This window comes from Roseburia sp. AF15-21 (assembly GCF_003479505.1).
Lineage (GTDB): Bacteria > Bacillota > Clostridia > Lachnospirales > Lachnospiraceae > Roseburia_C > Roseburia_C amylophila.
This window is the reverse complement of sequence record NZ_QUHG01000005.1, coordinates 141,642-199,312: the sequence shown is the minus strand read 5'-3', so window position 1 is coordinate 199,312 and position 57,671 is coordinate 141,642. Positions and strand designations below refer to the sequence as shown.

The 57,671-nt window shown below is 41.4% G+C and carries 53 protein-coding genes, 1 tRNA gene and 2 pseudogenes (2 of these 56 cut by a window edge); 13 read left to right on the top strand and 43 right to left on the bottom strand.

The annotated features are described in order from the left end of the window. The 15 genes from DWW33_RS09265 to trxB form a co-directional block, all read right to left on the bottom strand. Nucleotides 1-814, bottom strand: the 5' portion of a protein-coding gene (locus DWW33_RS09265; RefSeq protein WP_118639332.1) for an SPFH domain-containing protein. 536 nt of this gene lie to the left of the window's left edge; the window shows 814 of its 1,350 coding nt (coding positions 1-814); it begins with the start codon at nt 812-814; its stop codon lies beyond the left edge, outside the window. 36 nt (nt 815-850) lie between these two features. Further along, nucleotides 851-1,609 (bottom strand): TIM44-like domain-containing protein, encoded by a 759-nt coding sequence (locus tag DWW33_RS09260; RefSeq protein ID WP_117696722.1) that lies wholly within the window; start codon nt 1,607-1,609, stop codon nt 851-853. Nucleotide 1,610: 1 nt separating this feature from the next. Further along, nucleotides 1,611-2,739 (bottom strand): peptide chain release factor 2 gene (gene prfB, locus DWW33_RS09255; protein ID WP_416906631.1). Its coding sequence is split into 2 segments (ribosomal slippage): nt 1,611-2,675 and nt 2,677-2,739, totalling 1,128 coding nucleotides; the frame shifts between segments, so codons are not numbered across the junction. Between the two features lie 243 nt (nt 2,740-2,982). Continuing rightward, entirely contained in the window at nt 2,983-3,684 is a 702-nt protein-coding gene (locus DWW33_RS09250) for a DNA alkylation repair protein (protein ID WP_118639331.1), read from the bottom strand. Further along, the gene (locus tag DWW33_RS15675; RefSeq protein ID WP_022243557.1) at nt 3,677-3,841 is read right to left on the bottom strand and encodes a hypothetical protein; all 165 of its coding nucleotides are present in this window, start codon (nt 3,839-3,841) and stop codon (nt 3,677-3,679) included. The genes DWW33_RS09250 and DWW33_RS15675 overlap by 8 nt, the downstream gene beginning before the upstream one ends. Next, nucleotides 3,841-5,139, bottom strand: coding sequence for a S41 family peptidase (locus DWW33_RS09245; RefSeq protein ID WP_118639330.1), 1,299 nt, complete (start codon nt 5,137-5,139; stop codon nt 3,841-3,843). The genes DWW33_RS15675 and DWW33_RS09245 overlap by 1 nt, the downstream gene beginning before the upstream one ends. Nucleotides 5,140-5,155: 16 nt before the next feature. After that, the gene (locus DWW33_RS09240) at nt 5,156-6,373 is read right to left on the bottom strand and encodes a murein hydrolase activator EnvC family protein (RefSeq protein ID WP_117842236.1); all 1,218 of its coding nucleotides are present in this window, start codon (nt 6,371-6,373) and stop codon (nt 5,156-5,158) included. 79 nt (nt 6,374-6,452) lie between these two features. After that, nucleotides 6,453-7,358 (bottom strand): permease-like cell division protein FtsX, encoded by a 906-nt coding sequence (gene ftsX, locus DWW33_RS09235; protein WP_117842235.1) that lies wholly within the window; start codon nt 7,356-7,358, stop codon nt 6,453-6,455. Then, nucleotides 7,348-8,031 carry a cell division ATP-binding protein FtsE gene (gene ftsE / locus DWW33_RS09230; protein ID WP_022243561.1) on the bottom strand — a complete coding sequence of 228 codons (684 nt, stop codon included), beginning with the start codon at nt 8,029-8,031 and terminating at the stop codon, nt 7,348-7,350. Before ftsE ends, ftsX begins: the two co-directional genes overlap by 11 nt. 22 nt (nt 8,032-8,053) lie before the next feature. Further along, complete coding sequence (locus DWW33_RS09225; RefSeq protein ID WP_117696702.1) at nt 8,054-9,142, bottom strand: PucR family transcriptional regulator; 1,089 nt, start codon at nt 9,140-9,142, stop codon at nt 8,054-8,056. Between the two features lie 150 nt (nt 9,143-9,292). Next, nucleotides 9,293-10,114, bottom strand: coding sequence for a YitT family protein (locus DWW33_RS09220; protein ID WP_330416554.1), 822 nt, complete (start codon nt 10,112-10,114; stop codon nt 9,293-9,295). A 60-nt stretch (nt 10,115-10,174) separates the two neighbouring features. Further along, nucleotides 10,175-10,846 (bottom strand): WecB/TagA/CpsF family glycosyltransferase, encoded by a 672-nt coding sequence (locus DWW33_RS09215; RefSeq protein ID WP_117842233.1) that lies wholly within the window; start codon nt 10,844-10,846, stop codon nt 10,175-10,177. 641 nt (nt 10,847-11,487) lie between these two features. Continuing rightward, a complete protein-coding gene (locus DWW33_RS09210) occupies nt 11,488-12,483 on the bottom strand; it encodes an aldo/keto reductase (RefSeq protein WP_118639329.1) in 996 nt (331 codons plus the stop codon). A gap of 399 nt (nt 12,484-12,882) precedes the next feature. After that, on the bottom strand, nt 12,883-14,124 hold the full coding sequence (locus DWW33_RS09205; RefSeq protein ID WP_118639328.1) for a C40 family peptidase: 1,242 nt from the start codon (nt 14,122-14,124) through the stop codon (nt 12,883-12,885). 125 nt (nt 14,125-14,249) lie between these two features. Continuing rightward, nucleotides 14,250-15,161, bottom strand: a complete 912-nt coding sequence (gene trxB, locus DWW33_RS09200) for a thioredoxin-disulfide reductase (protein WP_243088623.1) — start codon at nt 15,159-15,161, stop codon at nt 14,250-14,252. A 132-nt stretch (nt 15,162-15,293) separates the two neighbouring features. Between trxB and DWW33_RS09195 the strand changes: the two genes are divergently transcribed. Continuing rightward, a complete protein-coding gene (locus DWW33_RS09195) occupies nt 15,294-15,488 on the top strand; it encodes a YjfB family protein (protein WP_117842230.1) in 195 nt (64 codons plus the stop codon). A gap of 125 nt (nt 15,489-15,613) precedes the next feature. Here the strand turns inward: DWW33_RS09195 and DWW33_RS09190 are convergent, their stop codons facing one another. The 5 genes from DWW33_RS09190 to DWW33_RS09170 form a co-directional block, all read right to left on the bottom strand. Further along, nucleotides 15,614-15,988, bottom strand: coding sequence for a RidA family protein (locus DWW33_RS09190; protein ID WP_117842229.1), 375 nt, complete (start codon nt 15,986-15,988; stop codon nt 15,614-15,616). Nucleotides 15,989-16,083: 95 nt separating this feature from the next. Further along, a complete protein-coding gene (locus tag DWW33_RS09185; protein WP_118639326.1) occupies nt 16,084-16,920 on the bottom strand; it encodes a CvfB family protein in 837 nt (278 codons plus the stop codon). A gap of 13 nt (nt 16,921-16,933) precedes the next feature. After that, nucleotides 16,934-17,638, bottom strand: a complete 705-nt coding sequence (locus DWW33_RS09180; RefSeq protein WP_118172845.1) for an acyl-[acyl-carrier-protein] thioesterase — start codon at nt 17,636-17,638, stop codon at nt 16,934-16,936. A 192-nt stretch (nt 17,639-17,830) separates the two neighbouring features. Continuing rightward, nucleotides 17,831-17,902 (bottom strand) — tRNA-Gln (locus DWW33_RS09175). A gap of 99 nt (nt 17,903-18,001) precedes the next feature. Then, complete coding sequence (locus tag DWW33_RS09170; protein WP_117696681.1) at nt 18,002-18,658, bottom strand: YigZ family protein; 657 nt, start codon at nt 18,656-18,658, stop codon at nt 18,002-18,004. A gap of 177 nt (nt 18,659-18,835) precedes the next feature. Between DWW33_RS09170 and DWW33_RS09165 the strand changes: the two genes are divergently transcribed. After that, a complete protein-coding gene (locus DWW33_RS09165; protein WP_118639325.1) occupies nt 18,836-21,652 on the top strand; it encodes a transglycosylase domain-containing protein in 2,817 nt (938 codons plus the stop codon). A gap of 187 nt (nt 21,653-21,839) precedes the next feature. Here the strand turns inward: DWW33_RS09165 and DWW33_RS09160 are convergent, their stop codons facing one another. The 3 genes from DWW33_RS09160 to DWW33_RS09150 all read right to left on the bottom strand — a co-directional run bounded on the left by DWW33_RS09160 (nt 21,840) and on the right by DWW33_RS09150 (nt 25,910). Next, the gene (locus DWW33_RS09160) at nt 21,840-23,036 is read right to left on the bottom strand and encodes an ammonium transporter (RefSeq protein ID WP_117696955.1); all 1,197 of its coding nucleotides are present in this window, start codon (nt 23,034-23,036) and stop codon (nt 21,840-21,842) included. A gap of 169 nt (nt 23,037-23,205) precedes the next feature. Beyond that, entirely contained in the window at nt 23,206-23,544 is a 339-nt protein-coding gene (locus DWW33_RS09155) for a P-II family nitrogen regulator (protein ID WP_022243575.1), read from the bottom strand. Nucleotides 23,545-23,789: 245 nt separating this feature from the next. After that, a complete protein-coding gene (locus DWW33_RS09150) occupies nt 23,790-25,910 on the bottom strand; it encodes a glutamine synthetase III family protein (RefSeq protein ID WP_117842224.1) in 2,121 nt (706 codons plus the stop codon). A gap of 471 nt (nt 25,911-26,381) precedes the next feature. On the opposite strand from DWW33_RS09150, the pseudogene DWW33_RS16320 reads away from it, so the two are divergent. Beyond that, nucleotides 26,382-26,627: pseudogene (locus DWW33_RS16320) on the top strand (DUF4368 domain-containing protein); the annotation flags it as partial. A gap of 49 nt (nt 26,628-26,676) precedes the next feature. On the opposite strand, the gene fba reads toward DWW33_RS16320, so the two are convergent. From fba to ftsH, 11 genes are all read right to left on the bottom strand, one after another. Next, nucleotides 26,677-27,543 carry a class II fructose-1,6-bisphosphate aldolase gene (fba, locus tag DWW33_RS09140; RefSeq protein WP_022243577.1) on the bottom strand — a complete coding sequence of 289 codons (867 nt, stop codon included), beginning with the start codon at nt 27,541-27,543 and terminating at the stop codon, nt 26,677-26,679. 70 nt (nt 27,544-27,613) lie between these two features. Further along, a complete protein-coding gene (locus tag DWW33_RS09135; RefSeq protein WP_117696671.1) occupies nt 27,614-28,522 on the bottom strand; it encodes a diacylglycerol/lipid kinase family protein in 909 nt (302 codons plus the stop codon). A 25-nt stretch (nt 28,523-28,547) separates the two neighbouring features. Then, nucleotides 28,548-28,802, bottom strand: coding sequence for an HPr family phosphocarrier protein (locus tag DWW33_RS09130; protein WP_022243579.1), 255 nt, complete (start codon nt 28,800-28,802; stop codon nt 28,548-28,550). A gap of 21 nt (nt 28,803-28,823) precedes the next feature. Beyond that, a complete protein-coding gene (gene whiA / locus DWW33_RS09125) occupies nt 28,824-29,741 on the bottom strand; it encodes a DNA-binding protein WhiA (protein ID WP_022243580.1) in 918 nt (305 codons plus the stop codon). Between the two features lie 13 nt (nt 29,742-29,754). Beyond that, a complete protein-coding gene (rapZ, locus tag DWW33_RS09120) occupies nt 29,755-30,627 on the bottom strand; it encodes an RNase adapter RapZ (protein ID WP_118057105.1) in 873 nt (290 codons plus the stop codon). Continuing rightward, on the bottom strand, nt 30,624-31,535 hold the full coding sequence (gene murB / locus DWW33_RS09115) for a UDP-N-acetylmuramate dehydrogenase (RefSeq protein ID WP_118172849.1): 912 nt from the start codon (nt 31,533-31,535) through the stop codon (nt 30,624-30,626). Before murB ends, rapZ begins: the two co-directional genes overlap by 4 nt. A gap of 27 nt (nt 31,536-31,562) precedes the next feature. Then, entirely contained in the window at nt 31,563-32,954 is a 1,392-nt protein-coding gene (locus DWW33_RS09110; RefSeq protein ID WP_117947727.1) for an aminopeptidase, read from the bottom strand. A 16-nt stretch (nt 32,955-32,970) separates the two neighbouring features. Further along, nucleotides 32,971-33,912 (bottom strand): HPr(Ser) kinase/phosphatase, encoded by a 942-nt coding sequence (gene hprK / locus DWW33_RS09105; protein WP_118639324.1) that lies wholly within the window; start codon nt 33,910-33,912, stop codon nt 32,971-32,973. Nucleotides 33,913-33,957: 45 nt separating this feature from the next. Next, a complete protein-coding gene (locus DWW33_RS09100; RefSeq protein ID WP_117696659.1) occupies nt 33,958-35,253 on the bottom strand; it encodes a methyl-accepting chemotaxis protein in 1,296 nt (431 codons plus the stop codon). 20 nt (nt 35,254-35,273) lie between these two features. Then, a complete protein-coding gene (gene uvrC, locus DWW33_RS09095; RefSeq protein WP_242988750.1) occupies nt 35,274-37,148 on the bottom strand; it encodes an excinuclease ABC subunit UvrC in 1,875 nt (624 codons plus the stop codon). Continuing rightward, nucleotides 37,138-39,099, bottom strand: a complete 1,962-nt coding sequence (gene ftsH / locus DWW33_RS09090) for an ATP-dependent zinc metalloprotease FtsH (protein WP_118639323.1) — start codon at nt 39,097-39,099, stop codon at nt 37,138-37,140. Before ftsH ends, uvrC begins: the two co-directional genes overlap by 11 nt. A 251-nt stretch (nt 39,100-39,350) precedes the next feature. Here ftsH and DWW33_RS09085 point away from each other — a divergent pair, with 251 nt between their 5' ends. Next, nucleotides 39,351-40,961, top strand: a complete 1,611-nt coding sequence (locus DWW33_RS09085) for a CTP synthase (RefSeq protein WP_117947730.1) — start codon at nt 39,351-39,353, stop codon at nt 40,959-40,961. Nucleotides 40,962-41,060: 99 nt separating this feature from the next. Here DWW33_RS09085 and DWW33_RS09080 read toward each other — a convergent pair whose 3' ends face one another. Beyond that, nucleotides 41,061-41,465 (bottom strand): hypothetical protein, encoded by a 405-nt coding sequence (locus DWW33_RS09080; protein ID WP_022243589.1) that lies wholly within the window; start codon nt 41,463-41,465, stop codon nt 41,061-41,063. A gap of 15 nt (nt 41,466-41,480) precedes the next feature. Beyond that, the gene (locus tag DWW33_RS09075) at nt 41,481-42,467 is read right to left on the bottom strand and encodes a helix-turn-helix transcriptional regulator (RefSeq protein WP_118639322.1); all 987 of its coding nucleotides are present in this window, start codon (nt 42,465-42,467) and stop codon (nt 41,481-41,483) included. A 249-nt stretch (nt 42,468-42,716) separates the two neighbouring features. Here DWW33_RS09075 and DWW33_RS09070 point away from each other — a divergent pair, with 249 nt between their 5' ends. The 5 genes from DWW33_RS09070 to DWW33_RS09050 all read left to right on the top strand — a co-directional run bounded on the left by DWW33_RS09070 (nt 42,717) and on the right by DWW33_RS09050 (nt 47,267). Further along, nucleotides 42,717-44,165 (top strand): NAD(P)/FAD-dependent oxidoreductase, encoded by a 1,449-nt coding sequence (locus tag DWW33_RS09070; protein ID WP_118172854.1) that lies wholly within the window; start codon nt 42,717-42,719, stop codon nt 44,163-44,165. Then, complete coding sequence (locus tag DWW33_RS09065) at nt 44,162-45,475, top strand: NAD(P)/FAD-dependent oxidoreductase (RefSeq protein ID WP_118639321.1); 1,314 nt, start codon at nt 44,162-44,164, stop codon at nt 45,473-45,475. Before DWW33_RS09070 ends, DWW33_RS09065 begins: the two co-directional genes overlap by 4 nt. Before the next feature lie 4 nt (nt 45,476-45,479). Then, nucleotides 45,480-45,848 carry a DUF1667 domain-containing protein gene (locus tag DWW33_RS09060; RefSeq protein WP_118172856.1) on the top strand — a complete coding sequence of 123 codons (369 nt, stop codon included), beginning with the start codon at nt 45,480-45,482 and terminating at the stop codon, nt 45,846-45,848. 213 nt (nt 45,849-46,061) lie between these two features. Next, the gene (locus DWW33_RS09055) at nt 46,062-46,628 is read left to right on the top strand and encodes a glycerol-3-phosphate responsive antiterminator (protein ID WP_117696642.1); all 567 of its coding nucleotides are present in this window, start codon (nt 46,062-46,064) and stop codon (nt 46,626-46,628) included. A 57-nt stretch (nt 46,629-46,685) separates the two neighbouring features. Beyond that, nucleotides 46,686-47,267: a sugar O-acetyltransferase gene (locus DWW33_RS09050; RefSeq protein WP_118639320.1), complete on the top strand. Its 582-nt coding sequence runs from the start codon at nt 46,686-46,688 to the stop codon at nt 47,265-47,267. A gap of 50 nt (nt 47,268-47,317) precedes the next feature. Here DWW33_RS09050 and DWW33_RS09045 read toward each other — a convergent pair. Beyond that, nucleotides 47,318-49,080, bottom strand: a pseudogene (locus tag DWW33_RS09045) (glycoside hydrolase family 13 protein). 126 nt (nt 49,081-49,206) lie between these two features. Between DWW33_RS09045 and DWW33_RS09040 the strand changes: the two are divergent. From DWW33_RS09040 to DWW33_RS09025, 4 genes are all read left to right on the top strand, one after another. Beyond that, nucleotides 49,207-49,710: a glycerol-3-phosphate responsive antiterminator gene (locus DWW33_RS09040; RefSeq protein ID WP_118639319.1), complete on the top strand. Its 504-nt coding sequence runs from the start codon at nt 49,207-49,209 to the stop codon at nt 49,708-49,710. 186 nt (nt 49,711-49,896) lie between these two features. Then, nucleotides 49,897-50,373 (top strand): MarR family winged helix-turn-helix transcriptional regulator, encoded by a 477-nt coding sequence (locus DWW33_RS09035; RefSeq protein WP_158561540.1) that lies wholly within the window; start codon nt 49,897-49,899, stop codon nt 50,371-50,373. Further along, the gene (locus DWW33_RS09030) at nt 50,366-51,577 is read left to right on the top strand and encodes an iron-containing alcohol dehydrogenase (RefSeq protein WP_118639318.1); all 1,212 of its coding nucleotides are present in this window, start codon (nt 50,366-50,368) and stop codon (nt 51,575-51,577) included. The genes DWW33_RS09035 and DWW33_RS09030 overlap by 8 nt, the downstream gene beginning before the upstream one ends. After that, nucleotides 51,577-52,956, top strand: coding sequence for an aldehyde dehydrogenase (locus DWW33_RS09025; RefSeq protein WP_118639317.1), 1,380 nt, complete (start codon nt 51,577-51,579; stop codon nt 52,954-52,956). The genes DWW33_RS09030 and DWW33_RS09025 overlap by 1 nt, the downstream gene beginning before the upstream one ends. Nucleotides 52,957-53,119: 163 nt before the next feature. Here the strand turns inward: DWW33_RS09025 and DWW33_RS09020 are convergent, their stop codons facing one another. From DWW33_RS09020 to DWW33_RS08995, 6 genes are all read right to left on the bottom strand, one after another. Next, on the bottom strand, nt 53,120-53,917 hold the full coding sequence (locus DWW33_RS09020; protein WP_118639316.1) for a hypothetical protein: 798 nt from the start codon (nt 53,915-53,917) through the stop codon (nt 53,120-53,122). A gap of 661 nt (nt 53,918-54,578) precedes the next feature. Then, on the bottom strand, nt 54,579-54,971 hold the full coding sequence (rpsI, locus tag DWW33_RS09015) for a 30S ribosomal protein S9 (protein WP_022242745.1): 393 nt from the start codon (nt 54,969-54,971) through the stop codon (nt 54,579-54,581). Between the two features lie 16 nt (nt 54,972-54,987). Further along, entirely contained in the window at nt 54,988-55,416 is a 429-nt protein-coding gene (gene rplM, locus DWW33_RS09010; RefSeq protein ID WP_022242744.1) for a 50S ribosomal protein L13, read from the bottom strand. A 234-nt stretch (nt 55,417-55,650) separates the two neighbouring features. Beyond that, on the bottom strand, nt 55,651-56,388 hold the full coding sequence (gene truA / locus DWW33_RS09005; protein WP_118639406.1) for a tRNA pseudouridine(38-40) synthase TruA: 738 nt from the start codon (nt 56,386-56,388) through the stop codon (nt 55,651-55,653). 71 nt (nt 56,389-56,459) lie between these two features. After that, complete coding sequence (locus DWW33_RS09000; RefSeq protein WP_117947109.1) at nt 56,460-57,314, bottom strand: energy-coupling factor transporter transmembrane component T family protein; 855 nt, start codon at nt 57,312-57,314, stop codon at nt 56,460-56,462. Then, nucleotides 57,308-57,671, bottom strand: the final stretch of a protein-coding gene (locus DWW33_RS08995) for an energy-coupling factor transporter ATPase (RefSeq protein WP_022242741.1). 506 nt of this gene lie beyond the right edge of the window; only the last 364 of its 870 coding nucleotides appear in the window; the start codon falls outside the window, past its right edge — the gene reads right to left on this strand; the stop codon is at nt 57,308-57,310. Before DWW33_RS08995 ends, DWW33_RS09000 begins: the two co-directional genes overlap by 7 nt.

Here is a 57,671-nt window from a genome sequence, read left to right as displayed (position 1 = left end):
CCATCATTGCACCTTTGTTGCGCAGATTGATAAGGTTAGTGGATTCCTCGTCGTAAGAGATGCTTGCAATACCTACTGCCTGAATCTCCATACCACGCATCTGGTTCCATTCCTCATCAAGAGTTTCTGACATGTATTTACTCAGCTCGCGTCCCTTGGATGATACATAGGAAATGCGGACACCATCTGCAGATAACTGATTGATGGATGTCTGTAATGCTTCTAAGAATTCAGAGATATACTGTTCATTGATATCTGTGATTTCTACCCTGTCTTTGTTTCTTGGAATTGCTTCTGCATAGAAACGAATCGGGTCTACAATCTTAATGGAATAAGTTCCGTGTGCACGCAGGAACAATTCTGCATTGTAGAAATTATCAAAATAGTTAATCGGATTTCTTGTTCCGAATTTGATTCCCTTGATTTCCTGAAGATTTATAAAGAATACCTTCTGTTTATCCGGTGTCTGACCACCAAATTTGATACGTGCGAAGGAATCTTTTAAAGTATCCTTTAACTGTCCGTTAAACAGGGATGGCAAAGAAGAATTATCTACTTTGTAATATCCCGGTTCTGCAGTATAGTCTACGATTTTTCCACCATCTACTAACATCATAAACTGATTATCATATACATGGATGATGGAACCATTAGATACGGTATCATCCGTTCCCTTTGTATTCTGTCCACGGCGAATCAACACACCTCTGGTAAAGACGGTCTGATCTCCCATATCATCCGGCTCGATTACCTCTAACCACTGATCTGCAAAACTTCCTCCAACTGCCTGTGCTACTGCTTTAATTAAACCCATAACAAACCTCCTGTTTTCTTATGTTATATATTTTCATTACACCTTTTGGTATGTAACTTCGTAAAAATGCTGCAGAGACCAAACCTGCATATTGATTGGTATTACTTCACTGCCACAGAACTCACAGTATTTCGCTCCAAGGGATGTAACCGGAGCACCGCAGTGCGGGCAGGTAAGTCCTACCCCTTTATCAGCACTGACTTTGCTCTCATCCTGGATATACATCAGTTCCATGTTGTACTTGGTCTGTTCTAACAAATCTTTTTTACCGGAAATCAGTTTTCCGTCTTTTTCTTTATAGTGAATATGCTCCACTGCACTCTGTAGTGTAATAATGCATTTACCCTTTTGTTTTTCATATCTGGCAATCTCAGTCTGATGAACACGGATACGTTCATATACCTCATTTACACCTGCTGTCTGATTCTGTTCAATTCTTGCTGCCACTTCTTCTTTAAGTGCTTCCGACAGGCTCTCTGCCCTTCCTATACTATGTGCGGAAATTGCCATCAATGACAATTTCAATGCATCTTCTGCCTTATTTTTAAACTGCACCCAGTTAAATTCCGGGAAATCCCGCTGTATCTGTGGTTCTAATAATCTTGTCATTCCGGATACGGAACATGGTGTCACAGACAGTTCCTCTTCCTGTTTCTTCCAGCCTTCCACTAAAGAATCTGTTCCAAAGAGATCCTGTGAGAATTTCCTTACTTTATTTTTCACATAGAAAACAACGCCTGCTATCACTCCCACAATGACAAGAATAATGACCAGTGGTATGATTACTTTTTCCATCTTACTCTCCCATCTTCTCCGGACAACCCAGTGACAGCCACTTTAAATATCCATTGATGAAAATATCAATATCTCCATCTAATACTGCATCTGTATTTCCCGTCTCTACGCCGGTTCTGGTATCCTTTACCATAGTATACGGCTGCAATACGTAGGAGCGTATCTGATTTCCCCAGCCAATTTCTGTGACTTCACCACGGATATCTGCTGCTTTATCTGCATTTTCCTGCTGTTTCAATAAATACAGCTTGGATTTTAACATCTGCATTGCCTTGTCTTTATTCATGTGCTGGGAACGCTCATTCTGGCAGGTTACTACAATTCCCGTCGGAAAATGGGTAATCCGGATTGCTGAAGATGTCTTATTGATATGCTGTCCACCGGCTCCGCTGGAACGGTAGGTATCAATCCTTATATCTTCATCCTTTACTTCAATATCAATGTCTTCTTCAATATCCGGCATCACATCACATGATACAAAGGAGGTCTGACGCTTTCCTGCCGCATTAAACGGTGAAATCCGCACCAGACGGTGTACGCCTTTTTCTGATTTCAGATAACCGTAAGCATTTTCTCCGTTTACCTGAAAGGTAATGGATTTGATTCCTGCTTCATCTCCATCTAAGGAATCCAGTACTTCAATGGCAAATCCTTTATCGGATGCCCATCTTGTATACATACGGTATAGCATGGATGCCCAGTCACAGGATTCTGTTCCGCCTGCTCCTGCATGTAAGGATACAATTGCATTGTCTTTATCATATTCTCCGGATAACAGGGTTTTAATCCGAATCTTTTCAAACGCTTCTTCGTATTCCTTTATCTCTTCTTCGATTTCCGGAATCAGGGAAACATCATTCTCTTCATCTCCCATCGCAATCAGTGTTTCAATGTCGGAAAGTTTCTCTTCCAGCTGTGCACAGACTGCCACGTCATCCTTATAGCTTTTTAACTCCTTCATCTTCTGCTGGGACACTTCTGCATCATTCCAGAAATCTGGTGCTTCCATCTCCCGTTCCAATTCTTCGATTTTTTTTGACTTATCTGCTAAGTCAAAGTGAATCCCTCACTTCCTGTAGTGGAGCCTTATAGGTTCCTAATTTGTATCGGTATGCGTCCAATTCAACCACAGTATCACCAACTTTCTTATATTCTTATGATTTTCTGTATAACAAAGAATGTGCCTTGGCACATTCTCGCGCCTGCGCGGTCGCTTGCGACATCTACCTTATACGCCGCAGTGCGCATCCCCGCGGAGCGTTTTTTCTTTGCAGGAAAGCAATTTCCTGTAAAGTAAGAAAAACCACTATAAACATTATAGTGGTTTCCCGGCTTCGAATCAATTATATTTTCCTTAATATTGGTTGAAAAGTCTATTTTTCTGCTTTCCGTTTCATTTTTAAGAGCATTTCCTTATCCTCTTTGGTCACGCGATAGGATTCCCTGATTTTCTGTATCGTCTTATTGTAAGTCCAGTCATCCAGATGATTTGTCCTGAGATAGGAAAGTGTTTTATCCCGGAACTTCACAAAACACACGGACAAATTCCAGGCTACTGCCATTTTCACATAATAGGCATCCTGATGAATCTTATCCATCTCTTCTAAGACAAGGTCAATATAGTCTTCCATAATAAAATGATCTAATAACATCACAACGCCAAACCGGATGAAAAATTCTTCGTCACTGCGAAGATAAGGCAGTAAATATTCTAAAACTGCCTCCGGCTCTTTTCTGGCAATTTTTAAACTTACACAGGTGCTGTCACATACCGACCAGTTCTTAATCTTTGGAAGAAAGGCATCAAGATACGGACGGATTCCTGTGAAATCACTTTTCACATAGCCTAAGGTCATGCCCTGTAACATGGTCTCTTCCATGGAATCATCCGAGGCCTGTGAAAGGTAAGTCTGCCAGTCTCCTTTTGCTAATTCTTTTGCATAAGAACGAAGTAAGGGCAACCTTACTCCAAGCACATGTTTTTCCCCCGGAATTAATCCGGCGGAAAAGGTGCCAAAATCCGGTTCTGCCCATTCCATTAACTGCTGGCGAATCTTTTCATTTAATTCACTCATGATTTATCTCTGTTGTAATTTCTGTATTCTGTGCATTGTCATGCTCTTCCGCATCCTGATACATCCCCTTAAGTACGAGAATGGTAACTACCAAAAGAATTACTGCCACCACATAGCGAATGATAAGTTTTTTCTTCTCTTCGTTATTCATCTTCATTATTCTTCTCCGTTCAATACTTCAATGGCTTTTAATATCTGATTATCCTGCATCTCATCATAAGTACCCTCGGTATCTCCGGTGTACTCATATTCAATTTCAACATCCGGTGTAATTCCGGTTCCATGGATGTTATCACCGTTTGGTGTATAATATTTTGCTACCGTAAGCTTAATGGCACTGCCGTCCTTTAACTGCATGATATTCTGCACAATGCCTTTTCCAAAGGTTGTGGTTCCAATCAGTGTTCCATAATCAAAATCCCGGATGGCTCCTGCAAATATCTCGGATGCACTGGCGGAATTGCCATTGACTAATACTGCAATCGGCATATCAAGATAATGCTCTGCATCAGAAGTATAATCCTGACGGTTGCCATATTTATCTTCCGTATAAACAACAGTTCCTTCCGGAAGAATCATATCCAACATCTGCTGACAGGATACTACCATTCCGCCGCCATTATCACGTAAATCAATAACCAGCTTCTCCATACCCTGACCCTGTAAATCTGTAATTGCATCCGAAAACTGGGTTGGTGTATTCTCTGCAAATTCAGATACCTGTATATATCCGATATTGTTTTCTAACATTTTATAAGCTACTGTTGGAATATCTACTTTGGCACGGGACACATCAAATTCCAGATTTTCTGATTCCCCTTCTCTTTCAATTACCAGATGAACGGTGGTTCCCTCTTCGCCACGGATGTTGGTTACCAGTTCCGACAATTCCATAGAGGTGGCTTCAATATCATCTACCTTGACTATCTTATCGCCTTCTTTTAATCCTGCTTCCTGTGCCGGAGAATTATCATAAATATGGGTAACGGATACTTCCATGGTATTCTTATCCTGGGTAAGTCCTGCTCCGATTCCATAATAATTTGCATGGGTGGATATCATGATATCTTCATATTCTTCCGGGGTATAATACTCACTGTACGGGTCTCCGATCCCCTCAAACAAGCCTTTATACATTCCGTTAATCAAGTCTTCCTGATCCACATCTTCATAATAATCTGCATTAATCTGGTCTGCCAGATTATCAAGCTTATTGATGACATCCTTTGAAAGCAGATCACCATCTGATGCTGTTACCGTCTGGCTGCCTCCTGTTCCACCTTTTCCACCAATTACCACAGCACCACTGTAAATACCAATCAATAATACAATCAGCAATACCGCCATGACCGAAGCAGCACCGGTAATCGCACCACGCCAGTAAGTTCTTTTCTTTTCCTTTATTTCCTGCCTGATTGCTTCTGCTGAATTTGTCTCTTCCCTTATTTCGTCCATCTTTCTTCCTCTTTTACTATTTACTCAGATAATTCCATGGGCTTACATAGCTTCCATTTAAGGATACGCCAAAATGTAAATGATTTCCAGTAGATATACCGGTACTTCCTACCTGGGCTATCGTCTGTCCCGCCGTGACTTTATCACCGGTGGATACCAAAAGTGCCGAAGCATGCCCATATACTGTATATAGCCCGCTGCCGTGGCTGATCATTACATAGTTGCCCATTCCATTATTATAGCCTGCATAGGAAACCGTTCCATCTGCCGCTGCCACAATACTCGCACCATAGCTTGCCCCAATATCCAGTCCCTTATGATTAGAGGATGCTCCCTGGGTCGGAGATAATCGCGTTCCGTAATCACTGGTTACCCTGGTACTGCTCGGACACGGCCATACAAAAGCCCCGCCACTGTATACATCTCCAGGAGTCGTATCCGGAGTAGTTCCATTTTCCTCTGCTTCCTGTCTTCGTTTCTCTTCTTCCGCTTTTTTTCTGGCTTCCTCTGCCTGAATCTGCGCAATAATTTCATTCTGTGCATCAATCTCTGCCTGTACTGCATCTGCATCCGACTGTGCCACCGTAATGTCACTCTTTACCTTATCCAGTTCGTCTTCCTTGGCATCCATCAGAGCCTGCACGGTCTGCTGCTGGGATTCTACCTGTGCCTTTAATTCTTCCAGCTCTGTATATTCCTGTTCTAACTGTTCCTTGGCATCTGCCACGGTCTGTACACTGTCATTGTACTGCTGCAGCATATCTCTATCATATTCTGAAATCTGCCGGATATATTCTGCCTGATTCAAAAATTCTGCCATACTGCCGGATTGAAAAAATGCTTCCAGATATGACATTTTTCCACTATTTTCATACATGAACTGAATCCTTTTGCTCATAGCTTCTGCCTGGCTTGCCACATCCGCCTGGGCATCCTCTAATTCGCTCTGGGTGTCTGTAATCTCGGCACTCTTTTCCTCTAACTGTGCCTGTGTATTGGTAATTTCAAGAGAAATGCTTGTAAGCTGCTGATCTAATTCCTTTACCTTCGTCTGAATATCAGCCTTGGAATCTTTCAGCCCATCAATGACGCTTTGGGCCTCCTCTAACTGCTTCTCTAAATTTTCTTTTTCCTTCTGTGCATCAGACAGGCTGCTGGCAGATATCTCCATCACCGGAGAAAGTAACATCACAGCTGTCAGTATTGCGGTTGTTACTTTTCTTCGTATCTTCATCTTATTCTCATCACCTTTTATATATTCAAAACAGGGTATCCCCGTGACTGCCCCAGTACACAGGCGATACCCTTTGTCCTTATACTTTCAAATGCTTCTTAATAGTCAGCCGGCTGCCAACAAATCCAATTCCCACTCCCAACAGCAGTGAAATTGGAACCAGACTGTGAAACAGTTCTGCAACCGGAATAAAATTCATAATATTATCTAAAAAGCTGAATTTGTCCGCTACATATACTATAATCTTGCCATACATGAAGTAAAGCAGAATCAGTGGCAATGCAGAACCCAGAAGTCCAATCAGCACACCCTCTACTACAAATGGTGCCCGCACAAAAGAATCCGTAGCTCCAATCAGCTTCATAATCGCAATCTCTTCTCTTCGTACCGAGATGCCAACTGTAACGGTATTACTGATTAAGAAGATAGCAACCGCAAGCAGGATTAAGATAATGCCTCCGGAAACATACGCAATCAGTTTATTAAAATCAGACAATGTATTTGCCACCACTGCAGAATGATGCACTTCCCTTACGCCATCTAAGGACTCTAAATATGTAACCAGTGCATCCTGCATGGAAACATCTTTCATATAAATTTCATAACTGGCAGAATTGGCAAGTGGATTCTCCGCAAATCCCTCTGCTGCTTCTTCTGAGCCACCAAAATATGTCTCTTTACACCTTTCCCACGCTTCATCTGCGGAAATAAATTCATAGCTGGCAACTTCCACACGCTTACTAATTTTATTACCAATCTCATCTATCTGTTCCTGCGAGATTCCCTCATTAAAGAAAACAGATACTGCAACGCCTTCCTCTGCCTCTTTTACCATTGACTGGAAGTTTTCTACAATCGAATAGAAAAGTCCAAACAAAAAGATACAGGCACACATGGTCGCAATAGATGCTACTGAAAACATTTTGTTACGCCAGATATTCTTGATACCCTGTTTTATTGAATAGAAAAACGAACTAATCCTCATCGCTGCAATCACCTTTCTCGTCACTGATAATGACGCCTTTCTTCATTGTGATTACACGTTTCTTCATTGCCTTGACAATCTCAAGATTATGTGTAACAACGACTACTGTCGTTCCCTTCTGGTTAATCTCCTCTAAGAGCTTCATGATTTCCCATGCATTATGGTTATCAAGATTACCGGTCGGCTCATCTGCCAGAAGAATCTTCGGCTGATTTACCAGTGCTCTTGCAATGGCAACCCTCTGCTGTTCTCCACCGGACAACTGTTTTGGATAAGATTTATATTTGGCAGCCAGCCCTACCATAGATAACATGGTCGGTACACTGCTTCTTATGAGCCTTGCCGGAGTACCTATTACCTTCTGGGCAAATGCTACATTCTCATATACATTTCTGTCTTTTAAAAGGCGGAAATCCTGGAACACAACACCTACATTACGACGATATTTCGGTATCTGTTTTCTCCGGATTGCATTTAAATTACGGTTGTTAATCGTAATAACCCCTTTGGTCGGCTCTAATTCTTTTAACAATAATTTAATCAGTGTTGACTTTCCGGAGCCACTGTTTCCAACGATAAAAACAAATTCCCCTTCTTCTATATTAAGACTGATATCATTTAATGCCGGTATTCCTGCCGAATATGACTTGCTTACATGTTCAAGCTTAATCATGTGTTCCTCCTAAAACTACTGCTTAGTAATCCAATGTCTCCATATATTTCATGTATTTTACTACCATTAACGCAATTTTAAATGTAATGGCATCTTCAAATACCCGAAGGTCTAAGCCTGTGCTTTTCTGCAGTTTATCCAGACGGTATACCAGTGTATTTCTGTGTATGTATAACTGTCTGGATGTTTCTGAAACGTTCAGGCTGTTTTCAAAGAATTTATTGATGGTAGTAAGTGTTTCTTCATCAAAATCATCCGGAGATTTTCCATCGAAAATCTCTTTGATAAACATTTTGCAAAGTGGAATCGGGAGCTGATAAATCAGACGTCCAATTCCCAGTGCAGAATACGCAATAATATTCTTCTCTTCAAAGAATATCTTTCCTACATCCAATGCCATTCGGGCTTCTTTATAAGAACGGGATACTTCCTTAATCTCATTTACTACGGTACCATATGCGATATAAGCCTCGCAGTCTTCATCTGCCTTGAACAGATTTAAGATAACTTCTGCCGTTTTCTCCAAATCCTCATAGGTCTCATTTTCTGCAAGTTCTTTTACCACAATGATATTTTTCTCATCTACCGCTGTCACAAAATCCTTGGACTTGCCACCAAAGATACTGCGTACTTTTTCCAGTTCATTTCCGTCCTTTTCCCGGTTGGTTTCTACAACATATACCACGCGGCGTACTTCCGTCTCAATATGAAGCTTCTTCGCACGGTTATAAATATCTACTAAAAGAAGATTATCCAATAAAAGATTCTTAATAAAGTTGTCCTTATCAAACCGTTCCTTATATGCTACCAGAAGATTCTGAATCTGGAAACCGGCAATTTTTCCCACCATATACACATCATCACTGTCACCATTTGCCAGTAAAACATATTCTATCTGATGATCATCAAAAACTTTAAAGAACTGGCATCCCTGAATCACCTGACTGTCTGCCGGAGATTCTACAAATGCCAATGCAGGATTGATATAATTATCTGCATCGGGAAATGTGGTTGCCAATACTTTCCCCTCAGTATCGATAATGCACATATCCACTCTTGTAATCCCTTTCAAACCGTCAATTGTGTTTTGAAGTATCTGATTTGAAATCATACTTTTTTCTCCTTCTCTTATCAATATCGCCCCAGTTACTGGACAACTTTCACAAAAAATTCGCATCCTTTTGTGAAAGATAAAACTCTTTGAATCTTATTTTAATGCAAAACGTCAAAAAAATAAAGAGGAAATGTGAATATTTTTATGCTAATATTCCAAAAAACCTTCTCCCAGCACTTCCCGGGCATCCGTCACAATTACAAAAGCTTTCGCGTCAAGTTCCATTACTATCTCTTTTAACTCTACAATTTCCTTTTTCGGCACTGCACAAAAGAGTATGTCCTTCTCATTTCCGGAATACATTCCCTTTGCATGAATCGCCGTAACACCGCGGTTCATCCGGTGCATCAGTGCATCTGCCACTTCAGCGGCATCTTCCGTAATGATATACGCCGCCTTGGAATATTTGATACCTTCCATAATTGCATCCGATACTTCCGTTGTTATAAAAATTGCCACCACAGCATATAACGCCGGCTTTACTCCAAAGAAAAACATTCCGCTTAACACAATAATACCATCTAACACCAGCATAATCTGTGCAATGGTATATTGTTTAAGAAAACGCTGTAATAAAGTGGCTACCATATCTGTCCCTCCAGTAGAGGACTTCGTCACCAGAACCAGACCGATTCCCGCTCCGGAGATGCATCCGCCATAAATAGCTGCCAGCATATAATCATCCTGGGCTATATTCCAGTGAGGCAGTACCAGAAGCCAGAAAGACAGCATTACCATTCCATATAATGCCCGCCACAAAAATTTCTTTCCCTTTCTTCTCCATGCGCATAAAAAAACCGGAAGATTCAACGCCAGGTTCGTAAACCATAACGGAATTCCTCCGGGAATCCATTTTACTGTCAGTTGTCTGATGAGAATTGCAACTCCGGTAAATCCACCAACAACCATTCCTACCGGGTCATAGATGGACTGAATTGCTATACCCATAAGGCAGGTTCCTGCTGTCATACACAAATAATCCACTATGGCCGGTCTTTTATATCCCAGACCCATAACCATCCGTTTCCTTTAATCTTTATTATATTTGTGTAATTTGCTCTGCAGTTTCTTCTTATGAATCAATCTGCCCGCTATCTGGGATATTCTGCTGATACGGGAACGCGGTGCATAATCACTGCTCAACCCATACCATATTTTAGCATCCAGTTTGCTTTTATTTTCTGTCAAAAACTGTTCCTGTAACGGAGACGGCAGAATGGAAAAAATAACATCTGCACTGGCACTGTTAATCTCATTTACCACACTTTCAAAGTCATTGGACTTTTCCTCTATCGCACAATGACCTGCCACCTCAATCTGTTCGTATTTTCCTACAAGGAAATGCTCCAGCTGTTCTTCCTGAGCAATGGTTTCTGCCAACAAAAATACTCTCTTATGGTTACGGATAATCCGCTTGATGAATTCCCGGAAGAAATCATGATTAATGGTCTCACTGAGCCGCTGGCTGGAATGAACATCTGCCGCAATCAGAATCTCCTTCTCTCCGATTACCGCAAGATCCAGCTGTTCAATGCACGCCCGCACCGTTTCATCCTGTCCTGCCAGTTCTAACATCTTCATATCTATGGTCTCTATGGTATTCATTATCGTGTTATCCAGATAATTTTCCACCTGCATCATTGCTTCACGGACTGTATAATTATCTACTTCTATTCCCAGTATATCGATTTTCTTTAACATCTTACACCTGTCTTATTCTGTGCATTTCCATGCGCTTTTATGCAAGTAGTATAGCAAAAGCTCCAGTTTTTTTCAACCATTGTGCAAATTTTCTGTAATAATTTTCTCAGATTGCCTTTTTACACCTTTGTAAATAAACTGACATTTTCAGACAATTTTATATGATTTTTTCAATATTGCAATGTCAATAGATTTTGTGTATTTTTTTGAAAAGTTATCAACTTTATCATTTGTTCACAAAACATCCGTTCTTATTTTTTGCTATGTAAACCTATATTTTTCTCCTTTTTTCTGTGGATAATGTGTATAACTTGGTGTATAACTCCTTTTTTTCGATATTTCCACATTTTTCGATGTGGATAACTTTTGGGACTTTTTTATGATTTCCAGCACTTTTTTTCGACGTTCTTTTCTTTTTTGTGCATATTGTATATTTTCAAAAAAGAAGTGTAAAATTGTCTGATTGCAATTTACACTTCTTTTCCGTCAAATGAATTTCTTTTCCACTTTTCAAAATAGTACCTCTTCCCCATATGTATATTTACATAATATCATATTCGTTCACATAACTATTTTGATTGGGAAATTGTCTGAACAATTCCTTCTATTCTTTTTTCCAAAACTGCATCTGCGTCCAGGCTTCAGGCTCTGCAGACAGCTTCGATTTCTTCTAACTCTTCCGTGGTAAATGCCGGTGCATCTACAATCTTTAAATTATCTAATATCTGCTGCGGACGGGATGCGCCAATCAGAACACTTGCTACCGTCTCATCCTTTAATATCCAGCTTAATGCCATCTGTGCCAGTGTCTGTCCACGGCGCTTTGCAATTTCATTCAGGCTCTTAATCTGCTGCATTCTTGTTTCCGTAAGGTCGGATGCATGAAGGAATCTGCCATCTCTTTTAATCCGGCTGTCCTCCGGAATTCCATCGATATACTTATCTGTCAGCATTCCCTGTGCAAGTGGAGAAAATGCGATCACACCTTTCCCCTTCTCTTTTGCAGCTTCTAGCAAGCCATTATTCTCTACCGTACGGTCAAAGATATTGTAGCGGTTCTGGTTTATCACAAACGGACACTTTAAATCTTCCAAGATTTCAGCTGCCTGTTTCATATGCACGCCATCATAATTGGATATTCCTACATATAATGCTTTTCCGCTTCTTACAATCTGGTCTAATGCCAGCATGGTTTCTTCCAATGGCGTATCCGGATCCATTCTGTGATGATAAAAAATGTCCGCGTATTCAAGTCCCATACGTTTTAAGCTCTGGTCTAAGCTCGCAATCAGATACTTCCTGCTGCCATGGTCCCCATAAGGTCCCGGCCACATATCATAACCTGCTTTCGTTGTAATCAATAATTCATCGCGGTAGGCATGCAATTCTTCCCGCATGATTCTGCCAAGATTACTCTCTGCACTGCCATATTCCGGGCCATAATTATTTGCCAGGTCAAACTGTGTGACTCCATGGTCAAATGCCGTAAAACACATTGCTTTCATGTTCTCATAATTATCATTGGTTCCAAAATTATGCCAGAAACCAAGGGACAACACAGGAAACAACAATCCGCTCTTTCCTACTCTTCTGTATTTCATGGTTTCATATCTTTGTTCTGATGCTGTATATTCCATCTGTGGTAACCTGCCTTTCCTTTCATTCTATAATAATGCGCCTCCGCCACTTTATTGGCTGATTTTATTATAATTGCAGTTTTTCCAGATAAAAATAGAATATCTTTTAATAACGTATCAAATTTTTATATCTGCTTTTTTCCAAATGTCTACCTGCAGTGTGCATCCTCGCGGAACGTTTTTTACTTTACAGGGAAGCAATTTCCTGTAAAGCAAAAAAAGGACTGTTGCAACCGCAACAGTCCCTGTTTATCTTTTTCAATATTATTTCATCCTTAATTTTACCATAAACTACAAGAAACACGCTTTGCGAGTTTCTCGAGTTATCGCGGTGCTCGCCAAATCTGCATGCAAGCATGCGATTTTTCTCGCTACTCGCGTAAATCAAATCCGGACATCCTAGAAAATACGTCTTACGGAAAGAACTGGCTTATAGTCAATCGGTGATGTAAATTTGATTCCTGAAGATGGTGTGCTGGCATGTACGATTGTGTTGTTACCAACATAAATTGCAACATGTCCACTGTAGCATACGATATCGCCCGGCTGCATCTGGTCTGTACCAACTTCATATCCGCAGCCTCTCATTGCTCCTGAAGAATGTGGTAATGATACTCCAAACTGTGCATACACACTCATTACAAATCCGGAACAGTCTGCTCCGTTTGTTAAGCTTGTTCCACCTGCTACATATGGATTACCAACGAACTGGCTTGCGAAGTTTGCAACTGCTGCTCCATCAGATCCGGATGGTGCATTGTATGTAGATGTACCACCAGATGTACTGGAGGATGAGCTGCTGCTCTTAGAAGATTTTTCTGCTGCTTTCTTTGCTGCTTCTTCTGCTGCTTTTCTTTCAGCCTCTTCTTTTGCAAGTCTTGCGGCTTCTTCTTCTTTGGATTCTGCCTGAACGAATTCAGTAGATAATGTTACATAATCAGCGGATACATATCCCTCGCCCTCTTCGATGGAAACTTTTACCCATCCATCTACAGACTCATCTGTAACTGTCAAATCATCCAATCCTGCAACCATTCCAAGTTTCTTAGAATCGGTAGAAGGCTCTGTTCTCACAAATAAAGTAACTGCATCTTCATTTACAGTTGCTACACGACGTCCGACGGAACGGGCCAGCTCTTCATTGCCGACTACTACATATTCACTCTTAACATAACCGGTAACGGTACCAGAAGTAATCTGATACCATCCATCTACGGTCTGCTGGACGGTTGCTGCTGAATTATTATAAAGCTTACCAAGCACCTCACTGTCTTCTGATGCTTCGCTTCTGATATTTACATAGTTATCAACCTGTGCAATTGCCACATTTGCGAACGGATCTTCTTCTACCGGCTGTGCCTCTTCTGCTGTATCCTGCTGTGCTGCATCCCCTTCGGTAACAACAGGTGTATCATTATTCTGTGCAGTTGCCACATTCGCCTTTGCTACAAGCTCACTGCTTGCCATATAATTGCTGAATGTCAAAGAAAAACCTGCTACTAATGTGTCATTGGAAGCCCCCACTTCCATTGCTGAAGTAACACCTGCGACTGGTGCTGCATATGTTGTTGCATTGCTTCCAGTGATTAATATTGCGCTTGCGAGACCGCAGGCTGTTAATCTTAACGCTTTCTTATACATAAAAACCTCCAAACCTAACGATTTGTTACAAATTTATTACATTTATTACAGAGTCATTATAGCGCAGCTAACTTGTCATGTCAACCTAAAATTCCCGCTTTTTTTACAACATTCTTTCCTTTCTTTTACGAAATCATTCCATCGCTTTCCATAGAAGCAATGGCATTGGCGCCATCTGCTACTGCCGTTACGACCTGGCGCAGCTGCTTGGTTCTGACATCCCCCACTGCATATATGCCAGGCACACTGCTCCTTCCATCCTCTCCGGCTTTGATATATCCTGTATCATCCAATGCCAGATGCGGTATTACTTTTACGGTATTCGGCACCATTCCCACAGCAACAAAAATGCCATTTACCGGAAGCATTTTTTCTTCCTGTGTCTTCTTATTTAATATTTTGATTTTCTCTACCATTCCTTCACCGCAGATTTCCTCTACTACGGTATCATATAAAATTTCAATTTTTTCATTTGTCTGCACCTGCTCCGCTAACACTTTTGCGCCACGGAAACTGTCTCTCCGGTGAATGAGGTATACTTTTTCACAACCTCTTGCCAAAAAGAGTGCATCCTCTAACGCGACATCACCACCGCCTGCCACCGCAACAGTCCGATTCCGGAAAAATGCTCCATCGCAGGTAGCACAATATGAAACTCCCATACCGGTAAGTCTTTCCTCCCCCGGTACCCCAAGCTTCCGGTAAGATGCTCCTGATGCAATGATTACTGCTTTTGCTTCGTACTGGTTCTGATTGGTTGTTACTAGCTTCTTTTCCTGCTTATCCTCTACCGATACGGCCTGTTCTTTTGCAAAGGTTACACCGCTCTTTTGGGCATGCTCCCGCATCTTCTGTGCCAGTTCAAATCCACCCACTCCTGGCAGTCCCGGATAGTTGTCCACTTCACTGGTATTTACAATCTGACCTCCGCTCATTGGCTTTTCTTCTATTATAAGTGTATCAAATTTTGCTCTTCCTGCATAAATTGCCGCCGACAGCCCTGCAGGACCGCTTCCTATTATAATCACATCATACATGTTATGGCTCCTCCATTTCTTCAGTAGGATAAGTATACCACCTTTTCCAAAATATATGAATGTTTCCTTGCTTTTTCTAATCTGCCATGCCATAATGAAAGTACATATCAAAGCAGAAAGGATGTGACTGATATGGATATTGCAGCATTAAACAATACTGCTTTAAGTGCACTCAGCAGTGCCTCTACTCCAACCAGCGAAGCGATTGGAGTTGCAATGCTGAGTAACCAGCTGGATGTCAGTCAGAGTATGAGTGACAGCCTGATTCGTGCCATGGAATTGTCTGTAAATCCTGCTGTTGGCGGAAACTTTGATGTTTCCGTATAATTAGGGCAGCATGCTAAGATTACAGGTGCCATCACAGAAAAAGAGATTGGAAATTGCAGTCTGGATTCTTCCTGATTACAACTTTCCAGTCTCTTTTTTACGCAGATAGTGAAATTCACATCCTGCTATTTGATTGCGATTGCTTCGATTTCAAGCATAACGTCTTTTGGCAGACGTGCTACTTCTACGCAGCTTCTTGCTGGGAAATCGGTGGTAAAGAATGTCTTATAAACCTCATTAATTGCTGCGAAATCATTCATCTCTTTGATGAATACAGTCGTCTTAACCACTTTGTCCATATTTGTACCTGCTGCTTCTAAAAGATTGGAAAGGTTGGTCAGTGCCTGTTTTGCCTGCGCTACAGAGCCTTCCGGAATCTCGCCGGTTGCCGGTACAACGGGAATAATACCAGAAGTATATACCATTCCATTTACTTCAATTGCCTGTGAATATGGTCCGATTGCTGCCGGTGCTTTTTCTGTTGCGATTACTTTCTTCATGTCTCGTTCCTTCTTTCTTTATTTAAATAATAACTATTCGCGGTGCTCGCCAAATCTGCATGCAAACATGCAGTTTTTCTGGCTGCTCGCGTAAATTAACTGTTTTTACGGATTGCATGCTCGCTGAGGGTTATCTTTCTCTCCTTATAGAGTCTGCCTATAGCGCGCTTGAATGCTGCCTTGCTGAGTCCGGTTTCCCTCATGATTACTTCCGGTGATGCCTTTTCTGTAAATGGCAGTACGCCGGCATAGGAATCTATCACTTCCATTACCTTCTGTGCATCGCTGTCCATCTGAAGGTAAGCTTTTTCCCGAAGGGTAATATCCAGCTTGCCATCCGGTTTTACATTGACTACTCTGGCAGCAATTACATCCCCTATCCGAAGATGGCTGCTGTCCTCATGCTTGGAAATCATTGCAGAATATTTATCATCCACCGCTGCAAAGGTTCCAAAATTATCACTGAATTCATAGATTCTTGCTTCTACTTCATCCCCGGCTTTATATGGAGAATCTTTGCTTAAAAGGTCATAAAGATTCTTCATGCTGGCGCAGAGTCTGCGGCTCTTATCAATATATAAAGTTACCATGACTTCATCCCCGGCATTTACCCTGCGGGTCATCTCCTTATAGGGAAGGAATAAATCCTTTTCCAGTCCCCAGTCTAAAAATGCTCCTATTTTACCAACTTCCAATACCGGAAGCACTGCAAGCTTTCCCAGTACCAATTTCGGTTCATGGGTGGTTGCAATCAGGCGGTCTATGGAATCCCGGTATAAAAAGATTTCTACTTTATCTCCGATGCGAAGTCCCTCCGGCACCTGTTTTGCCGGCAAAAGCACTCTGGTCTCATCCTCCGGATTTTCTGCCAGATACATTCCAAATTCAACTTTCTTTACTGCTGTCAGTTCCTGTTTTTCTCCAAGATTCATATTTTCCTGCTTTCTATTGTTCAAATTCTACAATGGCATATGGTTTCTGCTCTTCATCCGCCAGTGATACCAGATACATTTTATCATCTGCATATACAAATGGGAATACCTTGTCTCCTAATACTGCTGCTTTCCGGTATTCTGCCCGCATTTTATGGATATTAAAATTCTCAGGCAGATAATTCTTTGCCATGGCAATATACTGTTCATTATTTACATGATGATTGGTATCAATCTGCTCCGGGCGAATCTGAAAGCTTTCCTTTTCCTGCATTTTCTCCGGAAGTTTTATCTTTCTGTCCGCATAGTCCATTTTGAAAGGCTCTTCCATCTGATATTCTTCTAACATCTTATCAGAAATCCGTGCCGGTCTTTCCCTCTTTAAATCCATAAAAATCCACTGGGAATCCGCATAAGCATAGATTTTTCCCTCAGCATCCTCTATGGTAAAATTACGATAACCATAAAAACCTTTAAAGTTATATGGCCAGGTCTTTACTGTTATTTTTTCTCCAAGAACCGGCAGCCGTTCTACCACAATCTGCCAGGATGCCAAAAACCATGCCTGTGCATGCTCCTTCAAATAGTCCACGCCAATTCCAAGATCCTCTGACTGGAATATACAACAATCCTGCAGATAATTAGTCAATGCCTGAAATGTCATCTTCTGTCCGCTGTCTGTTTCACTATATCTTACTCTGCTTTTCATGGAATACATAGATGTGTCCTCCTTGTAAATGCCTGGCTATTAAAAAGAATGTGCCTGGGCACATTCTCGTGCCTGCGGCGGCCGCTTGCGGCATCTACCTTATGCGCCGCAGTGCGCATCCTCGCGGATCGTTTTTACTTTGCGGGAAAGCAATTTCCTGTAAAGTAAAAAAACACCACGCTGCTGTGGTGTTTTCATGAGCAGGGCTACAAGGATTCGAACCTTGAAATGACGGAGTCAGAGTCCGTTGCCTTACCGTTTGGCGATAGCCCTTTGTTGTGTCAACAATGGGTATTCTACATGAAAACATTCCATTCGTCAAGCACTTTTTCGATTTTTTTTCGATTTTTTGCAAAAAGTTTTTACAGGTCATCAAAAAACCTTGATTGTACCGTTCAAATCTGCAAATTCAATGGTCTCTTCCCACATCAGCTTTGCCTTTCCACTGGTGGAATCCGTAAGTTTCTTTTCTAATTCCAGACACTGTTCTAACGGTACTGCTGCATCCAGTTCCACACCTTCTGCATATTCGGTATCCATAATCGTAACGCCCTGTTCTGCCAGAAGATACTGTATCTTGCCAAGTCCTGTATAATCCGTACTTATCTTAAGACGCTTTCCCGGTCTCTTTTCAATGATGGTACAATTCTTTAAACCCTCCTGTACAGCACCCTGATAAGCACGCACCAGTCCACCGGTTCCCAGAAGTGTTCCACCAAAATACCGGGTTACTACTACCACTACATCCCGGATGCCCTCCCGTAAAAGTACGTCTAACATCGGACGGCCTGCTGTGCCGGAAGGTTCTCCGTCATCCGAGCAGCGGGTCAGCTCCTGATTTCTTCCTATTATAAATGCGGAGCAGTTATGTCTTGCATCCCAGTATTTTTTCTTCATAGTATTGATATATGCTACCGCTTCCTCTTCTGTGGTAACTGGTGCAATATTTGCAATAAACCGCGATTTTTTCTCTTCAAGCTCACCACTGCCGCCTTCATATATTACTTTTCCGTTTGAAACTTCTGACATATTGCATTGCTCCTGCCTCTTTTTTCGTTTCCTTATTGTAGCATGATTTCCATTTTTCCTGCAAGGAAACCTTAAGAATTTCTTATCAAAACCTTGCGTTTTTACTTTTTTCTTTATTATATGGTATCTTTTTGCTATAATAAGAAAATAATGTTATTAATCCAAAGGAGGCACATTATGAATTATGGAAAGAAGAGTACCGCCAGGAAGGAAAAAGAGCTCACTTCCAAAGGTACTATGGTCCGTAAGAAGTTTTCCGTAATTTTCTGCAAGACTCTACTGATCTGCTTTTTCTTAGTAGCTGTCGTCGGTATTTGTGCAGGAATCGGAATCTTCAAAGGAATCATTGATTCTGCACCAGATATAGATGATATTGATGCAAGTCCTACCGGACAGCTCTCTACCGTTCTTGACGATGAGGGTAATGAAATTGCCACTCTGGTTACTTCCGGTACAAATCGTGACCCGGTAACCATTGATAAGATGCCGATTAATCTTCAACATGCATTCGTAGCCATCGAAGATGAACGTTTTTACGATCACAACGGAATTGATATCAAAGGAATCATCCGTGCCGGCTTCAAAGGCATTGCATCCGGTTTTCATTTTAATCAGGGAGCCAGCACAATTACACAGCAGCTTCTGAAAAACAACGTCTTCACCGATTGGACAAGCGAAGACAGTATGGCTGATAAGTTTGAGCGTAAAATACAGGAACAGTATCTGGCTATACAGCTTGAAAAAAGAGAATCCAAGAACTGGATTCTGGAAAATTACTTAAACACCATTAACCTTGGTCAGAATACCCTTGGTGTCCAGGCTGCATCCAAACGATATTTTAACAAAGATGTATCTGACTTAACACTTTCTGAGTGTGCAGTAATTGCAGCGATTACCAAGAGTCCGACAAAGTATAATCCGATTACTAACCCGGATAACAACGCATCCCGTCGTAAAGATGTCTTAGACAATATGTTAGACCAGGGTTATATTTCGCAGGAAGAACACGACGAAGCATTAGAAGATAATGTCTACGACCGTATTCAGATTGTAGATAACAGCACTTCTTCTACTGCAAATGTCAACTCCTACTTTGTGGATACCCTTACCGACCAGGTAATGGATGACTTAATCAATGAATTAGGTTATACCGAGACACAGGCTTTCAATGCACTCTATGGTGGTGGTCTTACCATTTACTCCACCCAGAATGCTAATCTCCAGCAGATTTGTGATGAGGAAGTCAATAACTTAGATAACTACAACGGTCAGGTGGAATATTCTTTCTCCTATCGTCTTTCCATCCAGAAAGCCGATGGTACACTGCAGAATTACAGTGAACAGACCATGCTCACCTACTATCGTGAAAAAACCGGTAATAACAGCTACAACATCAACTTCAGTTCCAAAGAAGATGCCCAGGCTGCCATTGACCAGTATAAAGCAGATATTATGGAAGAGGGAGATACCATCCCGGGCAGCGGAGAATCCGTTACCTTTACGATTCAGCCACAGGCTTCCCTTACGCTGATGGATCAGGCTACCGGTGAAGTGAAAGCATTAGTTGGTGGCCGTGGTGATAAAACCGCAAACAAAACCTTAAACCGGGCTTCTGATACCACCAGACAGCCGGGTTCCACCTTCAAGATTTTAGCTGCTTATGCACCTGCTCTTGACAGTGGTGGAATGACCTTAGCCTCTGTAGAAGATGATGCTCCTTATTCTTATACCAATGGACGTTCTCTTCGTAACTACGATGACCAGTATCGTGGATTTACTACTTTAAGAGAAGCAATCTGCCACTCCATCAATATTGTAACCGTTAAGACCCTCACTGATATCAGTACCGATTTAGGTTACAGTTACTTACAGAGCTTCGGATTTACCACCTTAGATGCTGAACACGATAATAATCAGGCTCTCTGCCTTGGAGGTATCTATAAAGGTGTTACCAACTTAGAATTAACTGCCGCCTATGCGACCGTTGCAAATGGCGGTACTTATACCAAACCAAGATTCTATACCAAGATTTTAGACCATGACGGAAATGTTTTAATTGACAATACTCCGCAGACCCATACTGTATTAAAGGACACCACTGCATGGCTCTTAACCAATGCCATGGAAGATGTTGTTACCTCCGGTACCGGTACAATCGTTAACTTCGGTTCTATGCCGATTGCCGGTAAAACAGGTACTACAACCTCTGACCGCGATGCTCTTTTCGTAGGATACACACCATATTATACCTGTGGTGTATGGGGCGGATATGATGATAACAGCGAACTTTCCAGCACCAGATATCCAAAGTTAATCTGGAAAGCAGTTATGTCCCGTGTTCATGAAAATCTGGAATATAAAGACTTTACTATGCCAAGCGGAATTACTTCTGCTGTCGTATGTAAGAAATCCGGAAAACTTGCCGTAGAAGGTTTATGTGACTGTGATCCGCGTGGCAGCATGGTTGAAACAGAATATTTTGCAACCGGCACAGTTCCAACAGAAGTATGTGACCATCATGTCAGCGCAACAATCTGTACTTCCTCCGGAATGCTTGCAAATGAATATTGTCCGAACGAAACAAGACAGACTGGTATCTATATCGTTGGCGGTTCTGAAGGTACGGATGACTCTCCATATCTTATGACAGATGAATTATCCAACAGCACCTGTAACGTACACACTTCAAGTTCCGTTACACAGCCTTCCACACCATCTACTAATACAACAGATACTTCTAATCCAACCAGTGGAAGTCTTACCGGTGGTGGGGATAATACTACACCAGATCATGGTAATACCGGAACCAGTACAAATACCGGTGGTGATACCGGAACCAATGGTGGTACAGGAACCGGCGACAATACAGGAACCGGTGGTGGTACAGGAACCGGTGGTGGTACAGGAACCGGCGGCAGTACAGGAACCGGTGGTGGTACAGGAACCGGCGGTGGAAGTTCCGGTACCGGCTCTGATGGAAACACTACGAATTAACCAAATCATTATTCTATAATCAGACACCTATAGAAGCTGCCAAAGGCAGCTTCTATTTTTTCTATCTGATGCCGGGCACAGACAACAACAAAAGCCCTGACATACGCCAGGACTTTCGTTGTTGATGTATATACTACTAAGGGGATTAGATAATTACTAACCTAATCACAATTAGATTAGTACATGATTAATGAAGTTCTCTTGTTACAAAATCCGGGTAAGCTGACTCTAAGCCATGCTCAGTAGAATCCAGACCTTCTAACTCTTCTTCTTTTGATACTCTAAGACCAATTGTCTTCTTTAATACGATAAATACAATGCTCATGGTTACAATTACCCAGCCTGCGATGCATACGACACCAAGTGCCTGAATAGCCAGATGATGAACTCCGCCACCATAGAAGAGGCCATCTGTATAATCGAAGAGACCTACCATCAATGTTCCAAAAAGACCACAGGCACCGTGTACGGATACAGCGCCAACCGGGTCATCTACTTTTAATTTGTCTTCTACAAAGTATACTGACATGGTACAAAGGATACCAGCTAAACCACCGATAATGAATGCACCTACCGCATCAACATTTGCACATCCTGCTGTAATTGCTACCAGACCTGCCAGGGAACCATTTAAGGACATGGACACATCCGGTTTACCATTCTTAATCCATGTATAAATCATTGCTGTAACAGTTGCTGCTGCCGGTGCAATGGTTGTTGTTGCAAAAATCTGTGAAAGCTGTAAGGTATCAGTTGCTGCTGCACCATTAAATCCATACCAGCCAAACCAGAGAATAAATACTCCCAACGCACCAATTAAAATGTTGTGACCCATAATAGGTCTTGATTTACCATCTTTGTCATATTTACCAATACGAGGTCCTAATAAAGCGGCTCCAATAAATGCGGTAATTCCACCTACCATATGAATACATGCAGAACCTGCGAAATCTGTAAATCCAAGGTCTGTAAGCCATGGAGTTCCGCCCCATACCCAGTGTGCTTCTACCGGATATACAATCAGGCTGATTACAAAACTGTAAATACAATATGTAATGAATTTGGTACGCTCTGCCATTGCTCCAGATACAATTGTTGCAGCTGTTGCACAGAATACCAGGTTAAATACGAAATTGGACCAGTCTGTTGTTCCAAAATTCTTCAATGGATTTAAACCCCATCCTACAAATTTTCCATCACCACAAAGAATATTATATCCTAATAAATAAAATGCAACGGTACCAATACAGAAGTCCATCAGGTTCTTCATTGTAATATTACCTGTATTTTTTGATCTGGTAAAACCAGCCTCTACCATTGCAAATCCACATTGCATAAAAAATACTAACGCTGCTCCCATCAGGAACCAAACACTCATATCCATAATCATTTCCTCCTTTACCAAAATAAATATTAAAGTAAAAAAAATAGAGATATCAAACAAGGCTCTCTCCTTGTCTGCTTATCTCCTTCGATAATATTTATTTGCGATATTCATTTTTCAATATCCACAAGACAGTTTCCTATCTGTGCCTTACTCCTCTTTGCATCTTTTATAATGCTTTGTCACCATGTTCACCGGTACGGATACGAACGGCATCTTCTACATCATACACAAAGATTTTACCATCACCAAAGTTACCGGTATTAATCTCATCTACTACCTTATCAATTAATCCTGGTGCAACTTCATCTGAGACAACGGTCTCTACTTTGATTTTCGGAAGTAATGTTACATTATAAGATGCTCCACGGTAATTCTTGATAATACCCTTCTGATTACCATATCCCATGCTATTTACAATGTTTAAACCATTGACTTCACTGCTTTCTAAGACTGCTTTCAAGTCTTCAAGCTTTTCCGGTTTAATAATAATTTCCAGCTTTTTCATATCATCTCGTCCTCCTTCTTATTATTGTTCACAATTTATTCACCTGGCATTCAAAGATGATTCACTTTATCAACACGCTTTTTTCAAATTAGGCTGATATAGTATAGTCATAAGCAAAAGAAAAACATAACTTTAAATATTCTTTTTCATAATCTGCCAGGTAACTTAAGTTGCCTGGCATCCTCCCTTTTATGCCTCTTTTTCCGTCTGTTCTAAGGAGAATGCCCTGCAATTAAAGTTCTTTTTTATACTTCGAAGATTAAATCTCCATAAGATGGCATTGGCCATATATCTTTGTCAACAAGCATCTCTAACTTGTCAACCGGAGCTCTTAATGCATCCATTGTTGTTTTTACAACATCTCTGTAATATACAGCCTGATCTCTTCCCTCTTCCATTGTTCCACCTTTTTCTGTTACTTCTTCCAGTTTTGCCAAAGCAACCTTGGTCTCAGATAAGAGGTCAGATACTTCTGCCAGTAATTCTGTCTGAACACTGATGTCTGCATCACATACAGATTTTACAGCTGCTGCAGAAGTTGCAAGCTCTGTTGTATATTTGATAACTGCCGGGATAATCTGTTTTCCTGCAATATCAATCATAGCTTTTGCTTCGATGTTAATCTCTTTTGCGTAAGTCTCATATTCGATTTCTACACGGGAATCCAGCTCCGCTTTGGTAAATACACCAAAACGCTCGAATAAAGAAACTGCTTTTTCTGTATTCAGTGCCGGGATTGCATCTACCATGGACTTGATGTTTGGAAGTCCACGACGCTCTGCTTCCTCTACCCATTCATCAGAATATCCATTTCCGTTGAATACGATTCTCTGATGCTCAGTTGCATATTTCTTAATCAGATCATGTACTGCCATATCGAAATCGTCTGCTTTTTCCAGTTCATCACACGCCTCAGAAAATGCTTCTGCTACAATTGTATTCAATACAACGTTAGGCTGTGCGATGGAATCCTGAGAACCAACCATACGGAACTCGAATTTGTTTCCGGTAAATGCAAACGGTGAAGTTCTGTTACGGTCTGTTGCATCTTTCATGAAGTCAGGCAATGTCTTAACACCAGTCTCTAATTTAGAACCAGCTAAACTGTGTGTAGCTTCTCCGGTGCAGATAAGCTGTGATAATACATCCTGTAACTGTTCTCCAAGATAGATAGAAACGATTGCTGGCGGTGCCTCGTTTGCTCCTAATCTGTGGTCGTTTCCAACGTCTGCTGCAGATTCACGAAGCAGGTCTGCATGTTTATCTACTGCTTTTAAGATACAGGTAAGCACTAATAAGAACTGTACGTTCTCATGAGGTGTTTTGCCCGGCTCTAATAAGTTAATTCCATCATCTGTTGTGATAGACCAGTTGTTATGTTTTCCAGAACCATTGACACCTGCAAATGGCTTCTCATGAAGCAGACACTGTAAGCCATGACGGCCGGCAACCTTCTTTAAGGTTTCCATTACTAACTGGTTGTGGTCTACTGCTACGTTTGCTTCGGAGTAGATTGGAGCTAACTCATGCTGTGCAGGAGCAACTTCGTTATGCTGTGTCTTTGCAGATACACCAAGTTTCCATAATTCTTTATTTACATCTCTCATGTATGCTGCAATTCTCTCACGGATGATTCCGAAGTAATGGTCATCCATTTCCTGTCCTTTTGGAGGCATTGCTCCAAATAAGGTACGTCCGGTAAAGATTAAATCTTTTCTCTTTAAATATTTTTCTCTGTCTACGATGAAATATTCCTGCTCCGGTCCAACGGAAGGAGTTACTTTCTTAGATGTTGTATTTCCAAATAATCTTAAAAGCCGGAGAGACTGGGTATTAATTGCTTCCATGGAACGAAGTAACGGTGTCTTCTGGTCCAATGCTTCTCCTGTGTAGGAGCAGAAAGCGGTAGGAATGCAAAGAGTTGCTCCTGCTGCATCCTGTCTTACGAATGCCGGCGAAGTACAATCCCATGCTGTATATCCTCTTGCCTCAAAGGTTGCTCTTAATCCACCGGATGGAAAAGAAGATGCATCCGGCTCACCTTTGATTAATTCCTTACCTGAAAAGCTCATCAAAACTTTACCGTTTGGCATTGGTGCTGTAATAAAGGAATCATGTTTCTCAGCAGTTACTCCTGTTAATGGCTGGAACCAGTGTGTATAATGGGTAGCTCCTTTTTCGATTGCCCACTCTTTCATCTCATGTGCCACTACGTCTGCTGTCTCAAGGTCTAATTCTTTTCCCTCTTCGATTACTTCTCTTAACTTTTTGTAGGTCTTTTTCGGAAGACGTTCCTGCATTACTGCATCATTGAATACGTTCTCGCCGAAAATATCTGCTACATTGAAATATTCTGTCTCACTCATACTATACATCCTTTCTGCCTCTCACCATAAATCCCCTGAGAAATATGATTTTTATTTTCTGCAATCAATGTATGACTTCTCTCCTCCGGTAATTCCCCAGATATAGAAAAAAGGGCATTCCAATTCCTTTGGAACACCCTTGTTCGTCACGCACATTTCATCTGCTATATCTAAAATACATGAAACTTTCTAAAAAATCAAGTCAAAGTTTATATTTTTTTTATTTTTGATACATTCTACAAATTTGTGCAAAATAATATACATTTTTTGTCGATTTTATCAATCGCCGGTTTCGAAATCAGTTGCTGCCAGGCGGTACTGCATACCCATTCTCATCTGCAACTACTTTTTCCGTACCCTCTTCTGTACTTTTTAATGTACGCATTCCGTGGTTTCCGGCACTTCAGGCAAGAAAGAATATGAAGAGTCTCTGAACTGAAATTATTCTTATCATAGGCTAAGGAAGAAAACCTCAATGCACAGTACTTCTTATCCTTAGTAAAGAAATATGCTGAATTTACAGAATTAAATGCTGAGATTATACGAGAATTCGATGACAAGATTATTATATTCAAAGCAGAGAAAATGAATGGTCGCAGACAGCAGGAAATCCAAATTATCTACAACTGCATTGGTGCAGTTAATCTTCCTGCAAGCAAAAGAAAAAAATGGCATAGCCGGATTTCTCCGAAACTATGCCGATTTTTCAAAGGATAAAAATCCCTTACTTGCACCCTCTAATGGGCGGCCCTTATAAAAATCATTCTTATTCTGCTTTTCCAACAGAACCAAATAATTCCATTTTTTCTTTTACAGTAGCTTTGATTGCTTCTGCACCTGGAGCTAATAATTTACGTGGGTCAAATCCTTTGCCCTCTAAGTCCTTACCAGCTTCAATATATTTACGTGTAGCATCTGCGAAAGATAACTGACACTCTGTATTTACATTAATCTTAGATACGCCAAGAGAGATAGCTTTCTTAATCATATCTGCAGGAATTCCTGTACCACCGTGAAGTACTAATGGCATAGTTCCTGTCTTCTGCTGGATAGCGTCCAGAGTCTCGAAGGAAAGTCCTTTCCAGTTTGCCGGATATTTTCCGTGGATATTACCGATACCTGCTGCAAGCATATCTACACCAAGATCAGCGATTGTCTTACACTCGTTAGGATCTGCGCACTCGCCCATTCCAACTACTCCGTCTTCTTCTCCACCGATGGAACCAACCTCACACTCGATAGAAAGTCCAAGCTGATGAGCTACATTTACAAGCTCTGTAGACTTAGCAAGGTTCTCTTCAAATGGATAATGAGAACCATCAAACATGATAGATGTAAATCCAGCTTTGATACATTTATAACATCCTTCATATGTTCCATGATCTAAGTGAAGTGCTACAGGAACTGTGATTCCAAGTTCTTCATCCATAGCTTTTACCATAGCTGCAACGGTCTTAAAACCTGTCATATATTTTCCTGCACCTTCAGATACACCAAGAATTACAGGGGATTTTAATTCTTCTGCAGTTAACAGTATTGATTTTGTCCACTCAAGGTTGTTGATATTGAACTGGCCTACTGCATAATGACCAGCTTTTGCTTTTTTTAACATTTCTGTTGCTGATACTAACATTTTGATTCCTCCATTGTTTTTTTTCATTGTACCATGGCTTTTCCCAAAAATAAAGTTAAAAATATAACAATCATTTTACAGATGTTTCTTTATTCTTGACCATAATCTCCAAAGCCTGGTGCATATTTCTTATTTCCACTTCCTTATGGTCTCCCCCAAACTCACCATCTAAAGTCCATGGAATAATTTCTTCCGGATAAAACTTAATATTGCTGCTCTTAAATGAGTATACCAGGTCGGTATCATCCTTGCGGCTGGTTAATGCTGCAATAATCTCATTTAACTCCAGTGGATTCTTCGGTGCTTTAATCAGTGTCACCTCAAAAACACCGTCATCCAGGAGTACATTTTTACCTGTCAGGTTCTTAAATCCCCCCACAGAAATAGAATTGGTAATCATACCATAGATAAATTCGTCCTCTAATACCTCATCATCATATTCTACCCGCATCTTATAGACCGGAATGTCTAAAAGCTGTTTCATTCCTTCTAAAATATAAGCTGCGTGTCCTAATACATTCTTTAACTGCTGGCTGGTCTGATAAGATACTGCAGTAAACAGTCCAAATGCTGCCACATATACGAATGAATCTCCATTAAAATATCCTATATCTACCGGAAACCGTCTTCCCTTTACCGCTACATTTGCTGCCTTTAGCATGCTTTTAGGTATTCTTAAAGAATTGGCAAAGTCGTTGGTACTTCCTGCCGGAATATAGCCAAGCAGTGTCTTTTCTTCACTTTCCATCATTCCGCTGACTGCTTCATCCAAAGTACCGTCTCCACCACTACAGACAATCAGATCATAATTCTTCGCTTCTTCTCTGACATGGTTCTGCGCATCCCCTTTGCTCTGTGTCGGATATATGGTTACTTCATAATCTGCCTTTACCATAATGTCTACAATTTCTAACAGTTTATTCTTAATCAGTCCCTTGCCGGAATGTGGATTAAATATAAAAAGTAATTTCTTTTTCATTTTTTACATAACCTCTCTTTTCCTTCTAGCCCTCAGACAGGAACTGTTCCAATGTATCCAAGGCTTCCTTCTCGTCCTCACCCTCAGTAACAACTGTTACCATATCCTCATAATTCATTGCCAGTGACATCATACCCATAATGCTCTTCACATTTACTTTTTTATCTCCGGATTCAATATAAATACTGCTGGAAAAACGATTTGCAGTCTGAACAAGCAATGCAATGGGACTTGCTTCGACACCATTGACAAATTTAATGGTCACCTCTTTCTTCATCATATGTATTCCTCCTCATCCTTTTCATACTCTCATGTTTTCAGCAATTTCACTTATCTTTCTTAACCTGTGATTCACGCCGGATTTTCCCACCGGTGGATTTAAGTATGCCCCCAGTTCCTTAAGAGGCGCTTCCGGGTGCTCCAAACGTACCTGTGCCATCTCGTAAAGATTATCCGGCAATTCCTGCAGTCGTCCCTTTTCCTGGATAAACTTAATATCTTCAATCTGCTTTACTGCAGCATTCACTGTCTTATTAATATTGGCAGTTTCACAATTTACCTGCCGGTTTACACTGTTACGCATCTCCTTTAAAATGCGTACATTTTCAAGGTTCATCAGTGCCACATGTGCTTCCATGATATTTAACATATCCACAATCTGTGCACCTTCTTTTAAGTATACCACATGGTGCTTCTTGCGTTCCACCACTTTCGCATCCATGCCAAAGTCACTGATTACCGTCCTGAGCTGTTCTGCCTGTTGTGGCGTTGCGCATACAATTTCAAAATGATAGGATTTATGCGGGTCACTCATGGAACCCGAAGCCAGAAATGCTCCTCTTACAAACGTCCTTCTACAGCAGGACTTCTGCAGCAACATTCCATTTACTGCCTGTCGGAACGGATGCAGTGAACCGTCCTCTTCCAAAAATTTAAGTGCCATTAATACCCTGCGCATGGCATCCTGTTCTTCTATATATAACACACCCGGATTCTGTTCAGATAACTCTGCACTGATGTCAAATGCCCGCTTCAAAAGCGTATAGCACTTTTTTGCCAATCCGGCATGTTCTGTTGCAATTTCCAATCTGGGATCTGCTCCCGTCAATATCATTCTTCCGGAAAAACTTATAATTGCTGCAAGTTCTGCTAACTGGCAGTGTCTGCTTTTACTTATATGCTTCTCCAGTTCCGCCTTTACTTCTCCCGAAAAAGACATCTCATATCTCCATCTAGTGCCGCATCGTATCCTTTTCAATGTCACGATGCTCTATCTTAATTCCAAACTGTTTCTGTTTCTCCAACCGTTTAAACAATTCATTGGCAAGGGTTACGGAACGATGCTTGCCTCCGGTACAGCCAATGGCAATTACCAGCTGGCTCTTCCCCTCTGTTATGTAATTCGGTATCAGAAATTTTATCATATCTTCTAATTTATCCAGAAATACGTGGGCTTCCTTATATTGCATCACAAAATCCTGAATTTCTTTATCATTGCCATTCTTTTGGCGTAATCCTTCCACATAATACGGATTTGGCAGAAAACGTACATCAAACACCAGATCTGCATCTGCCGGAATTCCATACTTGAATCCAAAGGATAAAATTGTGATAAATAAATTCTTAAACTCCTGATTCTCTACAAATATTTTATTTAATTCTGTTTTTAATTCTCTGGTCAGAAGATGACTGGTATCTATAATGTAATTTGCCTGTTTCTTTAAGAATTCCAATCTTCTTCTTTCTTCTTCGATGCCTTTATCGACACGATCGCTTCCTGCCAGTGGATGACTTCTTCTGGTTTCTTTATAACGTTTTACCAGCACACCATCCTCTGCATCCAAAAACAGTACATCAAATTCTTTTCCTTCACCTCTCAGGTGGTCAAGAATATCCTGCAAATCTTCCAATGCCTGTCCGCTTCGGATATCCACACCCACAGCAACCTTCTGAAGCTCGGTATTTCTTAAATCTGCCAACTCTATAAACTTTTCAATCAGCGGAATCGGCAGATTATCGACACAATAAAATCCGATATCCTCCATCATCTTAAGTGCTGTACTCTTTCCCGCCCCGGACATTCCTGTCAGAATTACCAGTTTCATGAAAATTCTCCTAACCTTCTTACTTCCGGCTCCAGTCTTACCTGAAACTCCTGTTCTACTTTCTCCTGCACCCTGCGCATCAGCTCTTCCACTTCTGCTGCAGTTGCCTGCCCACGGTTTATAACAAAGCCGCAATGTTTCTCAGATACCTGGGCATCTCCCACACGATAGCCTCTTAACCCGGCATCCATAATCAGCTTTCCGGCAAAATAGCCTTCCGGCCGCTTAAAGGTACTTCCTGCACTTGGGAATTCCAACGGCTGCTTCTCCTGCCGTTTCTGGCGGAGTTCCTGCATGACAGCTTCAATTTTCTCTTTTTCTCCGGATACTAATTTTAACGTTACACCCAGCACTACTTCCCCGGTCTCCATAACACGGCTGTGTCTGTAACTTAAGGAAATCTCTTCTACCGGAACTTCTACCACTTCACCATCTTTGGTCAAAAGATCCGCAGATACTAAAATATCCTTCATCTCTCCGCCATAAGCACCGGCGTTCATCACAACTGCACCTCCGATGCTTCCCGGAATTCCTGCTGCAAATTCCATGCCGCCTAAGGATGCTTCCAGTGCCTTGTGTGCAACCTTCGACAGCAATGCTCCCGCTTCGGCATGAATCATATTTTCCTTTACTTCAATGGAAGATGCATTTGCGCCAAATTCAATGACCACTCCGGGAATTCCCTTATCGCCCACCAGAAGATTGCTTCCGTTTCCAATAATCGTATACGGAATCTTCTTTGCTCTGCACAATGTGATGACATCCACTGCCTCTTTGATGGTCGGCATCAGAAAAATCTCTGCCATGCCCCCAATCCGGAATGTGGTATGACGGCTCATCGGCTCCTGCAAGCGTATTCTGCTTTCATCTACAATTGTCTTAATGGCTTCTATCCAGTCTTCTCTCACAATTTGCTTCTCCCATTTTTTATTTCTCTATGAAGCCAGAAATGCTACATAACCTTTATATGCTTCATATAAATCTGCTTTACTGATAATCTCCCATGGTGCATGCATATTTAAAACTGCCACACCACTGTCAATTACCTGCATTCCATAATTTGCCAGAATATACGCGATGGTTCCGCCGCCACCCTGGTCTACTTTACCTAATTCTGCAGTCTGATAAAATACATTACCATCGTCCATCACTGCACGCAATTTTCCAACATATTCTGCACTGGCATCATTAGAACCTGACTTTCCTCTGGAACCGGTATATTTATTAAATACCATTCCTTTTCCAAAATATGCTGCATTTTTCTTATCCATAACGGACGGATAATTGGGGTCAAATGCCGCACTGACATCAGAGGATAATACATGGGAATTCTGCAATGCACGACGCAGTGCAAGTTCTGTATACTGTCCTGCTGCTGCCATCACTTCTGCTGTCATATTTTCAAAAAATCTCGACTGCATCCCGGTTGCTCCCACGCTGCCGATTTCTTCTTTATCTACCAGGAGACATACACTGGTATATTCCGGTGTTTCGTTTTTTGCCAGCATTGCCTCAAAGGATGGATACGCACAGACTCTGTCATCATGTCCGTACCCCATAATCATGCTCCGGTCAAATCCATAATCTCTTGCTTCTCCGGCTGGTACCACTTCAATCTCTGCGGACAGGAAATCTTCTTCCTCAATTCCATATTCCTCTTTTAAGATTCCAAGGATATTTTCTTTTACCGTATCCTTGGCATTTTCTTTTTCTTCACCTGCAAGCGGAATACTTCCAATCAGAAGGTCTAAGTTTTCTCCTTCAATAACCTTTGCTGCTTTCTTTTCCATCTGCTCACCGGCAAGATGAATCAGTAAATCACTGACACCAAATACCGGGTCTCCCGGCTTATCTCCAATATTTACCTCTACTACACTTCCGTCTTTCTTTGCCACTACACCATGCAATGCCAGCGGAAGTGTTACCCACTGGTATTTCTTCACACCACCATAATAATGGGTATCTAACATAGCAAGCCCGGTATCTTCATAGAATGGATTCTGTTTTAAATCCATTCTCGGAGAATCCACATGTGCTCCGAGAATCCGCATGCCCTCTTCCATTGGTTTCTTTCCTACAATGAACATAGCAAGTGCTTTTCCATTATTATCTGCATACACTCTTGCACCGGATTCCAGTTTTATTCCTTCTGCAATCACTTTCTTTATATCAAGATATCCTGCTGCCTCTGCCCGCTCTACAAAAGTGCGTACACATTCTCTTTCTGTCTTACATGCTGATATAAATTTACGATACTCTTCTGCAAATTCAAAAACTTTCTTCTTCTCTTCTTCACTGTAATGATTCCATGCTACTTCTCGTTCCATATGAATGAATCTCCTTTTACTCTTCTTCCTCGTCGTCCTTCTTGTTCAGATTTGCCTGTACACGACGATACAATTCCTGAGCTGCATTGTAACCCATCTTCTTCTGTCTGTGGTTAACGGCTGCAGCCTCGCAAATAACTGCCAGATTTCGGCCTGGACGGATTGGAAGGGAATGACATACTACTTTATTTCCAAGTAACTCTGTATATTCTTCCTCAAGGCCAAGGCGGTCATACTCATTATCTTTCTTCCAGTCTTCCAGTTTAATTACGAGATCGATATTCTGTTTCTCTTTTACACACTCAACACCGAACAAAGTCTTTACATCAATGATTCCGATACCTCTTAACTCAATGAAGTATCTGGTGATATCCGGTGATGTGCCGGTTAAGGTATGCTCATTGATTTTACGGATTTCTACCACATCATCTGTTACCAGACGATGTCCTCGCTTAATCAGTTCCAGTGCTGCTTCACTCTTACCAATTCCGCTTTCACCGGTAATCAGAAGTCCCTCACCGTAAACGTCTACCAGCACACCATGGATGGTAATACACGGAGCAAGCTCTTCACTTAAAAGATAAATCAGCTCCGCCATGAATTCTGATGTGCTTCTGTCTGTTCCGAATACCGGAACATTATTTTCCTTTGCCCTCTGTAAGAACAGGTCATCCGGCTGTAAATTCCTGCAGAAAATAACACATGGTATATCATATTTTAAGAACCGGCTGTAAATGCTATCCTTTTCTGAATCATTCAAATGCTGCAGGTATGTATATTCTACCATACCGATAATCTGTACACGGGACTGCTCGAAATGTTCAAAATATCCGCTCAGCTGTAATGCCGGACGGTTTACATCCGCAAGTCTGATGCGGTGTCCCTTTAATTCCATATCCTCAATATATTTCTTTAACTGCAGTTTTTTTACGATTTTCTCAATTCCTACACCTTCCACGGCATGACTCCTTCCTTATCTTCGCCCCTGTATTTTTATAATTCTTTACTGTTCTAATAATTTGAAACGTTCTACCAGTTCATCTAAAGAAGTTGCCTCTGCAGACAATTCTTCACTGGTTGCTGATGCTTCCTGGGATGCTGCAGAATTGGTCTGAATAACATCATCAATCTGTTTTACACCATCTTCAATTTCTTTTACTGACACTGCCTGGCGGTCAGATGCAATTCTGATATTAGCAACTTCTGTAATAATAGCATCCAGTTCTGTAATAACCTTATTTAATGATTCCGATGTCTGCTGTGTTACTTCGTTTCCATGTTCTACTTCTACCTGGTTTGTCTCCAGTAAATGCTTGGATGTCTCTGCAGATTCTGCACTGCTTTCAGCCAGCATACGAATCTGCTCTGCAACAACTGCAAATCCCTTTCCTGCTTCTCCGGCTCTTGCAGCCTCAATGGATGCATTCAGGGAAAGAAGGTTAGTCTGGCTTGCAATACCATCAATTTCAGTAATAACTCTTTCCAGCTCTTTGGATGTTGTCGAGATACGTTCCATTGCCTCCATAAGTTCCCGCATCTTGTTCTGGCTGACATTTGCTTCCATTCCTACGCTCTTTGCACGGTCATGTACAATATCTGTTGACTTGCTGTTTGCAACAACCTGTTCTGTAACCTTTGAAACATTCTCCACCAGATTATCTACTGCAATAGACTGGTCTGTTGCACCCTTTGCCAGATCCTGGGAGCTGATTGCAAGCTGTTCAGAGCCGGCGGCTACCTGATTAGATGATTCCTTAATCAGACATAATGTACTGCTTACGTTCTGGATGGTGCTTACCAGTTCTTCCATCACAGTTTCAAATTCTCCCACATATGCTTCTTTGCATGAAGAACGTACGGTATAATTACCCTGTGCAAATTCTTTTAAAATATTCTGTAAATCGCCAACAATTTTCTGTAAAGTATCTTCCATATTACGGAACCGGTTTGCCAGTTCTCCGATTTCATCTTCAGACTGATAAGTTACTTTCTCATGCAATTCTCCATGGGAAAGATGCTCTGCTACATCTTCTAATTCCCGGATTGGTTTTACAATATAATAAATTAACCACTTGGATTCCCGGCCGGTTAAAGTAACACTTACTACTACGATTGTCAGCATAATCACAATGCAGATAACCAGAACCGGAATACGGAACGCATCCGGCACCACTGCCAGCAGAATCAATCCCAGACTGGCTAGTGCTACTGTTGCAAAATACAGCCTGAATATCATGTTAAATGCATCATTAACTTTTTTCTTGATACTTTTGTTTTTGAATTTTTCTTCTTTGGTCATAGTGATTCTCCTTTTTCTTTTTATTTTTCCTCTCCCCTGTGGAAAAAGCGGAATACTTCTTCCGCTGCTTTTTCGTTCATCGCTTCTGTCCCAGACAATTCTTCTATGGATGCACTGCGAATTGCGTCTAAGGACTGGAACCTTCGCATCAGCGCCTTTCTTCGTGCCGGCCCGATTCCCGGGATATCATCCAGCACAGAATGCACCTGTTCCTTACTTCGTAAAGAACGATGATATTCTATAGCAAACCGATGTGCTTCATCCTGTATTCTTGTAATCAGATGAAATCCTTCACCGGAAGTGTCTATCGGTATCTCTATATTCTGATAATATAATCCTCTCGTCCTGTGATGATCATCTTTTACCATTCCACAGACCGGTATGGAAAGATGCAGTTCATCCAGCACCTGAAGAGCAATATTTACCTGACCTCTTCCACCATCCATCATAATCAAATCCGGGAATTTTGTAAATCCCCCATATTGGTCATCCAGCCCTTTTTTTTGTAAAATTTTCCTTTCTTCCTGTCCATGGGTAAATCTGCGGGTCAGAACCTCGTGCATGGATGCATAATCATCCGGTCCCGTGATAGTTCTTAACTTAAATTTCCGGTAATCACTGCGCTGTGGTTTTCCCTTTTCATAAACCACCATGGAACCTACCGTTTCAAATCCATTGATATTGGAAATATCATAGGCTTCCACGCGTTCTAACTTTTCTAAATCCAGCCAGGATGCAATTTCTTTCATTGCACCGATTGTCCTGCCTTCTTCACGCTTTAGTTTTTCCCTGTCCTGGGACAATACCAGTGCGGCATTTTTCTCTGCCAGCTCTACCAGTTTTTCCTTCATTCCTTTCTGTGGTACCCGGAGTACTACCTTCTGACCACGCTTCTTAGTCAGCCAGTCTTCAATAACTGCCGCATCCTCAACTGCATATTGCAGCATGATTTCCTTTGGGATATATGGTGTTCCGGAATAGAACTGCTTTAAAAATGTTGCCAGTATCTGTTCCTTACTGTCTTCATTGGCAATAGTTACATAAAAATGTTCTCTTCCTATAAGCCTTCCGCTCCGGATAAAGAATACCTGGACTACTGCATCCCGGTCATCGGCTGCAAGAGCTATTATATCTTTATCTTCTCCATCGGAACTGGTGATTTTCTGCTTCTGTGCCACCTGTTTTACACTGTTTAAAAGTTCCCGGTACTCAATTGCCCGCTCAAAATCCATATTTTCCGATGCCTGCATCATACGCTCTTCTAATTCTTTTAAAACCGGCTGATAATTGCCATTTAAGAAATCTACTGCCTGATTGATTTTCTCCCGGTACTCCTCTTTGGAAATATAACCCTGACAGGGTGCCTGACACTGATGAATATGGTAATTAAGGCACGGACGTTCTTTTCCAATATCTCTTGGCAATACCCGGTTGCAGGTTCTTAAATGATAAATTTTTTTCAACAAATCTATCGTATCTTTCACCGCACCGGCACTGGTATATGGACCAAAATATCTGGATTTGTCTTTTTTCAGCTGACGGCAAAAGAGAACCCTGGGAAATTCTTCCCCCAGAGTCACCTTTATATAGGGATAAGTCTTATCATCCCGGAGCATGGTATTATACTTCGGTCTGTACTCTTTTATTAAATTGCATTCTAATACCAGTGCTTCTAATTCCGAATCAGTGATAATATATTCAAACCGGGTAATCTTCTTTACCATCTGGTCTTTCTTGATTCCTTCGTCATGACACGCCTGAAAATACTGACGTACCCGGTTTCGAAGGCTTACTGCCTTACCTACATAGATAATGGCATCACTGGCATCATGCATGATATAGACCCCCGGCTGATTCGGAAGCTTCTTTAATTCTTCTTTAATATTAAACGTCATTCCCGTTCTCTTCTTTTTGGTCTTCTTCCTTCTTTTCCTCATCCGGATCCGGCAGCCCTTTTAACTCACGGAATATCTTCATAAATTCTTTACCCGTAATGGTTTCATGTTCATATAAATAATCCGCAATATGGTCTAATACCTCGCGATTCTCTTCTAAGAGCTGATATGCCTCCTGATAGCAGTTATGAATCATGGTACGGACTTCTTCATCAATCTGTGCCGCTGTCTCATCGCCGCAATTCAAATGTGCTGCACCATCCAGATATGCATTATCTACAGAAGCCAAACTCATCATGCCAAATTTATCTGACATACCAAACTGTGTAATCATTGCCCTTGCAATCTTGGTCGCATTTTCAATATCATTTGCTGCTCCACTGGTTGCAGAATGGAATACCAGTTCTTCTGCTGCACGGCCTGCCATATAAGTCGTTATCTTGGCAATTAATTCATCCTTGGTCTCAAGAAATTTCTCTTCTTCCGGTGTCTGCAAGGTGTATCCCAATGCCCCCATGGTTCTTGGTACGATAGTAATTTTCTGTACCGGTTCTGTATTCTTCTGTAATGCAGTAACCATTGCATGACCTACTTCATGATAAGAAACAATCTTCTTCTCATGATTACTCATGGCACGGTCTTTCTTCTCTTTTCCACCAACTGCCACGATTTCAAAGGCTTCAAACAAATCACTCTGATTTACAAATTTACGGTTATGTTTTACTGCATTAATAGCAGCTTCATTAATCATATTTGCAAGATCGGAGCCAACCAGTCCCGCACTTGCCAGAGCAATTGCTTCCAAATCTACGGATTCATCCATATGCACATCTTTGGAGTGTACCTTCAGCGTCTCAAGACGACCCTTCAAATCCGGTTTGTCTACAATAATTCTACGGTCAAACCGACCCGGGCGAAGTAACGCTTTATCCAGTACTTCCGGACGGTTTGTTGCTGCCAGAACTAAAAGCCCCTTTGAAGTATCAAATCCATCCATCTCTGCCAGCAGCTGGTTTAAGGTCTGCTCACGCTCGTCATTTCCACCGCCGAATCTGCTGTCACGGCTCTTGCCGATGGCATCAATCTCATCAATAAATATGATACATGGTGCCTGTTTCTGGGCATCCTTAAACAAATCTCTTACCCGGGATGCACCGACACCTACAAACATCTCTACAAAGTCAGAACCGGCCAGTGAGAAGAACGGAACATTTGCTTCTCCGGCAACTGCCTTGGCAAGCAGCGTTTTACCGGTTCCAGGAGGTCCTACAAGCAATGCTCCCTTCGGAAGTTTTGCTCCGATTTCACGGTATTTTTTCGGATTATGCAGGAAATCTACCACTTCCTGTAAAGATTCTTTTGCTTCATCCTGTCCGGCAACATCCTTAAAGGTTACACCGGTTGTCTTTTCTACATATACTTTGGCATTGCTCTTGCCGACTCCCATCATTCCGCCGCCGGCCTTCTTCATGACTGCGCCAAAAATAATCCAGATAATAATCAAAGGCAATACAATACTTAAAATATTAAACACCCATGTCGATGTATTATTCGGAATATATCCGTCAATTTCTACATTGTGTTTATTTAAGAGATTTAATAAATTTTCATCTTTAATAAATCCGGTATAATAGGTCATCTTTACCAACGTCTTATCATCTGACTTCGGTGTGATATTATACTGGTTTGCACCTACTTCGACCTTTTCTACCTTGTCATCCTTTACCATCTGGACAAATTCCGTATAGGTAATCCGCTGGGAAGTCATATCTGCACTGCAACGGTTTAAAAGACTCATAAAGAACAGCGTCACAAGAGTAATGATAACAAATGCCAGTATCATCTGGCCATTACCGCCCTTTTTATCGCCGTTCTGATTATTATTCCCATTATTCTGGTTATTATTTCCACCATTCTGATTATTATTTCCATTATTAAACAGGTTATCCATTGTATCCTCCGTATATGATTCTCGAAACTCTCCCAAAATATAGTTCTTATTATATGTAATCTGCCCGGATAAATCAATAATAACTCTGTTAAGTTTTCCTTTCTTTTCTAAATATTTTATAAATTTTTGTGGATTTATTTTTACTGTCGTTGTATAATAGACTAAGTTTGAGAAAAAATGAGACCGACGGCGCATTCACTGTCGGTCTATCTAAGTTTTAACCATATACACACATTTAAGGAGGAACTACCATGCCTGTAAAATACGTCTTTGTCACCGGTGGAGTTGTTTCCGGTCTCGGAAAAGGCATTACTGCTGCATCACTTGGCCGTCTGTTAAAAGCCAGAGGCTACAAGGTTACTATGCAGAAATTTGACCCGTATATCAATATTGACCCGGGTACCATGAACCCAATCCAGCACGGTGAAGTTTTCGTTACCGATGATGGAGCAGAAACCGACCTGGATTTAGGCCATTATGAACGTTTCATTGATGAAAGTCTTACCAAGAATTCTAACGTTACTACCGGAAAGGTTTACTGGTCTGTACTTCAGAAAGAACGCCGTGGAGACTTTGGTGGAGGTACTGTTCAGGTAATTCCACATATTACCAATGAAATCAAGAGCCGATTCTACCGTAACTTTACTTCCAATGATACCCATATTGCCATCATTGAAGTAGGTGGTACTGTTGGAGATATTGAAAGCCAGCCTTTCTTAGAGTCCATCAGACAGTTCCAGCATGAAGTCGGACATGAAAATGCAATTCTGATTCATGTAACACTGATTCCTTATATCAAGGCATCCGGTGAATTAAAGACCAAACCGACACAGTCCAGTGTAAAAGAATTACAGGGAATGGGTATCCAGCCGGATATTATCGTATGCCGTTCCGAGCATCCTTTAGACCAGGGCTTAAAGGATAAAATTGCTTTGTTCTGTAACGTCCCAAACGATCATGTACTGCAGAATCTGGATGTAGAGTATCTTTATGAAGCACCACTTGCCATGGAAAAAGAAAATCTGGCAAAGGTTGCCTGTGATTCTCTTCATCTTCCATGTCCGGAGCCGGATTTAAAAGACTGGACCGATATGGTTGAAGCATTACGCAATCCGATTCAGGAAGTAAATATCTCCTTAGTTGGAAAATATACACAGCTTCATGATGCTTATATCTCTGTTGTAGAAGCATTAAAACATGGTGGAATTGCCGAGCGTGCAACCGTTAATTTAAACTGGGTAGATTCCGAATTATTAAATGATGAAAATGCAGAAGAAATTCTTGGTAATTCTGACGGAATTATTGTACCGGGTGGTTTCGGTGACCGTGGTGTAGAAGGAATGATTACTGCTGCAAAATATGCAAGAGAACATAAAATTCCATACCTTGGTCTCTGTCTTGGTATGCAGGTTGCTATCATTGAATATGCAAGACACGTCTGCAGACTCAATGACGCGCACAGCATCGAATTGGATCCGAATACCACACATCCTGTCATTGCTCTGATGCCGGATCAGGATGGCATTGAAGACATCGGTGGAACCTTACGTCTCGGTTCTTACCCATGTGTTCTGGATACTGATTCCCTTGCTTATCAGGTTTACGGAGAAGAAACCATCCACGAAAGACATCGTCACAGATACGAAGTGAACAATGATTACCGTAACATTCTTACCGAAAACGGTATGAAGCTGTGTGGTCTTTCTCCAGATGGACGTATCGTAGAAATGGTAGAAATTCCTGGACACCCTTGGTTCGTTGCAACCCAGGCCCATCCAGAATTAAAATCCAGACCAAACCGTCCACATCCTTTATTCAAAGGCTTTATTAAAGCAGCAACTGAAATCAGAAAGCAGAAATAGACTTTATTTTAAAAACAGCCTGTGATTTTCATGATACATCATGAAAATCACAGGCTGTTTCTGTTTTACAAATATAACCCAAAATCAAAGCAGTACTGCTTACTTTCTTTCTCCGTCTAAGAAACGCATCTCGCCCTCTTCCCCTTCTTCCGGTTTTGAAAAACCAATCATTCTCGCCTTTTCTCCATTTAAAAGACGCAGGCACTGTGGACAAAGTGTTCCAAAGGAAACCGGCTGTCCGCACCGGGAACAATAATTCGACATAATACCTGCTTTATCCTTTTCTTTATATTCAATTCTTCCCTCTTTAATCCACTGCTTTACCATCCGTACCGGAATATCAAAATACTCTGCCACCTGATATTCATTTACATCATTGTTTCGTACAAATTCCCTCACTTTATCAAAAAGAAGCAGTTCCTCACAGGCATAACAGTATTCCCTGTCTGACAAAGGTGGCAATGCCTTTCTGCACATCTTACAATACTTAACTTCTGTCTCCATTCTTCCCATCACCTGCTAACTGTATTTATTCTGTATCCTCTGAAGATATGTCACATAGTTTTCTCTCATCTCTGCCGGCTCAATAATCTCAACCTTTTCTCCAAGACCACAAAGCCAGCCGTAAAACTGTCCGCTGACTGCCACATGAAGTCTTGCTCTAAAATGCATATCATCTGCTTTTCTGACATTTACTTCCTGCCCAAACCGGTCAATCACCACGCCAATCATATCATTTTCACAAAGCAGTGTCACCGTTTCTTCCTCACCGGCAAACATACCAAAAGTTTTCTTTGAATAAGATGCAATATCAAAGGTTTCAAACTGCTTAAGACCTTCCCGTTTCTTTCTGGTCAGTGAAATCTTAAGCATCTTATCCACGCGGAAATGCTTGATAATCTTATCTTCCTCATCATATGCTATAAGATAATAATTCTCATCATCCCAGGAAAGCACCAGCGGACTCACCTCGTAAAATGCTCCGTCCCGTCGAAGCTCCATTTCTTTTTCGATATTCCACGAAAAATACTGGAAACGGATTTTTACATCTCCGGAAATTCCGTTGTAAATCATATCAATGTTATAATAAATATTCTCATTAATGGTCTTATTCCGGTTGGTTACCACTACCTGACGCTGAAGCTGTTTTGCCTCATAGACGCTGACCAGCTTCTCCAACTTATGTATCAGCTCTCTTGATTTCTTCTGTGTAATGAACTTCGATGACTGCACCGCATCCACCAAAAGTTTCAATTCTGCCAGTTCAAAATCACGGCTTCCGATATAATATCCGCCTCGGTACTCCTGTTCCCTTAAAATATCCACGCCAAAGTCCTGCAGCATCTCCAAATCCCGATAAATACTTTTACGTTCTGCCGAAATACCTTTCTGATTCAGATATGCTATAATATCCCTCATCCTGACAGCATGCTTCTCATCCGTCTGTTCATACAGCAGTTCTAATATATATAATATTTTCAGTTTCTGATGCTCTGTTTTTCCCATAGTTCTAGTATAGCATAGGGCAAAACTTTGTGATACCTGTTTTTCAAATTTTCTGACATTTTCTCGTCACTCGCCCAAATTATGTTTTTCATTTTACTGTAAAAAAGGAATTGTCACCCATTCCAATTCATGTTATAATATGCATAAATAAAGATTGAATTACCAAGAGACGAGAGCAAGGTAAAGAAGAGCGAGAGCATCGCTTTTATTTATCTTGCTTTTTTTGTTGCCAGCAGAAAGGAGTTTTATATGTACGATATTGCAGTTATTGGTGCCGGAGTCACCGGCTGTGCCATTGCCAGAGAGTTATCCCGCTATCAGGCAGGCATCTGTGTCATTGAACGGGAAGAGGATGTCTGCTGCGGAACCTCCAAAGCCAACAGTGCCATTATCCACGCCGGATTTGACGCAAAACCGGGCACACTGAAAGCAAAGCTTAATGTAGAAGGAAATGCCATGATGGATACTCTCTCTAAGGATCTGGACATTCCTTTTGTACGAAACGGTTCTCTGGTGGTCTGCACCGATGAACAGGATGCCAGCGAATTGGAACGTCTTTTGGAACAGGGGAAAGAAAACGGGGTCAAAGACTTACGCATTCTTGACCGCGAAGCCTTACACACCATGGAGCCAAATTTAGACGACCATGTCACAAGTGCTCTCTACGCACCCACAGGTGGTATCGTCTGTCCGTTTCATATGACAATTGCCTTCGCGGAAAATGCCGTTGCAAATGGCGTTGAATTCTTTTTAAATACTGCTGTAACTTCTATCACCAGCCTAGAAGATGGATACCTGATTTCCACTGATAAGCAGGATATCACCGCAAAAACTGTTATCAACGCTGCCGGTGTATATGCAGATGTTTTTCACAATATGGTAAGCAGCAAAAAACTTCACATTACCGCCCGGAAAGGTGAATACCAGCTTCTTGATAAATCTGCCGGAACTCATGTATCCCATACGATTTTCCAGCTACCGGGTAAAATGGGAAAAGGTGTCCTGGTTACTCCTACGGTTCACGGCAATCTTCTCGTTGGTCCGACCGCGGAGGATACCGATAACAAAGAAGGCAGCAATACCACCAGAGAAGGACTTGCTTCTCTTTCCGAAAAAGCCTCCCACAGCGTTAAGAATCTTCCGATGCGTCAGGTCATTACTTCTTTTGCAGGACTACGTGCCCATGAAGATAATGGCGACTTTATCATCGGCGAAGCAGCTGATGCTCCCGGCTTTTTTGATGCCGCTGGTATCGAATCTCCAGGACTTTCCTCTGCACCAGCCATTGGCGTCATGATGGCCAGACTGGTGCAGGATAAGATGCATTTAACCGAAAAAGAAAATTTCATTGCCACCCGCAAAGGAATTTTACGACCAGAAGAGCTTTCCTTAGATGAAAGAAATGAACTGATTAAAAAGCAGCCTGCCTATGGAAACATTATCTGCCGCTGTGAAATGATTTCAGAAGGAGAAATTCTCGATGCTATTCACCGCCCGCTGGGTGCCCGCTCTTTAGATGCCATCAAGCGTCGTACCAGAGCAGGCATGGGACGCTGTCAGGCAGGCTTTTGTTCCCCGCGTACCATGGAAATTCTTTCCAGAGAAGTTCCTATGGAAATGACGGACATCAGCAAATGTGGTGGCTCATCGCAGTTTGTCTATGGTTATAACAAAGAGATTCAGGAGGAAATGCCATGAAATCATATGATTTAGTAATCGTTGGCGGCGGTCCTGCAGGACTTGCAGCCGCTGTATCCGCAAAAGAAAATGGAATAAATGATATTCTCATTATTGAACGTGACAAAGAGCTTGGCGGCATTTTAAACCAGTGCATCCACAACGGTTTTGGACTTCATACCTTTAAGGAAGAGCTGACCGGGCCGGAATATGCTTCCCGCTTTATTGAAAAAGTACTCTCTCTTGGCATCTCTTACAAATTAAACACTATGGTAATGGATATCTCCCATAAGAAAAAAATAACTGCCATGAACCGGAAAGATGGCATGTTCGAGATTCAGGCAAAAGCAATTATCCTTGCCATGGGCTGCAGGGAGCGGAGCCGTGGTGCCCTTAATATTCCGGGCTATCGTCCGGCAGGTATCTACTCCGCCGGAACGGCACAGCGTCTTGTCAATATGGAAGGCTATATGCCTGGCAGAGAAGTCGTTATCTTAGGCTCCGGTGATATCGGTCTGATTATGGCACGCCGCATGACCTTAGAGGGCGCCAAAGTAAAAGTCGTAGCAGAACTGATGCCTTATTCCGGTGGTCTCAAGCGTAATATTGTTCAATGTCTGAATGACTTTGATATTCCGTTGAAATTAAGCCATACCGTTATTGATATTGAAGGAAAAGAGCGTGTCACCGGTGTTACCATTGCAGAAGTCGGCTCCGATGGAAGGCCAATTGCCGGTACAGAAGAATATTATTCCTGCGATACGCTCCTCTTATCCTGTGGTCTGATTCCGGAAAATGAATTAAGTCGCAGTGCCGGTGTCACTTTAAATCCGGTCACCTCCGGTCCTGTTGTAAATGACAGCTTAGAAACCAGTATTTCCGGTGTTTTTGCCTGTGGAAATGTCCTGCATGTCCATGACCTGGTGGATTATGTTTCTGAAGAAGCCGGTATCGCCGGAGCGAATGCTGCACATTATATTTTATCCGGCAACACTGCTGATGCATGTAATACCAGCAGCCAGCATTCCGATGCATCCGTTTCCGAATGCAGCCAGCCATCTGTCGAAATTATTCCAACCGGTGGCGTCCGCTATACCGTTCCAAAATACATCCGGCCGGAGGCTATGGCAGACAAAGTTACTGTCCGGTTCCGCGTGGGACAAATTTATAAAAACTGCGGAATTGCCACTTACTTCGGCAAAGAACGTATCAGCTTCCGGAAACGTCCGGTTATGGCTCCGGGCGAGATGGAATCCATTGTCCTTACCAAAGAACAGCTTACCAACTGCCCTGGTTTAGAGCAGATTACCATTTGTATAGAGGAGGCGTAAGAGGATGGAAAAACGTGAATTAACCTGTATCGGCTGCCCTTTAGGCTGCTCTATTACCGTAACCATGGAAAATGCAGAAATTCTTGATGTTACCGGCAACACCTGCAAACGCGGCGATGCTTATGCCCGTAAGGAAGTTACCCATCCAACCAGAATCGTAACTTCTACCGTCCGGGTATCCGGTGGCACGATTCCGATGGTGTCCTGCAAAACTAAAGAGGATATCCCAAAAGAAAAGATTTTTGCAATTATCAATGCTCTCCGGGGCATCACTGTTCCTGCACCGGTCTCTATCGGAGATATTCTGGTTCAGGACGTTGCAGGCACCGGCGTGGATATTGTTGCCACAAAAAATGTTCCTGCAAAATTATAATCTCATTGTTATCAAATGATTCACATCATTCTGATAAATATTTATTCCAGGGGAATAACTGTTTTGGTGCGCCAGTATCTGATTGAGGGGTCAGATGCTGGCGTATCTGTTTGTTTTTCTTTATGATTTTATAGTTTTCCTTTATCATTTCCGGAAATGACGGTATAATATTTATAAATACGAAAGTACGATGCGTAGAAAGGCGGTTTTACTATGCTTTCAAATTGTAAAGATGCTATGGATAATTCTCCGATTATTGCAGCCATCAAGGATATGGCAGGATTGGAAAAATGTCTCACCTGCGACAGCCAAGTTATTTTTATCCTGTTTGGAGACATCTGCAATATTGCAGATATTGTAGATAAGGTCAAAGCTGCCGGGAAAACGGCTATGGTACATATCGATTTAATCAATGGCCTATCCGGAAAAGAGATTGCTGTGGATTTCATCCGCAAATACACCCACGCCGACGGAATTATCACCACAAAACCAGTTCTTATCAAACGAGCCAGGGAATTAGAGCTTTCCACGATTCTGCGATTCTTCGTCATTGATTCCATGGCTTATGACAGCATTGAAAAGCAGCTTCGTTCTGTAAAACCGGATTACATTGAAATCCTGCCGGCACTAATGCCTAAGGTTGTATCCCGCATATGCCGGCTTTCAAAAGTTCCGGTTATTACCGGCGGACTCATTTCCGATAAAGAAGATGTAGTTTCCATGCTGAATGCCGGAGCAGTCTGCATCTCATCTACGAATCCGGATGTGTGGTTTTTGTAATATGATTTTCAATTTATTTTATACAATTCCTATTTGTAACGAATCAGGAGGTTTCCTATGACAGAATCAGAAAAAATGAAGCTGGGACTTTGGTATGATGCCAATTATGACCAGGAATTATCAGAAGAACGTGAGAAAGCCGAAGATTTATATTTCACTTTCAACCATACTGCACCAAAGGAAAAGGCGCTGCGGGAAGATATTCTTAAAAAACTGCTTCCAAAAAAGGGTGAACGTGTTACCATTCTCTCTCCATTTTATACCGACTATGGTTATAACTGTAACATTGGCTCTGATTGCTTTATCAATCACAATGCCTATCTGATGGACTGTGCTCCAATCACTCTTGGCAGCCACTGTTTTATCGGTCCAAACTGCGGCATGTATACAGCCGTTCATGCTACCATCGCCGAAGAACGCAATCTTGGGCTGGAAAAGGCGCTTCCGATTACTATTGGCGATAACGTCTGGATGGGCGGTGATGTCACCATTCTTCCAGGTATCACCATTGGTGGAAATACCATTATCGGTGCCGGAAGCGTCGTCACAAAGGACATTCCTTCCAATGTCGTTGCCGCCGGTAATCCATGCCGTGTTCTCCGTCCGATTACAGAGGCCGACCGCATTGCAAAGAAATAATGCATTTCATTATAATTACTTCTTTCTTCAAAATATTCTTCCTTTTTAAGCTACCTTCTTATTCTTCTTATCAACACGCCATTTGACAAAGTGTGGAATCAATGTAGTGGCGGGCAAGCAGGATTTCTCCCTGCTGTTCCACTTCAACATCTTCTTCACAGCAGTTGATGATTACCTCCACATAACAATCCGGAAAATCCACTTTCCGGAACTGGATAACACGCTTGTACTTGGCATAATCATTTGGGAAATGGAAATTGCGGCTTTTTAAAAGAGGTTCCTGTCTGCGCAGATGAATCAATGTTGCAATAATTTTACTGCGTTCAGCATATTTTCCAGCCTCAATGTCCTTCCAAGGCATACAACGTCTGCAATCCGGGTCATAGCTTCCCTCCATTGCAATTTCTGTTCCATAGTAAATGCAAGGACTGCCCGGCATTGCAAATAATACTGCAATCTGTGCAAAATACTCATCCAGATTTTTCACATCCGAGCGGAGCCGCTTTGTATCATGAGAATCCAGAAGATTGAAAAGCACATCATTGGTCTGCTGCATATAGCTTGTATAGCAGCGGTTAATCGTATACTCAAAATCCTCATTGGTCAGGCTTTTATCTATCCAGAAATCCTTAATACTTTGTCCCAGTGGATAATTCATAACGGCATCAAATTCATCCCCGCGTAGCCATGGAAGTGCATTGTGCCAGATTTCTCCTAAAATATAAATGTCCGGGTTAATTTCCTTTACTCTGGCATGCAGCTCCTTACAGAATCGATGAGATACCTCATTTGCCACATCCAGACGGATTCCGTCAATACCATAATGCTCCACCCAGTTTGCACAGATATCGACAAAATATTTTCTGACCTCCGGATTATTGGTATTGATTTTCGGCATTCCATCATAAAAGGCAAAGGTATAAATCTGTTTTTTCTTTGCAGCTTTTCCTTTCCGGTCAAATGGCCATTCATTTATCATAAACCAGTCATAATATTCTGATTCCGGTCCTTTTTCAAGGACATCCTGCCACGGTGCAAAATAATATCCGCAATGATTAAACACGCCATCTAACATTACACGGATGCCACGTTTATGTGCTTCTTCCACCAGATGAATCAATGTCTCTTCATCTCCGAACCGTGGGTCTATCTTTGTATAATCCGTCGTATCATACTTATGGTTGGATGGTGACTCATTGATTGGTGTCAGGTATAATCCATTGATTCCAAGATTCTGCAGGTAATCCAGCTTACTTGTGATTCCAGCCAGATCTCCGCCAAAACATTCCTCATTTTTTACTCTGCCATGCTCACGCCACGGCACTACATCCTCCGGGTCAATAGAATGGTCTCCATTACAGAAACGGTCCGGGAAAATCTGATACCATACGGTATCATTTACCCAGGCAGGTGTCCGTGGCACATCGCACGGATTCATCCACGGAAATACAAAACACTGGCGGCTTCTGCCTTCCAGATGCATCTGCTCATCACTGACAAATCCATCCTCAAAATAGAACCAGCTTTCATTTTCTGTCTGTAACTTAAAATAATATTTCAGACGTTTATATTCCGGTCGGACGGTTGTTGTCCACCAAATCTGATTTTTCAGACGCTTCTTATAAATGATTGCCTCTTCCGTTCCATCCCAATGCTCTCCGCCACCTAAGATACCAGCAGCAAATGGGTCTCCTGATATGATGGATACCGATTGCACATCATATCCCGTCTTAATATTAATAATTAACTCATCTTCATTCAACGGATAACAATAATTGTCACTCGCCTGATGATAAACTGCATTAAAATCCATTTGTTTCCTCTTTCTCTTTGCGATGTATTTGTCTTTAAATTATAACATATTTCTTTTCATTTCTCTTTATCATTTTTTTCAAATACAGGTATAATAGTTACAAAGATTCAGAAAGGCGGTTATATTATGCTTTCCAACTGTAGAGACGCTATGAATAATTCACCGATTATTGCGGCAATTAAAGATATGACAGGATTAGAAAAATGTCTGACCTGTGACAGCCAGGTTATTTTTATTCTGTTTGGAGATATCTGCAATATTTCAGATATTGTAGACAAAGTGAAATCTGCCGGAAAAACCGCTATGGTACACATTGATTTAATTAACGGTCTTTCCGGGAAAGAGATTGCCGTGGATTTCATTCAGAAATTTACCCGGGCTGACGGTATTATCACTACCAAACCATCCCTTATTAAACGAGCCAGGGAATTAGAACTTTCCACGATTCTGCGTTTCTTTGTCATCGATTCCATGGCTTACAGCAGCATCGAAAAGCAGCTTCGCTCTGTTAAACCGGATTACATCGAAATCCTGCCGGCACTGATGCCTAAGGTTGTATCCCGTATATGCCGGAGCTGTCTGCATCTCTTCTACCAATCCGGATGCGTGGTTTCTGTAAACTACGACTGAAGCCGGAGATTTATTCTTTCTATATTAAATTAGTCCGCTTCCAATACTTTTTTATTCTATATATGTACAAAGATGTTGACTATTCAACTTTTAACTGTTATGCTTTTATATGTTGAGTATGCAACATCTTTTCTTATGTAAATAACGGAAAATAATACTCTTTTCCGTAGCTTTATGGAGGCAGCTATGATTGAACGATTCGAAACCTTTACCACCAATATTGCATCGATTTACAAAAACATTGTAAAAATAAAGAAATATGAGATGAACAAAATTGGTCTTAAGGGCACTCATGTTACATGCATGAATTTTCTAAACAATTCTCCGGAAGGTCTTACTGCCGCTGAAATCTGTGTTCTCGCCAAAGAAAACAAGGCTGGTATTTCCAGGGCACTTGCCGACCTCCTAGAACAGGGGCTGGTAGAATATGTCAACGCAGAAGATACGTCCGACAAGCGGAAATACCGCGCCAAGGTCATCCTGACACCCAAAGGGATTGCTTATGCCCAAAAAGTAAATGCCGCAATCAACAATGCGGTATCTTTTGGCGGCTCAGATCTTTCCGATGAAACCCGGGCTGTTTTTTATTCTGCATTAAAAACAATTTCCGCAAACTTAGAACAATATTGTAATGAATTAGAAAGGAATGATGATCATGAATAAATGTAAAGCTGCATATTGCAGAATTTTTCAGAAATGTTTTAAAATTGCAATCCCTTTTTTGCCCTACAGACATCCGGAAGTTTTTTACAGCACTTCCAAACTGACCGGGCTTTTTGAAGAAAAAGGCATTGATACTATATTAATCATTACAGATGCCGGTATCCGCAAATTTGGTCTTTTAGACCGGATGCTTATGCATTTTGACCACCATAACATCCATTATTTTATCTATGATAAGACGGTCGCTAATCCAACTACAACAAATGTAGAAGAAGCAAGAGTGCTTTATCTTGAAAAACATTGTGATGCTATCATTGGTTTTGGTGGTGGCTCCAGTATCGACTGTGCCAAGGCCGTCGGTGCAAGAATTGCAAAACCTAAGCAGTCTTTATCCAAAATGAAAGGTATCTTAAAAGTGCATAAAAAACTGCCTTTATTGGTTGCGATTCCGACAACTGCGGGAACCGGAAGCGAAACCACTCTCGCTGCTGTTATCACAGATGCCCAGACAAGACATAAATATGCCATCAACGATTTTCCTTTAATTCCTGCATATGCTGTATTAGACCCGAAAGTAACCATAAGTCTTCCGCCATCTCTTACCGCCACCACCGGTATGGATGCCTTAACCCACGCCGTAGAAGCTTATATTGGCGGTTCTACTACAAGACATACCAGAAAATATGCTAAAAAAGCAACTAAATTAATTTTTGACAATATCTACAAAGCATATGACGACGGTCAGAATATAGAAGCAAGAAAAAAAATGTTGAAAGCCTCTTTCTTTGCCGGATGTGCTTTTACCAAATCCTATGTGGGCTATGTCCATGCCGTAGCCCACTCCCTTGGCGGCAAATATAATATTCCACACGGACTTGCCAATGCGACAATACTTCCGATGGTATTAGAAGATTATGGTTCTACCATTTACAAAAAGCTCTACCAACTTGCTGTTTATGCAGGTATTGCTGACGAATCCGATGATTATGAAATAGCTGCTGATAAATTTATCTCTGCCATCAAAGACATGAAAAAATATTTCCAGATTGGTGATACTTTTTCCGAGATTCAAAAAGAAGATATTCCGGAGCTTTCCAGATATGCCGATAAAGAAGCAAACCCGCTTTATCCGGTTCCAGTTCTGATGAATGCAAAAGAGCTCGAAAAATACTATTATATGCTTATGCCAGAGGAGGAAAAATAATGACTGAAGCTGAAATAACAGAACTTGTTTCTACGCAGCGCAATTATTTTAAAACCGGTGAAACATTATCTGTTGCTTACCGGATTGCCGCTTTAAAAAAGCTGAAAGATACTATTTCAAACCATGAAAATGAAATTTTAGCAGCGCTTAAGGCTGACCTTGGAAAATCAGCCCACGAAAGCTATATGTGCGAAGCCGGACTGGCTTTAAGCGAACTTACCTATATGATAAAGCACACCAGAAAATTTGCCAGTGAAAAAAACGTTCATACGCCCCTTGCACAATTTCATTCCAAAAGCTACAAAAAACCGTCTCCATATGGTGTTGTACTGATTATGAGCCCCTGGAATTATCCTTTTCTGTTAACCATTGACCCATTAATCGATGCAATTGCCGCAGGAAATACTGTCATTTTAAAGCCAAGCGCCTACTCGCCTAACACAAGTGCCATCATCACATCTCTGATAAAAGAATGTTTTGAAGAGAAATATGTAGCAGTTGTAACCGGTGGCCGGGCAGAAAATACGGCTCTTTTGCAGTCACACTTTGACTATATATTCTTTACCGGAAGTCAGGCGGTCGGCAAAACTGTCTTAGAGCATGCAGCTTCCCACCTTACTCCGGTAACACTTGAGCTTGGTGGAAAAAGTCCCTGCATCGTTGCAGCAGATGCCAACCTGAAATTAGCCGCCAGACGAATCGTATTTGGGAAATATCTCAACTGCGGCCAGACCTGTGTGGCACCGGATTATGTATATTGCGATGAGCAGATCAAAGATGCTTTGCTCCTAGAAATAAAAAAAGAAATCATCCGGCAATATGGGGAATCTCCTCTTGAGAATTCCGATTATGGCAAAATCATCAACGAAAAGCATTTTCATCGCATCAATAGGTTGATTGATTCTTCAAAAGTAATTTATGGCGGTAATTCCAACGAAGAAACGCTGCAGATTGAGCCAACCGTCATGGATCATGTGACTTTTGAAGATGCCGTCATGTCAGAAGAAATCTTCGGTCCGGTTATGCCTGTATTAACTTTTTCACATATGAGTGAAGCTACCGGCAAAATTAATTCCATGGCTCATCCTCTTGCACTCTATATCTTTACTTCAAGCAAAAAGACTGCAGATGAAGTCATTTCCCATACTGGTTTCGGTGGTGGCTGTATCAACGATACCATTATCCATCTTGCCACAACAGAAATGGGCTTTGGCGGCTTCGGCGAAAGTGGCATGGGTTCTTATCATGGCAAAACCGGATTTGATACCTTTTCCCATTATAAAAGCATCGTTGATAAAAAAACCTGGATTGATCTGCCTATGAGATACCAGCCATATACTTCTCTTCATGACAGGCTTATCCGGTTCTTTCTGAAATAACCGGAAGATATTTCGGGTATTTTCCAGAGAAATTGTCTAATGGCTGAATGCACTCTCTATTACCTGAATGCTCGGGCTATCGGCTAAGCGCTGGGCTATTTGCCTACATGCACGCTCTATTGGCTGGCAGGGAGCTTTAAAAGCGCCCTGCTTGTTTATATATCTATTGTAAATATCTGTCTATCATCTCTTCTATAATTTTAAAATCCAGCACATTCTGCTGAGTTTCAAATGTAAGTATCAGATTTTCACCCGGATATATTCCGTTCTTTTCATAAGATTCAATTTTTCTTATTGCTGCTCTTGCATATTCAGGGTTATCCATCATGCCCTCATGTTCCCAATAAATTTCCTTTCGCTTTTTTCTGGAAAAGAATGTAAAATCCGGATAAACAATCCCATATCCTTTTAAATATAATGGTTTTTCATATCTATATAAGATTTCTTTTCTATAAAAGAAGTCTGCCAGCATTTTTTCTGTTTTTGATCTCACACGTTCCCCTTTTTCCGTAATAATAACCGGCACTCCCTCCTGAAATTCTTTTCCCTTGTATTCTCTCCTATACCATTCCATTTCCAATTGCTCCTCTGTTGGTTCCACCGGAATCACGAGTGCTTTTCGGGCAGGATGCTCCTTCTTATATACTTCTTCAATTTCATTATCATGATATGTCCCAACCAGCGATTTCATTTGTTGCAGCCGTTTTTCTGCTATTCTCAATACTTTTTCATCATATGATTTTTGAGCTAATTTTCTCACTAAATCCATCTCGGATTTTTGAAGAAATTTTTGGCATTTCATATCATTCTCTTTTTTCACATGATAAAACTGAGTATAATTATGAGATTTTGATACCCTGAGCGTTCCCTCTGGCATATCTGCCAATTCTTTTCTCAGCTTTCCAGCAATCTTCTCCAATCTCAAGTATTCCTCTATCAATAATTTTCTTAACCCCTTCATGCATTTCCTCCACTTCTTATTAATTGCAATAAATAACTCTACTTTTCCATTCTATTACAGTTGTTTTTTCTCCCCTCTCATTTTCAGCTGTAACTAAATCACCCCTTCTACAGCTTTTTCTCCGGCTCTCCCAAATTCAGCTGTAACTTTTCACCCTTTTCTACAGCTTTTTCCCTGAATTTCTCATTCTGCGCTGTAACTATATCTTCTCCTCTACAGCTTTTTTCTCGAATCTCTCATTTTCGGCTGTAACTATATCTTCTCCTCTACAGCTTTTTCCCTGAATCTCTCATCCTGTGCTGTAACTATGTCTTCTCCTCTACAGCTCTTTCCCTGAATCTCTCATCCTGTGCTGTAACTATGCCTTCTTTTCTACAGCACTTTTCTCGAATCTCTCATTTTGTGCTGCAATAGTCGCCAGTAGCAGCTTGTAAATGTAATCATATTCTGATTATAATTATGATTATGATAATGCTTATCATTAAATTGTAACGGTAATCTGAAATTATATAATCTTAATTTCTGTTAAAATAATGCTATTTATAAGACTGTTTCTATATATTGGAAAATGTGTACCCGACCTGGTACTTAGATAAAAATCCCGGAAGCCCAAAGCTTCCGGGAATATTGTTTGAATGTTTTGAATATAATTCGGAAACGACTAACGTTTGCTGAACTGTGGAGCACGACGTGCAGCTTTGAGACCGTATTTCTTTCTTTCTTTCATACGTGGGTCTCTTGTTAAGAATCCGTTAGATTTCAGAACTGGTCTGTAATCTGCATCAACGGTAAGTAATGCTCTTGCAATACCATGACGGATTGCTCCAGCCTGTCCTGTATATCCGCCACCTTTTACGTTTACCAATACGTCGAACTTGTCGGCTGTCTCAGTAACTGTTAATGGCTGACGAACGATAACTTTCAAAGTCTCTAATCCGAAATATTCATCGATATCTCTTTTATTTACTGTAATCTTACCTGTTCCTGGTACTAAATATACTCTGGCAACAGAGGATTTTCTTCTTCCTGTTCCGTAATACTTTGTATTAGCCAATGTTTTTTACCTCCTATTAAAATGTTAAAGCTTCTGGTTTCTGAGCTTCATGCTTGTGGTCTGGTCCTGCGTATACAAATAATTTAGTATACATTTCTCTTCCTAAAGGTCCCTTTGGAAGCATTCCCTTAACAGCGAACTCAATAACTCTTTCTGGATGCTTTGCTAACATTTCCTTTAATGTAGTCTCTTTCATACCGCCTACATAATCGGAATGATGGTAATAAATCTTCTGGTCTAATTTCTTACCTGTTACTTTAATCTTCTCTGCATTTACAACGATTACATAATCACCTGTATCGATATGTGGTGTAAATGTTGGTTTATTCTTTCCTCTTAATACTTTAGCAACTTCTGATGCTAAACGTCCTAATGTCTTTCCATCAGCGTCTACTACATACCATTTTCTCTCAATGGTTGCTGGACTAGCCATAAAAGTTTTCATTGGTTTACCTCCTTGAAATTATAAGGAACATATACATTCTGCGTAATGTCCGGACGCAGTCCGCTTTGCGTTCCACACTATTGTTTCTATAGTTGAAATGTCGCTCCGGGGCTTTGGATTGACATTCTTGTACTATGTCAGACTTAGATATTATAGTACACGACCCCTCGTGTGTCAAGTAAATTCTATACAAATATTTTCCACAACATTCGCCATATACCATCTATCTTATTATCATAAATATTCGATTCCAATCATCGTTAATCCCTGTGCCGGTGCCGTTGGTCCTGCAGCACTTCTTTCCTTTGCCGCAAGAATTGTATTTATCTCTTCCGGCTCTATCATTCCCATGCCTGCCTGAAGCAGGGTTCCTGCAATAATCCGGACCATATTATAAAGGAATCCATTTCCAGTAACACGGATTGTAATGATATCCTCCTGCCTGCTTACCGTCAGCTCATAAATGGTACGAACCGTTGTTTCAACCACTGCCGCTGTAGCACAGAAGCTTTTAAAATCATGTTCTCCCCTTAAATATTCTGCCGCCTGCTGCATCTTCTCTAAATCCAGCTTGCGGTAACAGAAATATGTGTTATTCCGATACATCGGAAGCGGAAACTCCCGGTTTAAAATCCGGTATTCATAGGTTTTCCGGCTGTCACAGTGTCTCGGATGAAAATCAGCTGGTACTTCCTCTGATTTCTGCACTACGATGTCTTCTGGAAGCCGCTGATTCAGGGCATAAGAAATCTTTTCTGCCGGAATGCGGCTTTTTGTATCAAATACTGCAACATTCCCCATAGAATGTACACCTGCATCCGTCCGGGATGCTCCGGTCACAACAATCTTTTCCCCTAAGAGACTGCTTAAAGTGCGGTTTAGCACGCCTTCTATTGTCTCTCCGTTGGGCTGCACCTGCCAGCCGTGATAATTCGTACCGTCATAGGCTACAATTAGCTTCACCCGTTTCAGTCGGTTTGGGGCAGATGGAGTTTTCTGCTCTTCTACCTCTTCTATGTTCACAACCGGATTTATCTCTGTACTCATAATGGAAATGCTCCCGGAAGTATACCGGCTGCCATACCAGACAATACGTTAATCCAGAGGATGCGAAGTCCGATGACTGCCGCAAGATAGACCAGTAAAGTCAGATAAGCCATGCGGTCACGTTTCTGGTAATGAAGCGGTTTCATCTTGGTTCTGCCTTCCCCACCACGATAACAGCGGGCTTCCATTGCCATTGCCAGATCATTGGCACGGCGGAATGCAGATACAAATAGCGGCACCAGAAGTGGAACCATGTTTTTGGCTTTCTGAATCAGATTTCCATGTTCAAAATCTGCTCCTCTTGCCATCTGTGCTTTCATGATTTTATCCGTTTCTTCAATCAGAATCGGGATAAATCGAAGTGCAATTGACATCATCATTGCAATTTCATGCACCGGTACTTTTATATATTTTAATGGAGATAACGCTTTTTCCAGACCATCTGTCAACTCGTTTGGTGTTGTGGTAAGTGTCATCAGCGAGGTTCCGATAATTAAGAAAATCAGACGAACCATCATGACAACAGCATTTTTCAATCCCTCATAAGTAATGGTAAAAATCCAGAAGGAAACCAGCTTTGTTCCCGGTGTCAAAAACAAATTAAATACCGCTGCAAATAACATAATCAGTACAATGGTTTTCAATCCTTTAACCATATAGGAAAATGGCACCTTTGACAGCTTAATTAATACTACCAGAAAGATTGCTGCCAGTATAAATGCCGGAAGTCCCTTAAATACAAACAGGGAAATAATATAAATCAGTGTTCCAAATAATTTCACCCTCGGATCCAGCTTATGAATAACGGAATCTGCCGGATAATATTGTCCTAATGTAATATCTCTTAACATACTGTTCCATCCTGTCTCTTTGTTATTACACGCAGGATTTCATCCCGTGCCTCGTCTACTGTAGTTGCATCTGTGCTTACCGGGAAGCCTTCTTCCTTCAATTCATGCATCAGATAAGTTACCTGTGGTGCCGCAAGTCCGATTGCTTCCAGTTCTTTATAGTGGCGGAATACTTTCTTTGGAACATCATCAAACATCACCTGTCCCTGATTCATTACAATAATTCTTCCCACATATTTAGCCACATCTTCCATGCTGTGTGAAACAAGAATGATGGTAATTCCACGTTCTTTATGCATTGCTGCAAGCAAATCTAAGATTTCATCACGACCCTTCGGATCAAGTCCTGCTGTCGGT

What these genes read in the sequence shown, in the direction of transcription:
- rplM (WP_022242744.1), bottom strand. Translation starts at nt 55,416, where the DNA reads ATGAAAACTTTTATGGCTAGTCCAGCAACCATTGAGAGAAAATGGTAT.
- DWW33_RS09100 (WP_117696659.1), bottom strand. Translation starts at nt 35,253, where the DNA reads ATGACCAAAGAAGAAAAATTCAAAAACAAAAGTATCAAGAAAAAAGTT.
- DWW33_RS09260 (WP_117696722.1), bottom strand. Translation starts at nt 1,609, where the DNA reads ATGGAAAAAGTAATCATACCACTGGTCATTATTCTTGTCATTGTGGGA.
- DWW33_RS09020 (WP_118639316.1), bottom strand. Translation starts at nt 53,917, where the DNA reads ATGAAGGGGTTAAGAAAATTATTGATAGAGGAATACTTGAGATTGGAG.
- DWW33_RS09190 (WP_117842229.1), bottom strand. Translation starts at nt 15,988, where the DNA reads ATGAAGAAAGTAATCGCAACAGAAAAAGCACCGGCAGCAATCGGACCA.
- DWW33_RS09065 (WP_118639321.1), top strand. Translation starts at nt 44,162, where the DNA reads ATGAAATCATATGATTTAGTAATCGTTGGCGGCGGTCCTGCAGGACTT.
- DWW33_RS09210 (WP_118639329.1), bottom strand. Translation starts at nt 12,483, where the DNA reads ATGGAATATACAGCATCAGAACAAAGATATGAAACCATGAAATACAGA.
- whiA (WP_022243580.1), bottom strand. Translation starts at nt 29,741, where the DNA reads ATGTCTTTTTCGGGAGAAGTAAAGGCGGAACTGGAGAAGCATATAAGT.
- DWW33_RS09160 (WP_117696955.1), bottom strand. Translation starts at nt 23,036, where the DNA reads ATGGATATGAGTGTTTGGTTCCTGATGGGAGCAGCGTTAGTATTTTTT.
- ftsH (WP_118639323.1), bottom strand. Translation starts at nt 39,099, where the DNA reads ATGGATAACCTGTTTAATAATGGAAATAATAATCAGAATGGTGGAAAT.
- DWW33_RS09240 (WP_117842236.1), bottom strand. Translation starts at nt 6,373, where the DNA reads ATGAAGATACGAAGAAAAGTAACAACCGCAATACTGACAGCTGTGATG.
- trxB (WP_243088623.1), bottom strand. Translation starts at nt 15,161, where the DNA reads ATGTATGATGTGATTATAATAGGAAGCGGTCCTGCAGGGCTGTCGGCG.
- DWW33_RS09110 (WP_117947727.1), bottom strand. Translation starts at nt 32,954, where the DNA reads ATGGAACGAGAAGTAGCATGGAATCATTACAGTGAAGAAGAGAAGAAG.
- DWW33_RS09250 (WP_118639331.1), bottom strand. Translation starts at nt 3,684, where the DNA reads ATGAGTGAATTAAATGAAAAGATTCGCCAGCAGTTAATGGAATGGGCA.
- DWW33_RS09035 (WP_158561540.1), top strand. Translation starts at nt 49,897, where the DNA reads ATGATTGAACGATTCGAAACCTTTACCACCAATATTGCATCGATTTAC.
- rapZ (WP_118057105.1), bottom strand. Translation starts at nt 30,627, where the DNA reads ATGAAACTGGTAATTCTGACAGGAATGTCCGGGGCGGGAAAGAGTACA.
- DWW33_RS09155 (WP_022243575.1), bottom strand. Translation starts at nt 23,544, where the DNA reads ATGAAAAAGCTGGAAATTATTATTAAACCGGAAAAGCTTGAAGACTTG.
- DWW33_RS09055 (WP_117696642.1), top strand. Translation starts at nt 46,062, where the DNA reads ATGCTTTCAAATTGTAAAGATGCTATGGATAATTCTCCGATTATTGCA.
- DWW33_RS09225 (WP_117696702.1), bottom strand. Translation starts at nt 9,142, where the DNA reads ATGATTTCAAATCAGATACTTCAAAACACAATTGACGGTTTGAAAGGG.
- DWW33_RS15675 (WP_022243557.1), bottom strand. Translation starts at nt 3,841, where the DNA reads ATGAAGATGAATAACGAAGAGAAGAAAAAACTTATCATTCGCTATGTG.
- DWW33_RS09085 (WP_117947730.1), top strand. Translation starts at nt 39,351, where the DNA reads ATGCCTGTAAAATACGTCTTTGTCACCGGTGGAGTTGTTTCCGGTCTC.
- ftsX (WP_117842235.1), bottom strand. Translation starts at nt 7,358, where the DNA reads ATGAGGATTAGTTCGTTTTTCTATTCAATAAAACAGGGTATCAAGAAT.
- DWW33_RS09025 (WP_118639317.1), top strand. Translation starts at nt 51,577, where the DNA reads ATGACTGAAGCTGAAATAACAGAACTTGTTTCTACGCAGCGCAATTAT.
- DWW33_RS09215 (WP_117842233.1), bottom strand. Translation starts at nt 10,846, where the DNA reads ATGTTAAAGAAAATCGATATACTGGGAATAGAAGTAGATAATTATACA.
- DWW33_RS09040 (WP_118639319.1), top strand. Translation starts at nt 49,207, where the DNA reads ATGCTTTCCAACTGTAGAGACGCTATGAATAATTCACCGATTATTGCG.
- DWW33_RS09135 (WP_117696671.1), bottom strand. Translation starts at nt 28,522, where the DNA reads ATGAAAAAGAAATTACTTTTTATATTTAATCCACATTCCGGCAAGGGA.
- DWW33_RS09130 (WP_022243579.1), bottom strand. Translation starts at nt 28,802, where the DNA reads ATGATGAAGAAAGAGGTGACCATTAAATTTGTCAATGGTGTCGAAGCA.
- DWW33_RS09150 (WP_117842224.1), bottom strand. Translation starts at nt 25,910, where the DNA reads ATGAGTGAGACAGAATATTTCAATGTAGCAGATATTTTCGGCGAGAAC.
- DWW33_RS09165 (WP_118639325.1), top strand. Translation starts at nt 18,836, where the DNA reads ATGAATTATGGAAAGAAGAGTACCGCCAGGAAGGAAAAAGAGCTCACT.
- DWW33_RS09080 (WP_022243589.1), bottom strand. Translation starts at nt 41,465, where the DNA reads ATGGAGACAGAAGTTAAGTATTGTAAGATGTGCAGAAAGGCATTGCCA.
- DWW33_RS09245 (WP_118639330.1), bottom strand. Translation starts at nt 5,139, where the DNA reads ATGGACGAAATAAGGGAAGAGACAAATTCAGCAGAAGCAATCAGGCAG.
- DWW33_RS09000 (WP_117947109.1), bottom strand. Translation starts at nt 57,314, where the DNA reads ATGTTAAGAGATATTACATTAGGACAATATTATCCGGCAGATTCCGTT.
- fba (WP_022243577.1), bottom strand. Translation starts at nt 27,543, where the DNA reads ATGTTAGTATCAGCAACAGAAATGTTAAAAAAAGCAAAAGCTGGTCAT.
- DWW33_RS09205 (WP_118639328.1), bottom strand. Translation starts at nt 14,124, where the DNA reads ATGTATAAGAAAGCGTTAAGATTAACAGCCTGCGGTCTCGCAAGCGCA.
- DWW33_RS09180 (WP_118172845.1), bottom strand. Translation starts at nt 17,638, where the DNA reads ATGTATTCCATGAAAAGCAGAGTAAGATATAGTGAAACAGACAGCGGA.
- ftsE (WP_022243561.1), bottom strand. Translation starts at nt 8,031, where the DNA reads ATGATTAAGCTTGAACATGTAAGCAAGTCATATTCGGCAGGAATACCG.
- DWW33_RS09170 (WP_117696681.1), bottom strand. Translation starts at nt 18,658, where the DNA reads ATGTCAGAAGTTTCAAACGGAAAAGTAATATATGAAGGCGGCAGTGGT.
- DWW33_RS09030 (WP_118639318.1), top strand. Translation starts at nt 50,366, where the DNA reads ATGAATAAATGTAAAGCTGCATATTGCAGAATTTTTCAGAAATGTTTT.
- DWW33_RS09075 (WP_118639322.1), bottom strand. Translation starts at nt 42,467, where the DNA reads ATGGGAAAAACAGAGCATCAGAAACTGAAAATATTATATATATTAGAA.
- DWW33_RS09220 (WP_330416554.1), bottom strand. Translation starts at nt 10,114, where the DNA reads ATGACAGCAGGAACCTGCCTTATGGGTATAGCAATTCAGTCCATCTAT.
- DWW33_RS09050 (WP_118639320.1), top strand. Translation starts at nt 46,686, where the DNA reads ATGACAGAATCAGAAAAAATGAAGCTGGGACTTTGGTATGATGCCAAT.
- DWW33_RS09195 (WP_117842230.1), top strand. Translation starts at nt 15,294, where the DNA reads ATGGATATTGCAGCATTAAACAATACTGCTTTAAGTGCACTCAGCAGT.
- DWW33_RS09070 (WP_118172854.1), top strand. Translation starts at nt 42,717, where the DNA reads ATGTACGATATTGCAGTTATTGGTGCCGGAGTCACCGGCTGTGCCATT.
- DWW33_RS09185 (WP_118639326.1), bottom strand. Translation starts at nt 16,920, where the DNA reads ATGAATCTTGGAGAAAAACAGGAACTGACAGCAGTAAAGAAAGTTGAA.
- DWW33_RS09060 (WP_118172856.1), top strand. Translation starts at nt 45,480, where the DNA reads ATGGAAAAACGTGAATTAACCTGTATCGGCTGCCCTTTAGGCTGCTCT.
- uvrC (WP_242988750.1), bottom strand. Translation starts at nt 37,148, where the DNA reads ATGACGTTTAATATTAAAGAAGAATTAAAGAAGCTTCCGAATCAGCCG.